The 54,763-nt window shown below is 49.5% G+C and carries 68 protein-coding genes, 5 tRNA genes and 2 pseudogenes (1 of these 75 cut by a window edge); 53 read left to right on the top strand and 22 right to left on the bottom strand.

The window, feature by feature from the left end; all coding sequences use genetic code 11:
* Window positions 1-200: the 3' end of a methyl-accepting chemotaxis protein gene (gene tsr / locus FQ015_RS19875; protein ID WP_039020397.1), read on the top strand. Its footprint begins 1,456 nt before the window's first position; the window shows 200 of its 1,656 coding nt (coding positions 1,457-1,656); its start codon lies off the left edge, out of view; the stop codon is at window positions 198-200.
* Window positions 201-247: 47 nt separating this feature from the next.
* Here tsr and FQ015_RS19870 read toward each other — a convergent pair whose 3' ends face one another.
* Entirely contained in the window at window positions 248-1,609 is a 1,362-nt protein-coding gene (locus tag FQ015_RS19870) for an MFS transporter (protein ID WP_000410144.1), read from the bottom strand.
* A gap of 214 nt (window positions 1,610-1,823) precedes the next feature.
* On the bottom strand, window positions 1,824-2,738 hold the full coding sequence (locus FQ015_RS19865; protein WP_000091572.1) for a GntR family transcriptional regulator: 915 nt from the start codon (window positions 2,736-2,738) through the stop codon (window positions 1,824-1,826).
* Window positions 2,739-2,876: 138 nt separating this feature from the next.
* On the opposite strand from FQ015_RS19865, the gene lgoD reads away from it, so the two are divergent.
* Window positions 2,877-3,902, top strand: coding sequence for an L-galactonate oxidoreductase (gene lgoD, locus FQ015_RS19860; RefSeq protein WP_000106034.1), 1,026 nt, complete (start codon window positions 2,877-2,879; stop codon window positions 3,900-3,902).
* Window positions 3,903-4,036: 134 nt separating this feature from the next.
* Here the strand turns inward: lgoD and opgB are convergent, their stop codons facing one another.
* The 6 genes from opgB to FQ015_RS19830 all read right to left on the bottom strand — a co-directional run bounded on the left by opgB (window position 4,037) and on the right by FQ015_RS19830 (window position 9,746).
* Complete coding sequence (opgB, locus tag FQ015_RS19855) at window positions 4,037-6,328, bottom strand: phosphatidylglycerol--membrane-oligosaccharide glycerophosphotransferase (protein WP_160524402.1); 2,292 nt, start codon at window positions 6,326-6,328, stop codon at window positions 4,037-4,039.
* 253 nt (window positions 6,329-6,581) lie between these two features.
* Complete coding sequence (yjjA, locus tag FQ015_RS19850; protein ID WP_077782364.1) at window positions 6,582-7,076, bottom strand: DUF2501 domain-containing protein YjjA; 495 nt, start codon at window positions 7,074-7,076, stop codon at window positions 6,582-6,584.
* Window positions 7,077-7,124: 48 nt separating this feature from the next.
* Complete coding sequence (gene dnaC / locus FQ015_RS19845) at window positions 7,125-7,862, bottom strand: DNA replication protein DnaC (protein ID WP_000799911.1); 738 nt, start codon at window positions 7,860-7,862, stop codon at window positions 7,125-7,127.
* 2 nt (window positions 7,863-7,864) lie between these two features.
* Entirely contained in the window at window positions 7,865-8,404 is a 540-nt protein-coding gene (gene dnaT, locus FQ015_RS19840; RefSeq protein ID WP_000098818.1) for a primosomal protein DnaT, read from the bottom strand.
* 107 nt (window positions 8,405-8,511) lie between these two features.
* Entirely contained in the window at window positions 8,512-8,985 is a 474-nt protein-coding gene (locus FQ015_RS19835; protein ID WP_000538188.1) for a threonine/serine exporter, read from the bottom strand.
* The gene (locus FQ015_RS19830; RefSeq protein WP_039020425.1) at window positions 8,976-9,746 is read right to left on the bottom strand and encodes a threonine/serine ThrE exporter family protein; all 771 of its coding nucleotides are present in this window, start codon (window positions 9,744-9,746) and stop codon (window positions 8,976-8,978) included. Before FQ015_RS19830 ends, FQ015_RS19835 begins: the two co-directional genes overlap by 10 nt.
* Before the next feature lie 620 nt (window positions 9,747-10,366).
* Between FQ015_RS19830 and FQ015_RS19825 the strand changes: the two genes are divergently transcribed.
* On the top strand, window positions 10,367-11,092 hold the full coding sequence (locus FQ015_RS19825) for a helix-turn-helix domain-containing protein (protein WP_000936635.1): 726 nt from the start codon (window positions 10,367-10,369) through the stop codon (window positions 11,090-11,092).
* A complete protein-coding gene (gene bglJ / locus FQ015_RS19820; RefSeq protein WP_001353481.1) occupies window positions 11,050-11,727 on the top strand; it encodes a DNA-binding transcriptional activator BglJ in 678 nt (225 codons plus the stop codon). Before FQ015_RS19825 ends, bglJ begins: the two co-directional genes overlap by 43 nt.
* Before the next feature lie 38 nt (window positions 11,728-11,765).
* Here bglJ and fhuF read toward each other — a convergent pair whose 3' ends face one another.
* Complete coding sequence (gene fhuF, locus FQ015_RS19815) at window positions 11,766-12,554, bottom strand: siderophore-iron reductase FhuF (protein WP_160524401.1); 789 nt, start codon at window positions 12,552-12,554, stop codon at window positions 11,766-11,768.
* A gap of 140 nt (window positions 12,555-12,694) precedes the next feature.
* Here fhuF and FQ015_RS19810 point away from each other — a divergent pair, with 140 nt between their 5' ends.
* Window positions 12,695-12,931, top strand: a complete 237-nt coding sequence (locus FQ015_RS19810) for a DUF1435 domain-containing protein (protein WP_123057334.1) — start codon at window positions 12,695-12,697, stop codon at window positions 12,929-12,931.
* Window positions 12,932-12,969: 38 nt separating this feature from the next.
* Here the strand turns inward: FQ015_RS19810 and FQ015_RS19805 are convergent.
* From FQ015_RS19805 to rsmC, 6 genes are all read right to left on the bottom strand, one after another.
* A tRNA-Leu gene (locus FQ015_RS19805) sits at window positions 12,970-13,056 on the bottom strand.
* A gap of 33 nt (window positions 13,057-13,089) precedes the next feature.
* A tRNA-Leu gene (locus tag FQ015_RS19800) sits at window positions 13,090-13,176 on the bottom strand.
* A 28-nt stretch (window positions 13,177-13,204) separates the two neighbouring features.
* A tRNA-Leu gene (locus tag FQ015_RS19795) sits at window positions 13,205-13,291 on the bottom strand.
* Between the two features lie 434 nt (window positions 13,292-13,725).
* A complete protein-coding gene (locus tag FQ015_RS19790) occupies window positions 13,726-14,145 on the bottom strand; it encodes a hypothetical protein (protein WP_000711193.1) in 420 nt (139 codons plus the stop codon).
* A 1-nt stretch (window position 14,146) separates the two neighbouring features.
* Window positions 14,147-14,377, bottom strand: a complete 231-nt coding sequence (locus tag FQ015_RS19785) for a CPCC family cysteine-rich protein (RefSeq protein WP_000430081.1) — start codon at window positions 14,375-14,377, stop codon at window positions 14,147-14,149.
* 181 nt (window positions 14,378-14,558) lie between these two features.
* A complete protein-coding gene (gene rsmC / locus FQ015_RS19780; protein WP_001272311.1) occupies window positions 14,559-15,590 on the bottom strand; it encodes a 16S rRNA (guanine(1207)-N(2))-methyltransferase RsmC in 1,032 nt (343 codons plus the stop codon).
* A gap of 102 nt (window positions 15,591-15,692) precedes the next feature.
* On the opposite strand from rsmC, the gene holD reads away from it, so the two are divergent.
* From holD to FQ015_RS19755, 6 genes and pseudogenes are all read left to right on the top strand, one after another.
* Window positions 15,693-16,106, top strand: a complete 414-nt coding sequence (holD, locus tag FQ015_RS19775; RefSeq protein WP_000204018.1) for a DNA polymerase III subunit psi — start codon at window positions 15,693-15,695, stop codon at window positions 16,104-16,106.
* A complete protein-coding gene (gene rimI, locus FQ015_RS19770) occupies window positions 16,075-16,521 on the top strand; it encodes a ribosomal protein S18-alanine N-acetyltransferase (RefSeq protein WP_001092471.1) in 447 nt (148 codons plus the stop codon). Before holD ends, rimI begins: the two co-directional genes overlap by 32 nt.
* A gap of 14 nt (window positions 16,522-16,535) precedes the next feature.
* Window positions 16,536-17,213: a pyrimidine 5'-nucleotidase gene (yjjG, locus tag FQ015_RS19765; protein WP_000870712.1), complete on the top strand. Its 678-nt coding sequence runs from the start codon at window positions 16,536-16,538 to the stop codon at window positions 17,211-17,213.
* A 90-nt stretch (window positions 17,214-17,303) separates the two neighbouring features.
* A pseudogene (locus FQ015_RS24755) lies at window positions 17,304-17,372 on the top strand (hypothetical protein); the annotation flags it as partial.
* A 226-nt stretch (window positions 17,373-17,598) separates the two neighbouring features.
* Window positions 17,599-18,834 (top strand): tyrosine-type recombinase/integrase, encoded by a 1,236-nt coding sequence (locus FQ015_RS19760; RefSeq protein WP_160524400.1) that lies wholly within the window; start codon window positions 17,599-17,601, stop codon window positions 18,832-18,834.
* Window positions 18,835-19,111: 277 nt separating this feature from the next.
* The gene (locus FQ015_RS19755; RefSeq protein WP_160524399.1) at window positions 19,112-20,140 is read left to right on the top strand and encodes a hypothetical protein; all 1,029 of its coding nucleotides are present in this window, start codon (window positions 19,112-19,114) and stop codon (window positions 20,138-20,140) included.
* Between the two features lie 450 nt (window positions 20,141-20,590).
* On the opposite strand, the gene yfdR is transcribed toward FQ015_RS19755, so the two are convergent.
* From yfdR to yfdP, 3 genes are all read right to left on the bottom strand, one after another.
* Window positions 20,591-21,127, bottom strand: a complete 537-nt coding sequence (yfdR, locus tag FQ015_RS19750; RefSeq protein ID WP_053287495.1) for a 5'-deoxynucleotidase — start codon at window positions 21,125-21,127, stop codon at window positions 20,591-20,593.
* Between the two features lie 127 nt (window positions 21,128-21,254).
* Window positions 21,255-22,079 carry a YfdQ family protein gene (locus FQ015_RS19745; protein ID WP_103756930.1) on the bottom strand — a complete coding sequence of 275 codons (825 nt, stop codon included), beginning with the start codon at window positions 22,077-22,079 and terminating at the stop codon, window positions 21,255-21,257.
* A gap of 65 nt (window positions 22,080-22,144) precedes the next feature.
* Window positions 22,145-22,507: a protein YfdP gene (gene yfdP, locus FQ015_RS19740; RefSeq protein ID WP_096271808.1), complete on the bottom strand. Its 363-nt coding sequence runs from the start codon at window positions 22,505-22,507 to the stop codon at window positions 22,145-22,147.
* A gap of 844 nt (window positions 22,508-23,351) precedes the next feature.
* Between yfdP and FQ015_RS19735 the strand changes: the two genes are divergently transcribed.
* Window positions 23,352-23,561, top strand: a complete 210-nt coding sequence (locus tag FQ015_RS19735) for a hypothetical protein (protein WP_021559686.1) — start codon at window positions 23,352-23,354, stop codon at window positions 23,559-23,561.
* Between the two features lie 195 nt (window positions 23,562-23,756).
* On the opposite strand, the gene FQ015_RS19730 is transcribed toward FQ015_RS19735, so the two are convergent.
* Entirely contained in the window at window positions 23,757-24,431 is a 675-nt protein-coding gene (locus tag FQ015_RS19730; RefSeq protein ID WP_053287496.1) for a LexA family protein, read from the bottom strand.
* A 90-nt stretch (window positions 24,432-24,521) separates the two neighbouring features.
* On the opposite strand from FQ015_RS19730, the gene FQ015_RS19725 reads away from it, so the two are divergent.
* The 13 genes from FQ015_RS19725 (at window position 24,522) to FQ015_RS19670 (ending at window position 31,235) form a co-directional block, all read left to right on the top strand.
* Window positions 24,522-24,722, top strand: a complete 201-nt coding sequence (locus tag FQ015_RS19725) for a YdaS family helix-turn-helix protein (RefSeq protein ID WP_053287497.1) — start codon at window positions 24,522-24,524, stop codon at window positions 24,720-24,722.
* A 43-nt stretch (window positions 24,723-24,765) separates the two neighbouring features.
* Complete coding sequence (ymfL, locus tag FQ015_RS19720) at window positions 24,766-25,317, top strand: protein YmfL (protein ID WP_000515860.1); 552 nt, start codon at window positions 24,766-24,768, stop codon at window positions 25,315-25,317.
* A gap of 145 nt (window positions 25,318-25,462) precedes the next feature.
* Window positions 25,463-25,642, top strand: a complete 180-nt coding sequence (locus tag FQ015_RS24360) for a DUF4222 domain-containing protein (RefSeq protein WP_001341559.1) — start codon at window positions 25,463-25,465, stop codon at window positions 25,640-25,642.
* The gene (locus tag FQ015_RS24355; RefSeq protein ID WP_306433142.1) at window positions 25,605-26,150 is read left to right on the top strand and encodes an ash family protein; all 546 of its coding nucleotides are present in this window, start codon (window positions 25,605-25,607) and stop codon (window positions 26,148-26,150) included. The genes FQ015_RS24360 and FQ015_RS24355 overlap by 38 nt, the downstream gene beginning before the upstream one ends.
* The gene (locus FQ015_RS19710) at window positions 26,143-26,379 is read left to right on the top strand and encodes a hypothetical protein (RefSeq protein WP_202385143.1); all 237 of its coding nucleotides are present in this window, start codon (window positions 26,143-26,145) and stop codon (window positions 26,377-26,379) included. Before FQ015_RS24355 ends, FQ015_RS19710 begins: the two co-directional genes overlap by 8 nt.
* Window positions 26,376-27,194: a helix-turn-helix domain-containing protein gene (locus FQ015_RS19705; RefSeq protein WP_053287499.1), complete on the top strand. Its 819-nt coding sequence runs from the start codon at window positions 26,376-26,378 to the stop codon at window positions 27,192-27,194. The genes FQ015_RS19710 and FQ015_RS19705 overlap by 4 nt, the downstream gene beginning before the upstream one ends.
* Window positions 27,191-27,685: a PerC family transcriptional regulator gene (locus tag FQ015_RS19700; RefSeq protein ID WP_015674830.1), complete on the top strand. Its 495-nt coding sequence runs from the start codon at window positions 27,191-27,193 to the stop codon at window positions 27,683-27,685. The genes FQ015_RS19705 and FQ015_RS19700 overlap by 4 nt, the downstream gene beginning before the upstream one ends.
* On the top strand, window positions 27,685-28,338 hold the full coding sequence (locus tag FQ015_RS19695) for a phage N-6-adenine-methyltransferase (RefSeq protein ID WP_001442792.1): 654 nt from the start codon (window positions 27,685-27,687) through the stop codon (window positions 28,336-28,338). The genes FQ015_RS19700 and FQ015_RS19695 overlap by 1 nt, the downstream gene beginning before the upstream one ends.
* The gene (locus FQ015_RS19690; RefSeq protein ID WP_000210170.1) at window positions 28,335-28,661 is read left to right on the top strand and encodes a LexA family transcriptional regulator; all 327 of its coding nucleotides are present in this window, start codon (window positions 28,335-28,337) and stop codon (window positions 28,659-28,661) included. The genes FQ015_RS19695 and FQ015_RS19690 overlap by 4 nt, the downstream gene beginning before the upstream one ends.
* A complete protein-coding gene (locus FQ015_RS19685; protein WP_000767103.1) occupies window positions 28,658-29,047 on the top strand; it encodes a RusA family crossover junction endodeoxyribonuclease in 390 nt (129 codons plus the stop codon). The genes FQ015_RS19690 and FQ015_RS19685 overlap by 4 nt, the downstream gene beginning before the upstream one ends.
* A 19-nt stretch (window positions 29,048-29,066) precedes the next feature.
* Window positions 29,067-29,876, top strand: coding sequence for a KilA-N domain-containing protein (locus FQ015_RS19680; protein WP_001061380.1), 810 nt, complete (start codon window positions 29,067-29,069; stop codon window positions 29,874-29,876).
* A 7-nt stretch (window positions 29,877-29,883) separates the two neighbouring features.
* On the top strand, window positions 29,884-30,873 hold the full coding sequence (locus tag FQ015_RS19675) for a DUF968 domain-containing protein (protein WP_064759270.1): 990 nt from the start codon (window positions 29,884-29,886) through the stop codon (window positions 30,871-30,873).
* 17 nt (window positions 30,874-30,890) lie between these two features.
* A complete protein-coding gene (locus FQ015_RS19670; RefSeq protein ID WP_053287502.1) occupies window positions 30,891-31,235 on the top strand; it encodes an antiterminator Q family protein in 345 nt (114 codons plus the stop codon).
* A gap of 31 nt (window positions 31,236-31,266) precedes the next feature.
* Here the strand turns inward: FQ015_RS19670 and FQ015_RS19665 are convergent, their stop codons facing one another.
* Window positions 31,267-31,749 (bottom strand): hypothetical protein, encoded by a 483-nt coding sequence (locus FQ015_RS19665; protein ID WP_072157926.1) that lies wholly within the window; start codon window positions 31,747-31,749, stop codon window positions 31,267-31,269.
* 27 nt (window positions 31,750-31,776) lie between these two features.
* Complete coding sequence (locus FQ015_RS19660) at window positions 31,777-32,598, bottom strand: hypothetical protein (protein WP_160524398.1); 822 nt, start codon at window positions 32,596-32,598, stop codon at window positions 31,777-31,779.
* 324 nt (window positions 32,599-32,922) lie between these two features.
* Here FQ015_RS19660 and FQ015_RS19655 point away from each other — a divergent pair.
* The 6 genes from FQ015_RS19655 (at window position 32,923) to FQ015_RS23995 (ending at window position 35,248) form a co-directional block, all read left to right on the top strand.
* Window positions 32,923-32,998: transfer RNA gene (locus tag FQ015_RS19655), tRNA-Thr, on the top strand.
* Window positions 32,999-33,001: 3 nt separating this feature from the next.
* Window positions 33,002-33,076: transfer RNA gene (locus tag FQ015_RS19650), tRNA-Gly, on the top strand.
* Between the two features lie 651 nt (window positions 33,077-33,727).
* A complete protein-coding gene (locus tag FQ015_RS19645) occupies window positions 33,728-34,120 on the top strand; it encodes a putative holin (protein WP_053287504.1) in 393 nt (130 codons plus the stop codon).
* Window positions 34,110-34,385, top strand: a complete 276-nt coding sequence (locus FQ015_RS19640) for a phage holin family protein (RefSeq protein WP_121856276.1) — start codon at window positions 34,110-34,112, stop codon at window positions 34,383-34,385. Before FQ015_RS19645 ends, FQ015_RS19640 begins: the two co-directional genes overlap by 11 nt.
* A 2-nt stretch (window positions 34,386-34,387) precedes the next feature.
* Window positions 34,388-34,765 carry a M15 family metallopeptidase gene (locus FQ015_RS19635; RefSeq protein WP_121856273.1) on the top strand — a complete coding sequence of 126 codons (378 nt, stop codon included), beginning with the start codon at window positions 34,388-34,390 and terminating at the stop codon, window positions 34,763-34,765.
* A 15-nt stretch (window positions 34,766-34,780) separates the two neighbouring features.
* Window positions 34,781-35,248, top strand: a complete 468-nt coding sequence (locus tag FQ015_RS23995) for a lysis protein (protein WP_053287505.1) — start codon at window positions 34,781-34,783, stop codon at window positions 35,246-35,248.
* A gap of 72 nt (window positions 35,249-35,320) precedes the next feature.
* On the opposite strand, the gene FQ015_RS19625 is transcribed toward FQ015_RS23995, so the two are convergent.
* Window positions 35,321-35,902 carry a lipopolysaccharide core heptose(II)-phosphate phosphatase gene (locus FQ015_RS19625; protein WP_089624690.1) on the bottom strand — a complete coding sequence of 194 codons (582 nt, stop codon included), beginning with the start codon at window positions 35,900-35,902 and terminating at the stop codon, window positions 35,321-35,323.
* A 395-nt stretch (window positions 35,903-36,297) separates the two neighbouring features.
* On the opposite strand from FQ015_RS19625, the pseudogene FQ015_RS24650 reads away from it, so the two are divergent.
* The 22 genes and pseudogenes from FQ015_RS24650 to FQ015_RS19515 form a co-directional block, all read left to right on the top strand.
* A pseudogene (locus tag FQ015_RS24650) lies at window positions 36,298-36,594 on the top strand (hypothetical protein).
* A 255-nt stretch (window positions 36,595-36,849) separates the two neighbouring features.
* Entirely contained in the window at window positions 36,850-37,350 is a 501-nt protein-coding gene (locus tag FQ015_RS19615; protein WP_000356695.1) for a DUF1441 family protein, read from the top strand.
* A complete protein-coding gene (locus tag FQ015_RS19610) occupies window positions 37,350-39,467 on the top strand; it encodes a phage terminase large subunit family protein (protein WP_053287507.1) in 2,118 nt (705 codons plus the stop codon). The genes FQ015_RS19615 and FQ015_RS19610 overlap by 1 nt, the downstream gene beginning before the upstream one ends.
* Entirely contained in the window at window positions 39,458-39,682 is a 225-nt protein-coding gene (locus FQ015_RS19605) for a hypothetical protein (RefSeq protein ID WP_000260557.1), read from the top strand. The genes FQ015_RS19610 and FQ015_RS19605 overlap by 10 nt, the downstream gene beginning before the upstream one ends.
* A gap of 8 nt (window positions 39,683-39,690) precedes the next feature.
* A complete protein-coding gene (locus FQ015_RS19600; protein WP_053287508.1) occupies window positions 39,691-41,202 on the top strand; it encodes a phage portal protein in 1,512 nt (503 codons plus the stop codon).
* Complete coding sequence (locus tag FQ015_RS19595; protein ID WP_160524397.1) at window positions 41,159-43,249, top strand: ClpP-like prohead protease/major capsid protein fusion protein; 2,091 nt, start codon at window positions 41,159-41,161, stop codon at window positions 43,247-43,249. Before FQ015_RS19600 ends, FQ015_RS19595 begins: the two co-directional genes overlap by 44 nt.
* Window positions 43,250-43,321: 72 nt before the next feature.
* Window positions 43,322-43,651: a DUF2190 family protein gene (locus FQ015_RS19590; protein ID WP_024179136.1), complete on the top strand. Its 330-nt coding sequence runs from the start codon at window positions 43,322-43,324 to the stop codon at window positions 43,649-43,651.
* Window positions 43,651-44,007, top strand: coding sequence for a head-tail joining protein (locus FQ015_RS19585; protein WP_000554574.1), 357 nt, complete (start codon window positions 43,651-43,653; stop codon window positions 44,005-44,007). The genes FQ015_RS19590 and FQ015_RS19585 overlap by 1 nt, the downstream gene beginning before the upstream one ends.
* Window positions 44,008-44,028: 21 nt before the next feature.
* Window positions 44,029-44,712: a hypothetical protein gene (locus FQ015_RS19580; RefSeq protein ID WP_000090113.1), complete on the top strand. Its 684-nt coding sequence runs from the start codon at window positions 44,029-44,031 to the stop codon at window positions 44,710-44,712.
* A 16-nt stretch (window positions 44,713-44,728) separates the two neighbouring features.
* Window positions 44,729-45,298, top strand: coding sequence for a hypothetical protein (locus FQ015_RS19575; protein ID WP_000830099.1), 570 nt, complete (start codon window positions 44,729-44,731; stop codon window positions 45,296-45,298).
* Entirely contained in the window at window positions 45,291-45,911 is a 621-nt protein-coding gene (locus FQ015_RS19570; RefSeq protein WP_001006705.1) for a phage baseplate assembly protein V, read from the top strand. The genes FQ015_RS19575 and FQ015_RS19570 overlap by 8 nt, the downstream gene beginning before the upstream one ends.
* 38 nt (window positions 45,912-45,949) lie before the next feature.
* Window positions 45,950-47,419, top strand: coding sequence for a phage tail sheath C-terminal domain-containing protein (locus tag FQ015_RS19565; protein ID WP_000531114.1), 1,470 nt, complete (start codon window positions 45,950-45,952; stop codon window positions 47,417-47,419).
* Window positions 47,416-47,922 carry a phage major tail tube protein gene (locus FQ015_RS19560; RefSeq protein WP_000095754.1) on the top strand — a complete coding sequence of 169 codons (507 nt, stop codon included), beginning with the start codon at window positions 47,416-47,418 and terminating at the stop codon, window positions 47,920-47,922. Before FQ015_RS19565 ends, FQ015_RS19560 begins: the two co-directional genes overlap by 4 nt.
* A 51-nt stretch (window positions 47,923-47,973) precedes the next feature.
* Window positions 47,974-48,273 (top strand): phage tail assembly protein, encoded by a 300-nt coding sequence (locus FQ015_RS19555; RefSeq protein ID WP_001025006.1) that lies wholly within the window; start codon window positions 47,974-47,976, stop codon window positions 48,271-48,273.
* A 102-nt stretch (window positions 48,274-48,375) separates the two neighbouring features.
* Window positions 48,376-50,034: a hypothetical protein gene (locus FQ015_RS19550; protein WP_160524396.1), complete on the top strand. Its 1,659-nt coding sequence runs from the start codon at window positions 48,376-48,378 to the stop codon at window positions 50,032-50,034.
* Entirely contained in the window at window positions 50,031-50,510 is a 480-nt protein-coding gene (locus tag FQ015_RS19545) for a phage tail protein (RefSeq protein WP_000110650.1), read from the top strand. Before FQ015_RS19550 ends, FQ015_RS19545 begins: the two co-directional genes overlap by 4 nt.
* Window positions 50,485-50,700: a tail protein X gene (locus tag FQ015_RS19540; protein WP_001142385.1), complete on the top strand. Its 216-nt coding sequence runs from the start codon at window positions 50,485-50,487 to the stop codon at window positions 50,698-50,700. Before FQ015_RS19545 ends, FQ015_RS19540 begins: the two co-directional genes overlap by 26 nt.
* A gap of 11 nt (window positions 50,701-50,711) precedes the next feature.
* The gene (locus FQ015_RS19535) at window positions 50,712-51,911 is read left to right on the top strand and encodes a contractile injection system protein, VgrG/Pvc8 family (protein ID WP_160524443.1); all 1,200 of its coding nucleotides are present in this window, start codon (window positions 50,712-50,714) and stop codon (window positions 51,909-51,911) included.
* A 2-nt stretch (window positions 51,912-51,913) separates the two neighbouring features.
* Window positions 51,914-52,267, top strand: coding sequence for a GPW/gp25 family protein (locus FQ015_RS19530; RefSeq protein WP_001014692.1), 354 nt, complete (start codon window positions 51,914-51,916; stop codon window positions 52,265-52,267).
* The gene (locus tag FQ015_RS19525) at window positions 52,251-53,156 is read left to right on the top strand and encodes a baseplate assembly protein (RefSeq protein WP_121869312.1); all 906 of its coding nucleotides are present in this window, start codon (window positions 52,251-52,253) and stop codon (window positions 53,154-53,156) included. The genes FQ015_RS19530 and FQ015_RS19525 overlap by 17 nt, the downstream gene beginning before the upstream one ends.
* Window positions 53,157-53,158: 2 nt before the next feature.
* Window positions 53,159-53,713, top strand: a complete 555-nt coding sequence (locus FQ015_RS19520) for a phage tail protein I (protein WP_001469644.1) — start codon at window positions 53,159-53,161, stop codon at window positions 53,711-53,713.
* Between the two features lies 1 nt (window position 53,714).
* Window positions 53,715-54,763 (top strand): phage tail-collar fiber domain-containing protein (locus FQ015_RS19515; RefSeq protein WP_160524395.1); only part of this gene is annotated, 1,049 nt, incomplete at its 3' end.

Genomic DNA, 54,763 nt, shown 5'->3' with positions numbered 1-54,763 from the left:
AGAACGCTGCGCTGGTGGAAGAATCTGCCGCTGCCGCCGCCGCGCTGGAAGAGCAGGCCAGTCGCCTGACCGAAGCTGTGGCAGTGTTCCGGATTCAGCAACAGCAGCGTGAAACATCGGCTGTGGTAAAAACCGTGACGCCAGCTGCGCCGCGTAAAATGGCCGTGGCAGATAGCGGAGAGAACTGGGAAACGTTTTAATCGCCATAAAATGCCCGATAAGCAAAATGTTATCGGGCATAGGGAAATTAATCTTTACGTGGGTCGTTGATCGGCTGACGAACCAGGAAGATGTATGCCAGTGCACCCGCCGCGGTGACGCAACCGCAGATGATTAGCGCCAGACGGAATGAGTGGGTGGTATCGACAATAAAACCAGTAATGATCGGCGCGAAAGAAGCGCAGATGAAGCTGGCAAAGTTCTGGATACTGCCCACCGATGCAGTCATGCGAGAAGCGACAGCGACGTGGATCAATCCCCAGCAGGATGTTCCAGCAAAGTGAATGCAGAACAGTGCCATGCCAATCAGCAGAACCGCCGTCATGGATGTTGTCGCTTGCGGTACGACCAGCGTAAAGGCGGCAGAACAGAACATCCCGGCAATAATGCAGATCTTACGGCTTTTAATCGGAGCCATTCCCCCTTTGACCAGCCAGTCGGTAACGTAACCGTTGACCAGCATCCCGGCAGCCCCAAACAGGAAAGGGATAGCCGCCATCAATCCTGTGCTTTTTAAATCCAGGTTATAGGCTGTTTGCAGGTAACCAGGAAGCCAGGCCAGATACAGCCACGCAGTGTAATTGATGCCACTGAATCCGAGCATCATTCCCCACATTGTGCGGTTACGGAACAGGCTGCGCCATTCAGCAAAACTGAGTGGATCACGGCGGGCATTGACGCTACCGGCATTGAGATAGGCTTGTTCAACGGCAGTCAGTTCTACGTGCTCGCGGTTGCGATAGAGCATATACCAACCGATGGCGAGAAAAATACCCAACACACCAATGGTAATAAACATCCCGCGCCAGCCCATCACCAGCATCATCGCCGCCAGAATCGGTGGGCTTACGGCAACGCCAATGGTAGAAGCTGCGTTGAAGAAGCCCATCGGGCGTCCGCGCTCTTTGATGTTGAACCAGTCGTTAATGACTTTTACACCGCATGGGTTCATCGGCGCTTCACCAATCCCCATACCGATACGCACCAACACGAACTGCGTAAAGCTGTGCACCATGCCAGACATTGCCTGGAACAGTGACCAGAAGAACATCCCCAGTCCCAGCATCAGGCGCGGGCCTTTACGATCCAATAGCGGGCCGCAAGGAAGCTGCGCAATCCCGTAGGCGAGTGAAAACACGGAGAGCAAAGCGCCGATTTCGGTGGCACTTAATCCCAATTCTTCACGAATCGTTAAATTTGCTACCGACAGTGAACTGCGGTCGAGATAATTGATTACCGCCGCAAAAAATAATAACAACATGGCGGTGGTTTGAATGCGTTTAATTCGGGTACTGCGTTGAACTAATCCATCTGGTGGCACGGGAATATCTGCCGACGAAGATGGAGTAAATGAAGAACGCGGATCGAGGGTGATATTTTCTTTTTCCACGCCGGACTCCTGTATTTATAATTTTAATTGTTTACGTAATTGTGCATTACGCAAGGTTGACATTAACGGCAGGTAAAAGTTTTAGGACTTTACTACCGCTCACAAAAACATTTTTAGTCGACTGATTGTGAGCATAGGTAAGCGGGAATTTTCCGGTATTTATCTTTTGATAAAACCGTGCACCCGCTAATAGTTTGCTGTTTTTAATCCGTACTTAATGAGCATAACGCGTGTTCTCATTAATGGATCGAATCATTGATTGTTTAGCTGAATTCAAATGGTTACGGAGCGCAAGGGTGGCATCCAGGTCACTGCGGCAAATCAGAGCGCTGAGAATGGTCATATGCTCATCGACGGCAATGATATTGCGCTGTTTAAGATCGCTTTCGTCCCATTGATAGTGAAAATGAAAGATGACTGAGATGATCTCAAGCGATTGATCAAAAAAGATATTATCGGCAGCTGAAAGCAGTAAGGAGTGAAAATCTCTGTCAAGTTGCGAGAACATGCGAAAGCTGTTGCCGATGTTGTCACGCAGTAGTCGATGACGTTCGAGCATGGTTTTCGCCTGCAGCCAGCGGGGATCATGATCAGGCAGGTTGAGAAAGTGCTGAAGTGAATGAGTTTCGAGCATTTCGCGTAGCTCAAATAGCTGCTCGGCGTAGGATTGATCGAATTGCTTCATGCTCCACTGGCCGCGCTTTTCGCTCTGAATAAGATTATAACGACCGAATTTTAAAAGATATTCTCTTACTACAACCGGGCTGACACCTGCGGCCCGAGCCAGTTGCAGTTCAGAAAAAGTTTCCCCTGGGCGTAACTGGCGCTGGTTTATCATCGTAAAAAAAGCCTGCTCAAACACTTTGTTTTGTTCACTCATTGAAGCGGTAGTACAGGCGAAACCGTCATCATGGTCAGGTTTACGCGCAATAACATAGTCGTTTCCAACCTGCGTCAAGACGCCGCATTCGCGTAAGTGGCTGAGAATATGACGCACTGTGGTGCGGCTGATGTTGTACATTTCCGCCAGCGCACTTTGCGATGGAAGTGGGGAAGGGATGTGACCCCGCGCCATATCATCAATGACCTGGTTAATCACATTGTGGCGTAAATTTTGTGAGCGACTCATATTTTCCTCCTTGTGAGTCCATTAAAACCCGATTTAAAACATTTTTATGCGTGTGTTTTCACAAAACAGATTTTCCGTTCCGCTGCCATTTTTCATTTTCATTGATATCTAAGGCAACAAAAAATGGAGAGCCGAATCATGTCTACGATGAATGTTTTAATTTGCCAGCAGCCGAAAGAATTAGTCTGGAAACAACGCGAGATACCTATTCCGGGTGACAATGAAGCATTAATAAAAATTAAGTCTGTCGGGATTTGCGGTACCGATATTCATGCCTGGGGTGGAAATCAACCATTTTTTAGTTATCCACGCGTTTTAGGCCATGAAATATGTGGGGAGATTGTTGGGCTGGGTAAAAATATTGCTGATCTTAAAAATGGTCAGCAAGTTGCTGTGATCCCTTATGTTGCCTGTCAGCAATGCCCGGCATGTAAAAGCGGTCGCACCAATTGCTGTGAAAAAATTTCAGTTATTGGTGTGCATCAGGATGGTGGTTTTAGTGAGTATTTGAGCGTGCCGGTGGCGAACATTTTGCCCGCAGACGGTATTGACCCGCAGGCGGCAGCATTGATTGAACCTTTCGCTATTAGCGCACATGCGGTGCGTCGTGCAGCCATTGCTCCCGGCGAGCAGGTGCTGGTGGTCGGGGCGGGGCCAATCGGTCTGGGCGCGGCGGCAATCGCTAAAGCTGATGGCGCACAGGTGGTGGTGGCGGATACCAGTCCGGCACGCCGAGAACATGTGGCAACGCGTCTGGAGTTGCCCGTGCTGGACCCGTCAGCCGAAGATTTTGACGCGCAGCTGCGGGCGCAGTTTGGTGGTTCGCTGGCGCAGAAAGTGATCGACGCGACAGGTAATCAACATGCGATGAATAACACCGTAAATCTGATTCGTCACGGCGGCACGGTGGTATTTGTCGGTCTGTTTAAAGGTGAGTTGCAGTTCTCCGATCCGGAATTCCATAAAAAAGAAACGACGATGATGGGCAGCCGCAACGCCACGCCGGAAGATTTCGCTAAAGTCGGTCGACTGATGGCGGAAGGAAAAATCACTGCAGACATGATGTTAACCCATCGCTATCCGTTCGCCACGCTGGCAGAAACCTATGAGCGCGATGTGATTAACAATCGTGAGTTGATTAAGGGTGTAATTACTTTCTTATAAGGCGAGATTATTAAAGTTGCCATGCAGCGTCCGGGGAAGTGTTGGGCGCTGTTTTTTTTGTTTCTTAATAATGTGTTGTGTGCCGGAGAAGGTGTGTAGGTCGCACCTTATGCGACCTACAAATCAGTCAGGAATTACCCTTCACGTTCCACCACTTTAATTTCCACCATGCCGATACCAAGCTTACGCGGCGAGTGTCCGAGGATATTCCCTTCGTTGGTTGAGACGGGTTCAGGTGGCACAATCACCAGCGTGTCAGCATCGGTTGGGTTATCGAAATGCAGCGTGGTGGTGGTTACTTCATTGCCCAGCACAAGGGTTTGTTCTTCATTGCCTACGCGTACCGGAATAGGACGGCTGGCGTTATTGCCGTATGCTTTGGCGGTAATCACCAGGTCAAATTTCTTCGGCAGCGGATGCTTGTACTCAATTTTGACTTCATCGCCCAGCTGTGCGTTGGACCAGCGGCCCCACGACTCCGGACGAGAAATCCCGCTAAACTGTTTCACCTCTTCTGGCGCACCGGCGACGTTAAAGATGAAACTGTCGGCTTTGTAGCGAATATCGTTATCAATAATCTTCAGCGTATCGACATTGCCTTTGTAACGCGCCATGTCGATGACCGTATCTTTAAATGCCGTTTTGCCCTTCCATGTTGTTTTATCAACATGCTGGACAATTTGCTGACCGCCAAGCTGCCCTTGCGAGACACACCAGTCGGTGGAAAGTGCCAGTTCCGGAGCCCAGAGTTGTGCCATCTTATAGCAACGGTCAACCCAGACGAAATTGTCGCGTGGAGCGAAATCGGCCAACTGGAAACGCAGCGGTGCTGAGTATTCACTTTCCGGCAGCGGTTCCACGCGTTTGTCTGAAACCCGCAACAGCAGCGGCAAACGGAAATGGCTACCCGAGAAGGCAATCATGTTTTTCTGCTGGTCGATGATGAACTCTTTCATCTCTTTAGGGAATTTCCACAGGCGGATGATATCTGGCTTCCACGCCAATGTTTTCTTTTTGATATTGAGGAAGATTTCCGACATCGACTGCCCGGATAAACTGCTACGACCAAGTCCGAGATAGTTATCGCCACCGAGAATGTCCAGCACCGTCGCGCCGTTATCCATCGTATTACGCTTCACCGCCAGCGTTTCTTGCTGCGGCTTGTCGCCACGAATGACGAAAAACAGATTATTGCGATCTTGCTTATTGAGGTATTTCCACGCCGTGTTGTTCATCGCTAAATGGTCAGACGAGACAACGATAACGGTATCCTTAAACCACGGTGACGCTTTGATTTTGTTGATAAACGTTGCGATGTTCTCCTGGCTGCAACTTACCGCACTGAATGACTGATTCGGCTTACCGTCAAAATCATATTTTTTGCGGTTACAGGTACGCGAGATAAAACCATCCGGGTGATGGGTATCGACTGTCAGGGTAAACAGTGAGAATCGCTGACCAGAGCGGGAAAGCTCTTCAAACTTTTTCCACGCTTCATCCAGCACGGTATCGTCGTAGAATCCCCAGTCGTTGCGATAGTGTGGGTCTGCCACCACGCTTTTCAGCTCTTCTGAGCCATATAAATGGTCGAAGCCGTGCGACTTCAGGAACACATCTTTACCGGCAAAACGCAGATTCGCGCCCTGCACGAAATAGTTCTGATAACCCGAGTTCTTCAGGATATCGCCCAGGCAGATGTTCTGTGGGAAGAAGCTGGAAACAGAAGCGGAGGCGTTGCCTTCAAAGGGAGCAAACAGCGGAATGCCGCACTGAGAAGCCACCATGCCTGCAATCGTGTAATCCGTTCCCGGCAGCTGCTGCGTATGGCTGAAATCCAGTCCTTCATTTTTCAACGCGCCCAGTTCAGGCGTGAGATCCGGGAAAGCTTCGTTATCAAAATAGGTTCGCTCGAGACTTTCGCCGTAGATATAAACCAGGTTGAGTTTCGGGTCAGGGATAGTTTTCGACGGCTCTTTATAATAAGCCGCAAAGTCCGGGTCGCCGTCGCGTGACTGGGATTTCACCAGTTCCGTTATCTGACGAAATGCCGGGCTGGCATCCACTGAACCCAGCGCCAGTAAGAGTGCCAGCAGGCTGTAACCAAAATGGTGCGGATGATGACGACGACGGCGCAGGATCCAGCCCAGCGCACCGAACACCGCCGTAAGCCCCAGCACAATGCCGATACCCGGCAGAATGTATTTGCTGACACCAGCACCGGTCAGGCTGTTGGTTAAGGTATAGAGAACCGCGTCGTTAATACCATCACCAGTAAAATAGTCGCTGGCAAACAGGGTGATATTTAAAACGACAAATAGCCCCAGCACCGTTAACGTGGCTGCAAACCACCAGGTGTTACGTCCCGCTTTCCATGCGTAAATCAGCACAGAGGCGAGAAAAAGGGCGAAAGAGAGTAGTTCTGACAACGGGCGATCCTCACTAAACCGGGCCGTTTAGCCAACGTTTAAGCTTTTTGAGAAACACAATGTAATGGCGTCGCCATATTGCTGCAATTCTAGTGTCAAAAAAATGCGATGTTGTTAGGAATTAGTTTATAAACAGACTTTTTTGATTACGGTCGCTTCCCGTGTAACAGGGGGAAAACCGTCCAGGAGCAGGGAAAAGGACAGGAGAGAGCCGCGTCAGCCGGGTAACAGCTAAAACGCGGCGTTTCGCGGATCAGGAAATGAAGTTTAGCCCCTGCTTTAACACCAGATCGCAGGCTTTGGTTTTCACCTTTTCTGCCAGCGGAGTCGTTCCGATGTTATCCAGATTGAGTTGCTGACCATCTTTGGTTTTCAGCAAACCCTGAATGCCATCCAGATAGTTGGTGTCTTCTTTTTGCTCTTCACTGTTCAGGCCCAGCTTTTCCAGCACCTGGTTCTTGATGTTTTCGGCATCGGTTACCGAAGCTAGCTTTTGCTTGGCGCAGTATTGCAGTATGCCTGCGGCATTGTTCATGTTATCTGCACTTAAGGCCTGGTTCCCGCTGCTAAGCAAGCTAGTTAATGAAGCGAGCGACCAACCGCCTTCTTGTGTCGTGCTGTTTTGGTTGCCAAGTTCGCTGGCGGCGCTGGAGAGCGCATCTTTCCAGGATGCAGCATGCACCCCGGTGGAAATTAATGCGCTGGCGGCAAGGGCACAGCACAGAAGGTGTTTAACAGTTTTCATCATTATTACTCAATGTGGAATTGTGTCGCAGTATACCGCCAGAAACGGGGATTAATACTCTTTACCCGTTACCCGGCTACGGTAGCTATCCCAGTTGAAGATCACCCACAAACTGTTACCCAGGCGCATACGATCCATCACGCGTTCGCCCAGCAACTTGGTCATCTCTTCCATATTACTGTTAGTCAGCATCCCTGTTGGGCGTTTGGAAGAAGAGCGGCGATCGACGATCTGGTTGATGATCACTTTTTCGTATTTCGATTCGGTCTGCACACCGATCTCATCGATCACCAGCAGATCAACGTTGCTCAGATCGTTAAGCAGTTGTTCTTCGCTGGTACCGCTATTCCTGAAGGTATCTTTCATCGCCGACATAATATCGGCCACGGTGATGATCAATACGGATTTACCGCGTAGCAGTAGCTCGTTGCAGATTGCCGCCGCCAGATGGTTTTTGCCGGTTCCTGGCTTGCCAGAAAAGATGAAGCTGGCGATGTTGCCGTCAAACTCTTCGACATACTGGCGCGCTTTGCTTAACGCATTCATCTGCCCTTCACACTCAACGCGATAGTTCTCAAAGGAGCAGTTCTGATGCAGTGGACGAATACCGGAGCGGTTAAAGGTGCGCTGCATTTTCATCGCCCGATTTTCACGTTCGAGAGCGGCGGAGCGGATCGCCCCTTGTTCTTTCTGCCACGCCAGTAGTTCTTCACCCGTTTTGAATGCAGGTTTGATATGGGCAGGCATCATTTTTTGCAGGCGTTGCATCAGGTCGCCAACGTTTTTCATCGTTACCCTCTGAATCCTGGTGGAATTTGGCTGTCAGGTTCACTGACCGTATTCACATCTCGTTTCGGCAGTCCGCCGTTGCTGGCACGGCCGATTTGCAGGCTGCGCGCCAGTTTTTGTTGCCACTGTACATGGTGAAAGACTTTACCTTCCGCCTGCCAGTAGGCAATGAATGAGGCCAGTTCTTCGGTGGTCACCGGCTCTCTTAGCGCCACGCCCCATAGCGCCGCCAGGCGGATAAAGTCGGCATCGGGTTGCCAGTCCGGATACATGGCGAATTTCCCCATGGGTACAGCAACGGGAGCGGCTTGCGGTTCCTGATAGAGTTGATCGTCCAGAGCGACATCGCTTCCTGGACGCGCCAGCTTTTCTTCCAGCGCCAGCAGTTCAGCCAGGCGCGCAGGCGTGACGGCATAAAACGCCGGGGCATTGTTAGCAAATACGGCAACCACACCGCCTTCAGCTTTTGCCAGAACGGTTTGGTGATCGTGTACCAGGGCGTCAATACCAACGACGTCCGGGGTCAAAACTCTGGAAGACATACTGTTTCTCAAATATGGAACGATGAACGAGAAGGGAGATAACTTTTATAGTAACACACGGAGGAGAGGAGGCTGTCTCTCATCCGCGTGCTTTAAGTGAGGCAATTTTATACGCGAGGGCGTTTGCGGTACAACCATAATCCAGGAATGGAAAGGCCGATGGATAATGCACCAACAATCGATGAAGCTGTAAGAAAGTTGGTTAACAGGGTAATCATCAACGGTTCGCTGTAACCTAGCTGGCTGATTTTTACCGCCGAAATCATTGCAGTATAAGCAGAGATGCCCGGAAACATGGGGATAACAGCCGCCACGGTAAACACTTTCGGATGTGCCAGATACCAGCGCGACCATTGAATACCAATGGTGCCGACCAGCATAGAGGCCATAAAGGTTGACCATTCAATATTCAGCCCGCTGGTCATTAAGATCATTCGGGAACCATGACCTATCGCACCAAGCAGCGCACACCAGCGTAACGCCCGAACGGGAACGTTGAACACCATCGCAAAGCCGACCGCTGGAATGGCGGCGAGGATCATATCCTGCGCCAACGCTAACAGAAATTCGATCACACCCATCCGCGTAGCCCCCAAATCGTCAGTGCCATCACCACGCCGACGCAGGTAGCCAGTGTCAGCAGACTGGCGATCGCCCAGCGTGCCAGTCCGGTATTGATGTGGCCTTTAAACATATCGGCGACGGCATTAATCAACGGAAAGCCCGGCACCAGCAAGAGAACGCTGGCGGCCATCGCAATGGTGGGGGTATTACTGAAAGTGGGAAGTTGCAAAAGCAAACCGGAAATGGTGGTGGCGGCGAAAGCGGTGAGGCAAAAGTTGATCTGTGGATGAAGATGACGTTGTGCCAGCAGCTGGCGGATATACATTGCGACCGTACTGGCAAAGAAGGTGATGACGGCACCGTCCCAGCCACCGTTATTGAGTTTACAGAAACAGGCGCAAGAAAGGCCGACCATCAAGGCTACCAGCCATCGCGGGTAACGTAATGGCTGAATTTGGCTAAATCTTTTCTCTACGCCTTTGTAATCCAGCAGATGATGCTCCGCCAGAATCACAATGTGCTGGACTTCAGTCACCACATGCATATTAATGCCGCGATCGTGATTTTTACGTGTCGATGTCAGGCATTGCCCATCTTTAATGGTTGTCAGCACGATGGCGTTCGAAGAGATAGAACTTTCGACGCTGTCCATTCCCAACGCCCGACCCAGTCGTGAGGAAAGTTCATCGACCAACGCGCTTTCCGCACCATGTTGCAAAAGAAATAATCCACACTGGATACAAAGCCGTGTTACGGCTCGCTGTTGCTCAGTTTGCATAACTCGCCCTTTGTCATAGACGTGCTGCGTATTGTTCAGATAATGAGAATCCATTTGTATCATGAAGCGCGGTTGTTTTGCGGCAGGTTAAGATCAAAATTGCGCTGATTAATCCTGGTTATCGGGAGAGGCTCGGAGGGTAAAAAACGAATAATCTCAAGCTGTAAACAAATTATAACGTGAATATTATCGACATAATGAATGTATAGTCTGGTTTTTACGAATCGGGATTATCGATAACTGAGTGATTTTTTAGGCTTTAAAAAAGATAAAACCATCAGATTTTATTGAATAAATATTGATTGTGTGATTTTTTATTTTGCGAGAAGAAATATTTTTTAATTATAAATTAAATGAATGAGAATTCTGTTTTTCATTAAGTATTTCTAACAACTTAATGTAGATATTTTAAATGTCTCCAGGCTATTTCACCAGGTTATCATTTGATGCTAACCTTCTGACACATGCAGTGGAGTTGTTGTGCAGCAGGAGTATGCTGATATGAAAGTGAATGCTAAGGATAATTTATTCGCTTAATCTATTAATTTGCTGGAAACATTTAAGGAATGAATATCCTGAATAGACCATCATGATTTTTAGACAGTGGATGTGGAGGAAATATGTTGCCAGGATGCTGCAAAAATGGAATTGTTATCAGTAAAATACCTGTTATGCAAGCAGGGTTAAAAGAGGTCATGAGGACTCACTTCCCTGAATATGAAATAATATCCAGCGCCTCTGCGGAGGACCTTACCTTATTACAATTACGTCGTTCCGGATTAGTCATTGCTGATTTAGCCGGTGAAAGTGAAGATCCACGTTCTGTTTGTGAACATTATTATTCTTTAATCTCACAATATCGGGAAATTCACTGGGTTTTCATGGTGTCACGCTCCTGGTATTCCCAGGCGGTAGAACTTCTCATGTGCCCTACGGCGACATTATTGTCTGATGTTGAACCCATTGAGAATCTGGTTAAGACCGTGCGTTCTGGCAATACGCACGCAGAGCGTATCAGCGCCATGCTGACCTCTCCGGCAATGACTGAAACTCATGATTTTAGCTATCGCTCCGTCATTCTCACTCTTTCAGAGCGCAAAGTGCTGCGGCTATTAGGTAAAGGATGGGGCATCAACCAGATAGCTTCATTGCTTAAGAAAAGTAATAAAACTATCAGCGCCCAAAAAAACAGTGCGATGCGTCGACTGGCAATTCACAGCAACGCTGAAATGTATGCATGGATAAATAGCGCGCAGGGTGCAAGAGAACTTAACTTGCCTTCTGTTTATGGAGATGCCGCAGAATGGAACACAGCCGAATTAAGAAGAGAAATGTCGCACTCATAGAAAAATGCGTCATGAGCAGTATCGGTATTGAGAGTTTATTCAGAAAGTTTGCAGGTAACCCTTATAAGCTCCATATCTATACCAGTCAGGAGTCATTTCAGGATGCCATGTCGCGGATCTCGTTTGCGGCGGTCATTTTTTCTTTTTCTGCCATGAGAAGTAAACGCAGAGAGGGATTATCTTGCCTGACTGAACTGGCGATTAAGTTTCCGCGTACCCGCCGTTTAGTTATTGCGGATGATGATATTGAAGCTCGGCTGATTGGTTCATTGTCGCCATCACCGCTGGACGGTGTATTAAGTAAAGCGTCGACGCTGGAGATTTTTCATCAAGAACTCTTTTTGTCATTAAATGGTGTGCGTCAGGCGACCGACCGATTGAACAATCAGTGGTATATTAACCAAAGCCGGACGCTAAGCCCGACGGAGAGAGAAATATTGCGCTTTATGTCGCGTGGCTACTCAATGACACAAATTGCCGAGCAGCTTAAACGCAATATCAAAACGATCCGCGCGCATAAATTTAATGTAATGTCGAAACTGGGCGTCAGTTCTGATGCAGGGTTGTTGGAGGCCGCAGACATTCTGTTATGTATGCGTCATTGCGAAGCAAGTAACGTGTTGCACCCCTATTAATACGCTTAATGCCGGGTTTACTTCCCCGGCAAATTTTTCTATTTCAGCGTACAGTCACCACATTGCTGCACATCCGGCAAGCGATAACGCTGGCAGCAAGTGCGGCGCACCAGCAGGCCGTCGCGCAGCACCACGGTACGCCAGAGTGGATTATCTTCACCGGTAGTGAGCGTTTTCTCAAAAAAGAGGGCATGGCGCAGCGATTCAACCGTCGCCTCGCCGAGCAGCTGCTTCATCTCAGTGAGGTACCAGTTGATCAAATAACCGGTATTACTCCAGATAAGTTTACCGTTAATTTCTCCATTCGCTTCTAATGCTTGCACAACCGGAACAAGCGCCTTGCTAATTAACGTTTCCATTCGCTGCTGCGGTGAATGTGGTGTTGCGTTTTTATCTTCATACACATCGACCCAGAAACAGGCGGCGCGTCCGGTTTCGTGAAACTCAACGTGGAAATGTTCCGGCGACACATCTAATGCTTTTTCCTGCGTTAACAGGGCCAGCATTAATGGCGGCACCATCAGGCCGATGTACCATTGCGCCCACAGGGAGATCAGCGGCTTATTCTCGCGGATCATCGTTGGTTGATTGCGGTAGATATGATCGGAATAAACAGCTAACAGAGAACTTAACGCATTCGGTGATGACCATTGCGCCAGCGTCAGGGCACTAAATGGGGCGGGTTCATCCAGGCGGATAAACTCCAGCAAATGTTCACGATTTTCTGCGATCGTCGACCGTACTGCTTCTGCAAGTCCAGGATCCTGCGGCTGGAGATGCGTTCGCCAGATAACATCTTCATAGAGCGGTGCGGAACGATAGGCCATAATCGGGATAGTAATCTAAATGATAATGATTGCTAATCCTAGCGATAGGCTTACCCGATAGCAAGGGATTTCTCTGACTTGCAAATGATAAAAACTATCATATGATATTAGTTATCATTATCAATGAAAGAGATGAAACCATGTTGCAACGTATGCTGGGCAGTGGTTGGGGAGTGTTGCTGCCGGGATTGCTGATTGCAGGGCTGATGTATGCGGATTTATCGCCGGATCAGTGGCGGATTGTTATTCTGATGGGATTGGTGTTGACGCCAGTGATGTTGTATCACAAACAGTTACGGCATTACATTTTGCTACCATCGTGCCTGGCGCTTATTGCTGGTGTCATGCTGATGATAATGAACTGGAATCAGGGATGAAAAAACAAGGAAGAAACAAGAAAGGAAGTAAAGATAATTGGTGCGAGGGGGGGGACTTGAACCCCCACGTCCGTAAGGACACTAACACCTGAAGCTAGCGCGTCTACCAATTCCGCCACCTTCGCACAGTCATCTTACTTTTTTGATATCGCCTCGTTTGGTGCGAGGGGGGGGACTTGAACCCCCACGTCCGTAAGAACACTAACACCTGAAGCTAGCGCGTCTACCAATTCCGCCACCTTCGCCCAGTGCGAGCAATATCAACGTGGATTTTGGTGCGAGGGGGGGGACTTGAACCCCCACGTCCGTAAGGACACTAACACCTGAAGCTAGCGCGTCTACCAATTCCGCCACCTTCGCATACCATCAATTCTTAAAAAGAATTGCTACCACGGAGGCGCATTCTAGTGGTTTTCAGCTTTTCGTCAATAGTTAATTATCGCCAGATGTGTAATTGCTGGAAAAATGGCCATCGGCGGATTGTGGATAATTCGGTTGTCGGTCGGATAAAGCGTTCAGGCCTTACCTGACACGACATGTAGGCACAGATGCCAAATGCGACGCTGGCGCGTCTTATCTGGCCTACGAAGGGCTAACGTGCAGGTTTTGTATGTTGGATAAGGCGTTCACGCCGCATCCGACACGGTATGCGGGTACTGTTGCGTGAATTCTCGTTCGCAATATTTTTCAGAATCAATTTCAATATCCCTTGTGTAGTATTCATCACAAAGGATGTCAAAATTATCAATAAACGCAGTATGATAATCCGGGAGTTTTGCTCTGGCAATGTAGCATCATTTTTTTAACTTCCGTGAGATAGTGATTTTTTTAGCAATGATTTCAATGTAGAAGTCATGACTTTGGACAATGTAATGCGTGTATGTTCCTGAGTCATATAATTTCCAGTCAGTAAAATGCTCTGTTCTTTCGTTCTCGAGTTTTTCCAGCCATGATGACACCGGGACTACCCAGTAACATGAAGCAAAGTCATTCTCACCACAAGGAGTATAGTATCTGCGATCTTTATTGCGTTCATAACGCGTAGCCCATACTTCTGTAAATTCAACAACACCCTTAAATCTGGAGTATTTTGTTGAAGCTCTCCAGAGAGGAAAACTGATTATTAATGAATCACCAATACTTTCAATATGAACATAATCATTTGGTGCCTGCCAGTAAGGCAATTCAATAGCGTATGCGTAATCTTTTTTCATTTTATTTTTTGCTTTTAATTACAATTTGCGCTATTTGTTTTTGAAAAATTTCCGTTTTTTTATATTCATTCGGTGTGGCGTGGTTACAACTACTGTACTGATCGCCTGTCTTACCGTCATTCTGCCAGTGGCATACGGGACAGATCTCAAAAAAAGCATCTTCCTTGCTGGCGAAAACAAGATACCCGCAAGCATTACAAGCTATACCAGACATTGATGAGTTATTTTCCATATTATGATTATCCTTGAATTCGCGCAAAGAGATAGTACACATGCTTGATTGTTGAAAGGATGCTTATTAAGTGTGTGAGGCACCGATTAAACCGAAAAAAGGTGCTAACCGCCGCATTCTTAGAGTAAAAAAAACAGTCATATGCCCGATGTGCAAACTCATCGGGCTCATATGGGGATACTCAACCTTTCTTCGCCTGGCGGGTCATAATGGCGCGATACACCTTGAATCGCCCGGTTTGCGCGATAACTTCATGGAAGCCAAATGTCTCATCCAGCACGTCCGGGTAAGGCAGGAAGGCGTTCGCTACAATTCGCAGCTCGCCGCCACTATTAAGATGACGCACCGCGCCGCGAATCAGCGTTTGCGCCGCATCGAGGCTGGTTTGCATCCCATCGTGGAACGGCGGGTTGGAGATGATCATATCAAAACGACCTTTCACCTCGGAAAAGACGTTGCTGGCAAAGACTTCACCTTCAACGCCGTTGGCGGCAAGCGTCGCACGGCTGGCTTCTACCGCTGGCGCAGAGACATCGCACAACGTGAGACGAATTTTCGGCGAATGGCGCGCAAAGGCAACTGAAAGCACACCAGCACCACAGCCGACATCCAGCACTTTACCTTTCGTGTGCGGAGTTAACGTCGAGAGCAGCAACTGGCTACCGACATCCAGACCGTCGCGGCTAAACACGCCCGGCAACGTTTTGACCGTCAGGCCATCGACGTTATATTCGCCCCAGAATTTATCGGCATCAAATACCGGCTGTTTTTCCAGACGACCAAAATAGAGGCCACAGCGACGGGCGCTGTCCACCTTATTCAACGGCGCATAATCTGCAAGCATCTGCTCGGCGCTGCGCACGCCGCTGCGGTTCTCGCCAACAACAAAAATATCCGTCCCCACCGGCAGCAGAGAAAGTAAATTCATCAACTGAAACTGGGCTTCCGGTTTGTTCTTCGGCCAGTAGTAAATCAGCGTATCGCAATCTGCGACGTCATCCGCCGTGGCGACCAGACTAAAACGGGCGTTATCCCCCATCTGGCGGCTTAACACCTGCCAGTGGTGGAATTGCTGGGTATGAGCACGGCTGGCCGCGGTATCTAAACGCGCGGGCAGGTCATCCTGTAAGTCTCCGGCAAAAAGAATACGGCTTTGTTCGAAATCATCACTGTGACGCAGCAAGACTTCACTTGCCGGGGTAAATGCAGACATGGAATGCTCCTCAATTGATACTGGCGGCGATTATAGCCATATGTTGGCGCGGTATCGACGAATTTGCTATATTTGCGCCCCTGACAACAGGAGCGATTCGCTATGACATCCCGACGAGACTGGCAGTTACAGCAGCTGGGCATTACCCAGTGGTCGCTGCGTCGCCCTGGCGCGTTGCAGGGGGAGATTGCCATTGCGATCCCGGCACACGTCCGTCTGGTGATGGTGGCAAACGATCTTCCCGCCCTGACCGATCCTTTAGTGAGCGATGTTCTGCGTGCATTAACCGTCAGCCCCGACCAGGTGCTGCAACTGACGCCAGAAAAGATCGCGATGCTGCCGCAAGGCAGTCGCTGCAACAGCTGGCGGTTGGGTACTGATGAACCGCTATCACTGGAAGGCGCTCAGGTGGCATCACCGGCGCTCACCGAATTACGGGCAAACCCAACGGCACGCGCCGCGTTATGGCAACAAATTTGCACATATGAACACGATTTCTTCCCTCGAAACGACTGATTTACCAACGGCTTTCCACATTGAACAACGCGCCCACGCCTTTCCGTGGAGTGAAAAAACCTTTGCCAGTAATCAGGGCGAGCGTTATCTCAACTTTCAGTTAACGCAAAACGGCAAAATGGCGGCGTTTGCGATTACGCAAGTGGTGCTGGATGAAGCTACATTGTTCAATATTGCGGTCGATCCCGACTATCAGCGTCAGGGGCTGGGAAGGGCGCTGCTGGAACATCTGATCGACGAACTGGAAAAACGCGGCGTGGCGACACTATGGCTGGAAGTCCGTGCCTCAAACGCTGCCGCCATTGCCCTGTACGAAAGTTTAGGCTTTAACGAGGCGACGATTCGCCGCAATTACTACCCCACCAAGGACGGTCGCGAAGACGCCATCATCATGGCGTTGCCAATCAGTATGTAAGACAAGGTGGAATAATGAAGTGGGACTGGATTTTCTTTGATGCCGATGAAACGCTGTTTACCTTTGACTCGTTCACCGGCCTGCAGCGGATGTTTCTTGATTACAGCGTCACTTTTACCGCTGAAGATTTTCAGGACTATCAGGCCGTTAACAAGCCCCTGTGGGTAGATTATCAAAACGGTGCGATCACTTCATTACAGCTTCAGCACGGGCGTTTTGAGAGCTGGGCCGAACGGCTGAACGTCGAGCCAGGTAAACTCAACGAGGCCTTCATTAATGCGATGGCAGAAATCTGCACGCCGCTGCCGGGCGCGGTTTCCTTGCTTAACGCCATTCGTGGCAACGCCAAAATCGGCATCATCACCAACGGCTTTAGCGCCTTGCAGCAAGTGCGTCTGGAACGCACGGGCCTGCGTGATTATTTCGATTTGTTGGTGATTTCCGAAGAAGTTGGCGTAGCCAAACCGAATAAGAAAATTTTCGATTATGCGCTGGAACAGGCGGGCAATCCTGACCGTTCACGCGTGCTGATGGTTGGCGACACTGCCGAGTCCGATATTCTCGGTGGCATCAACGCCGGGCTTGCGACCTGCTGGCTGAATGCGCACAATCGCGAGCAACCAGAAGGCATCGCGCCTACCTGGACCGTTTCTTCGTTGCACGAACTGGAGCAGCTCCTGTGTAAACACTGATTGCCTCCCCCCCGTTGATGGGTAAAATAGCCGCAATTTTTCGTTTTCAACAAGCGCGGCGCGATGCCGCTTACTCAAGAAGAAAGAATTATGACGTTGTCTCCTTATTTGCAAGAGGTGGCGAAGCGCCGCACTTTTGCCATTATTTCTCACCCCAATAATTAATCCCAAATTAAAGCTCTTTTACTCTTTCAAAATCCTTTCAGTTAATTGAGGTCTAGCTATATAACTCATTTAAATACATTTGGTTATGTAACTTCTTTAATTGAAAATTCTTTCATGTAACTTTAAATCGATCAGGTTGCTTTCATCAAAAATCTGTACATATGCTTGTACATAATGTACAAAGCAGCAGAGGTGTTTTGCGATTTGTACAAGGTGAGTAATGGCGCTGTCTGATGCGTGGTTGCGTTCAGTCGTTGGAAAGGAACGTGATAAGGTTTTGGTTAAATCCGATCGTGATGGTCTGTCTGTCAGAGTATCACCGAAAGGTCGCGTAGTGTTCCAATATCGTTATCAATGGGCAGGGAAAGGTGAGCGCCTTGATATCGGAACTTATCCGGCAACTGGATTAAAAGAGGCCAGAGAAGAAGTTATCCGTCTCCGTGGTGAACTCGAGTCAAACCGCAATCCACGATTAGTCAAGCAGGCTGAAAAACGAAAAGCTACTGAAGTCATGACGGTAGAGTCTGTGATCCGTGCCTGGTATGAAGCATATTGTGTAAAAAATAAAAAAGGTTCTGAACAGATACTCCGCTCGTTTGAGCTGCACCTGTTCTCTAAAATCGGCAATATCCCTCACGATGCAGCTACATTGCATGATTGGTTAGAAGTCCTGGAGCCTCTTAGCACCAAGACTCCAGCAATAGCAGACCGATTGCTAATTAACGCAAAGCAGGCTCATGTCTGGGCGTATAAGAGAAAGCTCATTGAAACTCGCCCACTGTCGGATATCACGGGTAAAGATATGGATATCCGTAAAGGTCAGAAAAAACGGTTTCTGACACATGATGAAATTAACATCCTTTATGCTGCGATCGATGGTTCTCGAATGGTTCCTAAATACCGGGCCTTCATTAAACTATTGCTGCATTTTGGTTGCCGTAGTTCAGAGCTAATTACTGCTAGGGTGGATGATTTTGATTTTATAAATAAGGTATGGACTGTACCACCAGAACGACATAAGACTGGTGACATAACAGGCGAACCGCTAAAGCGGCCCATTATTGAACCGGTTGAAGAGCTTATAAAATACGTTATCTCTATGAACAACGGTTCCGATATGCTTTTTACTAAGGAAGGAAGCAGGGAGCCAGTTGGTCGGACATCATTGCAGTCGCTGCCTTACAATTTAATGCAGTTCGCATGGCGACGTCTGGGGTATCAATTTCCTCATTGGTCTCTTCATGATTTGAGACGAACAGCACGAACAAACTTTTCTGATCTTACTGCTCCTCATATTGCTGAAATAATGCTCGGTCATAAACTGCCTGGTGTATGGCAAGTTTATGATAAGAGCGATTATCTAGAAGAACAGCGTAAGGCTTACTGGGCATGGTGGGAGAGGGTTGAATCGATCGTTACTTGTACTGACTTAATCTCCAACGGGCAGTTTGCATAGCCAGAGCGTAATCATATCTGCCAGTCCGCTGCGGATACCTTGTGTACTGGGTGTTTAGCCAGACTACGTTAACCTGTAGCTTCAGTATTTATCTTTCAGCCTTTTGGGGTGTCGGCAGGAGTTTGATGGTTTATTGGGCTACTGTGGGACTAAGGATGTAGGGATGCCAATCAATGAATTATGAAAATATCATAGCACAAACAGAAGCAAGGGTTTGCGAACCTTCTGCTACTTAATTTATTATGTGCAGGTGATTTTTAATGTGATGAAGTGTTTTATGACTCGCGGAAACTTTGATTTTATAAACTCTAACGTGGTTTTCTCAGAAGCCGATAAGTCATTGTGGATTGATCTCATTAACACCGATTGTATTTGGTATGATATGATAATTAATCCTCCTGATGATATAAAAACAAATAAGATAATAAAGAACTATCTCAGAATCATGGAAAAATATACGAGGGAAAACTGTGAAAAGAGATTTATTTATTTCTTAGGTTCAAGAAAAAAAGTGAGGTTTTCAACCAAGAAACAGCCTAGGTATAACCCATTCACAAAAAATATAGTTTTCACTCTGTTAATTGGCAAAGAGGAGCGAAAGCTTCGGATAAAATATCCTTTTTGCACGTTTACGCAGAATGGGGTAGTGAAGATAACTCCAAATGTTAGAGTAACTGAGAAATTTCTCTACATTGAATATGAAAATGGCAATTTATGTGTGATGTCAGTTCATGACTTCGTAAACGGACATTATATTGATTTAGGCATTCATACAGAAGTGCATTACGTAGGATATACACGTCATCCGCATCGGCGCCCTGTTGATTTTATTCACCGTGGCTTATCAAAGATGCTGTATAGCGTTTCAAATGACGATAATGATTTTTTTGTTTGTTTTAGTATATTTAATCCAAGAATTATATCTCTAAATAATAAATGCAATGTGGTCTTTAATATTTCAAATTCTCTACTTGATGAAATTGATGTTGATAATGAGGGGCGAATTATTGAAAACTGCTTAATACGTTACTTTGATCCTAAGCTTCAAGATGATGACAAGGAAAGTAAAAGGTCAGATTTAAATAAAATGTTTATGGACTTGGTGGAAAATAAAAAAATTAAAAAAATATACGTTAATTTTCAATATAAAAGGAATAATGAGTATTTCTGCTTTTACTCTAAAGTTGTTCCGCCGAAATTTCATCATTTCTTTGTGCTGGATTTTTCTGATGACAAGATAAATATTGATAGAGACCAGGATATGATGACTCAGATGGCATTGTGCATGGGGTATTATAATTATTAATATTTCGCCTGATACCAACTCAAAATCTGTTTTGTCGCATCCATTGTGGATTAATATTCAGAGGTAAGGGGTATCAGCAGAATTTATATTTTGCAGGATGATCATACAATACATGATATATTGTCTCTAGCAACATCTGTTTCTGGCACAGAGCATATAGTCAGATTACGTTTGGTTCTGTGCCATCGATGGATACTATCTCACCTCTTGGCTAACCCCCATTACTCAATAACTCCAGCAAATCTGTATATCTTGCGTGATGCCCATTTATTTGGGCAGGATTTAATATCAGGATCTGGAAAATCTGGCCTGTATTTCTGGCCTGTCCTCCTATTTACGCTGTTCCAGCGAAGCACCGTCGATATTGAAACGCCACAGAATTCGGCGACTTGTTTTGTTGTCATTAAGTTGTTCATTACTGCCCCTCCAGCGGTTGTTCAGTTGAAAGACTCATGCGCATGTGCGTAACTCCGATAACTCGTTAAAGCGTTCCATAAACAGCCCGTAGGCATGGCCAGGAGCCAGAGGAATAACTTTGAACATCTCTGTTGCTTGGATACCTTCCAATACTGGCCAGAAAGAGCCATCATCTAGCCCGAGATCGCGGCGTTCGGTTGCCAGCATGATGAGATCGGCATATTTCACAGGCGTGCTCATAACCGGGGGTAACCCGTATTTCTCACGGATTACGGCGTCTATTTTTTCTTCCATCCGTTTATAGTCAGGAAGAAGGCGTTTCAGTGGCGCGGGGATGTCCTGACAATACGCTTCTGTTGCATCATGTATTAACGCTTCAAAAGCAAATTCCTGCGGTACCAATTGGCTGCAAAGCACCGCATGTTGGGCGACGCTGTAGAAGTGTGAAAGATGTCCTGCAAAGCGACAGATATTTGAAAGGGAAACCGCGATATCGTTAATAACGATGTCGTCTTTATTTATCCTGTCATAATAAAAATGCTTCCCGGAAAAAGTTTTAATAAATGACATTTTGTTCTCCACGTATATGCGTTGCACCACGCTGAATTCTGGTAAAAGGAAGCCCTCACCATCTGGCGATTATTGAGTAAATTATGTTTCCATAAATGCCCCTGCAGGGGCATTTGTAGTAATGAAATCAGGCGGTGAAAGTACCAATAAAGGTTTCTACTTTGCTGTCTTTGAATTTATCAACAAGCAGATCACGAAATTCGTTAGTCATTTCTTCCTGCACCGCTTCCAGCTGAATAATGCGCAGAACCAGTACCGGACGATCGCCAGTGATAATGCTGAGGCGTAATTTAAACGGACGTTCTTTCAGGCCTTCAAACGGAACGCATTTAAATTCAAATGCCACTGGCATAATGTCTTTGGTCTTCGCTTCGACAGACTCCATCAGGGAGCGTTTGCCGCTGAAGTCATTATCTTCAAAATCAGCGGTCTGGTTTGCTTCAATCGTGATTTTACGGATCGCTGCAGCCGCTTTTGTTGCCTGAATAGCGTCACCATTAGCATCAAAGCCCATAAGATAGTCGGCCCAGTCTTCAATCCATTCTGCCAGTGACTTCTGGGAGTTACGCTCGCCGTTAACAGACAACAGAGCAGAGAACGGTGCTGTCTTTTTCAGTTTGAGTGTGGCGGTGTTATCTGCGTGACCTGGTTCATCAATAGTACCCAGGTTAAGCACACTGACGGCACGCATATTATCGGCATCGATAAAGCAGCGGGTGCCTTCATCTGCAAGATCTTTGGAATAACGGGTAAAGTCATCGATGCTGGCAGTGGAAAGCGCACCACGGAAACGGAAGCGATTTAAATTAAATTTTTCCAGATCATGAATGCGGAAATTCTCAGGCAATACCACAGCATCGGCACTAATCTTACGGATAATTTCATTAACACCCTGAGCAGAAATAAGAGCATGGATTTGATTAATTGCGGTTGCGTCTAAGTTCTGAGACATAATAAGTCCTCACTATATAAAGATATTCAGTGATGAGATAAATAATCAGTTTATTAAGAACGATATTAACGACCTGCTGTGCGGAGTTTTCCGTCAGGTTCACCGGCAAGAGTCAGTAATTGTCCCTGGTCTTCCTGCAGAATAGTCAGGCGACCACCGCGATTGACATACATCGGCGTTTCGGTGGTGTCTTCTTCGGAAATTTTCCCGCGGTTAGTCGGGCGAACATATGAGAGTTTGTGTTTGATTTTCACACGGTTCTCATCAAATGGTTCAATTTCCAGGTTGAGCGAGACCTTACCTTTGGTTTTCGTGTTCATCACACCGGAAGCGACTTCACTGAGAACTGCGCCGATTTTGGTTTCAAATACGCCGCCGTCCAGCTCACCGATAAATGCCTGCACATCAGTACTGCGTTCGCTAGCCATTTTGCTGCTCCTCATCATATCGACCCTGCAAGGTCGGTTGGTTTCTCCACAAAACAGAGAAGAACACCTGCGGTGGCAGCCGCCCGGATGGATTGGGTTATGAGCCCGTCGTCCGGTGATGCTCTTCTCTGTTTTGTAAAAAGGACGGTACCAGCCGGAAGCAAGTGTACAAACTGATACCGCCAACGCAGTGGCAGTTGTGGCGGGGTTGTCACTCAGGCGTATGGTCAACCTGACAACCCGGTGTCCTCAACGGGGAAAGAGTAACCCCGCCATACTTACCGCCGCGCCATTTCGCGGATTACCACAATGCTGAGAGCACTTAGCCAGTTACGGCACCACACTTTGTCGCGATTCCATAAATGCCCTCATCGTTGCACCCTGGTATCTTCCCAGGCGTCAAACCGAACCGCCACGCTGGTTAGGCGTCTTATCAGCATTATCATTGACTTGCACATTCCGGCTACTTGGTTTGTTTGCCCGAGCAAGGAGTGGATTGTCCCCTTTAACGTCTCCAGACCGCTAACGACGCATGTGCCATACGCCGTGTTACAATAAAGTGTTCGGTATTAGTTACCAAAGAGACGATTACTCTTATGGTTGAATGTAATACTCCTGTTGAATATTTCCTTACTTACTATTTGTTTTTTCTATATAGCGAATTGGTTGTTTTGTTTACATAATAAGAGATTTTCTTAAATAAGTTTACATTGTTTTGTCTTGCTATTTTTTAAAATTAAAGAACAATGAATTGTCGCTATCAGTAATTATTCTTTATGAAGTGTTATAAATAACCCCCTGCTTTTGAGTTTTGTACGCAGTGTTTTTAGTTGTCGAGGACATTATGGATAATCAAAATACTCCTGTTTTTGATGTATGTGGTTGGTACTGTGTACCAGTTAAAGATCATAATTCAGTTATAGTTCAACTGTCCTGCAAACAACCACCATTTGAATCTGATAAAATTATCGAAAGTCCAATATATTCTTTTCCCATAAAAGAAATACCAAATCTCATAAATACATTACAAAACATTTATGAAGAAAATAATTGATTATAAATCCAGTTCAAAAGTGAAGCGTCCACTTGGGCGCTTTTTCATTTACGAATCATTCCGGTCTTCGTATGCCCCGGACGGCTACTTCGTGGGCGTCCTGCCTGTTCGATATCTTATGTAGGTACATTATGTATCTCTAAGGTACATTGTCAAGTATAAAAAAACCTGCCGAAGCAGGTTCATAGACATTGATCAGGCTTTAATTTTGTATCTTCTTGGTTTTCCTGAGAAAATAACTGTACCAATGATAGAGCAATTACCGTTTATCTTAATGTAAGGCTCAGGCCAGTTGGGGTTTAATGCTTTGAGATAACGCTGTGTCCCGTCTTCTATCAACCTTTTGAAGGTGGTTTCACCTGTATCGTGCATCAATGCTATAACGTCATCGCCGTGGCAGGCTGGTACTTCTGGATCGACAAAAATCATGTCTCCCGGACGGTACTCATCAATCATTGAATCACCAATCACCCTCAATATATAAGTCATTTCGCCACAGGGTACAGGGCAGGGATACGTTTCTGTTGTGCTCAAATCAACCTCAGAATAGCCAACTTCTTTCCATGCTCCGGCCTGTACCCATGATATGACAGGGACTAACGTTATTTGTTTATTAGTGATTGAAACATCAGGTTTTTTTGTGATGTTCGTTGTCTGGTGTTCTTGATCAAGCCATCCGACAGGCAGGTCGAAACATTTTTCGATGTGCCGTGCCATGCTGTCACCGATATTTTTAGTAGCGCCATCCCCCATAAACCTGCTGGTCTGGGTAGGCTCGCGATCAATCATGGTGGCAAAGGATGAATTTCCGCCAACACCATCTCTCAGTTTTCTGGCGTTAGACCGCCGGATGTCATGGATTGTTTTCATAACGAAATTAAAACCTTTGTACCGATAAGGTACAAGTATCTTGAAGGTTCATTTTAATCATGTAATATGTATACTGGAGGTACATGTTGTATGAAAGCGTATTGGGACTCTTTAACCAAAGAACAGCAGGGCGAGTTGGCCGGAAAAGTTGGCTCAACACCAGGCTACTTACGGATGGTTTTCAATGGTTATAAAAAAGCCAGTTTTATGCTGGCTAAAAAACTTGAGCAATGCACGTCAGGTGCAATTACGAAATCTGACTTAAGACCGGATATCTATCCGAAAGATTAACAGAACACCTTCAATTTTTAACCACAGAACGATGAGGCTAACCGTGGGTAAGCATCACTGGAAAGTAGAAAAACAGCCTGAGTGGTACGTGAAAGCTGTCAGAAAAACTATCGCGGCGTTGCCGGGGGGTTACGCTGAAGCTGCTGAGTGGCTGGATGTAACAGAGAACGCTTTATTCAACCGCCTTCGTGCAGATGGCGATCAGATTTTCCCGCTGGGATGGGCAATGATTTTACAGCGCGCGGCTGGCACTCACTACATTGCGGATGCTGTCGCACAGTCTGCTGGTGGGGTGTTTGTATCGCTTCCTGAAATTGAGGAAGTAGAGAACGCCGATATAAACCAGCGCCTGCTGGAAGTCATCGAACAGATCGGGAGTTACTCAAAGCAGATTCGTTCGGCAATCGAAGATGGGGTAGTGGAGCCACACGAGCAGACAGCAATTAATGATGAGTTGTATCTGTCGATTTCGAAGCTCCAGGAGCATGCGGCACTGGTCTACAAAATTTTCTGCGCTCCAGAAAAGAGTGACGCCCGCGAGTGTGCAGCTCCGGGCGTCGTGGCGTTTTGTGTCTGTGGAGAAACTAACGCATGAACAGTTTAACGGCAAATAACCGTTTGTCGCAACAGCTGGTGGTCAGCGTCGCTGAACACCTGTTGTTACGGCATGAATGCAGATTACCAAATCACCTGGCTGTAAGTAACCACAGAGAACTTTACCTGACTGTGGGGGGCGAGTTGTGCAGGAACTTAACCGCTGGTTTCGTGACGGAAGAGGGCTTTATGTCCATGTTATTCGTTGGGAGCCAGAAACACAGCGCGTTATCTATCTTCGCAAAGACTACCCGCATGAGTGCTTTAGTCCTTTGTGGAAATTCAGGCGTGATTTTGTTGAGTGTGAAGGACCACCAGCACATTGATTCTGCCATTCCGGGACGTTACACTGTTCAGGCACCTTATAAAGCGGGTGTCGGGATTGGCGTCCTGGAATTGCATACGGCGACAATTGGCGCGTTAGCGTCTTTTTTGTTGCTACAACTCAGCTATACCCAAATTATGGTGGGCTGGGTGGGGGCACCGAAAGGTGCGCCGGTTTCCGTATGCGCCGGTTACGCCAACCCTGCTCAGTTCACCACCAGCGAAATTGGCGTTTCCGGTGGTGGAAGTTATCCATTGCATACGGAGGCTGCCATCATGGCTACTGTCCCAGCCCTCTCTCGTCTGAATGATGAAGACTTACATAAACTCAGTTATGTAACAACTGCACTACGTGCTCTGCGCAAGGTAACTCTTTCGGATCCGCAGGCGCATCAAGTTCTGGTAGAAACCCTTCTTAACTTGCAGGCTGAACGTATTCGTCTGGCGGATAAGGCTAATTTTCATATTCACTGTCTCCTGAATATCAGCGGAGGGCATCGTCATGCTTAATCCGTTGATCCTCAATATTTGCCGTTTGCTTCAGCGTAAAAAAACATCAATTCCTATAGTTGGGCAGTGGTACACCACACCTGCAGGGCATGTTCTACGTGTTAGCCTGGTTGACCGTGAATGTCAGAAGGTGATTTGTGAACCGCTGGGCCGTAATTACCGCATCAGTATGCCGCTTATAGCCTTTTGCTCCGGAAAAAACATGAAGCATCTCGGAGGTGCAGCATGAGTATGGAGCTGATGGTTAAAGCGATGAAAATTCGAGTGGGTAATCCATTGCGAAAACTGGTTCTGATCAAGCTGGCTGATAATGCCAGCGATCAGGGGGAGTGCTGGCCCAGCTACCAGCATATTGCTGACCAGTGCGAGATTAGCAAACGTTCTGTGATGAATCATATTGCGGCCCTTTGTGAGTCCGGGCTGGTAAAAAAAGTCACCCGGAAAGGTGAAAAAGGTAACTCAAGTAATATCTATCTCCTTCATCTTGATGGTGCAGGAGATTCACTAGGGGGTAGTGCAAATAATTCACTATCTGGTGCAGCAAATTCACCAGGTAGTGCAGGAGTTGCACCAGGGGGTAGTGCAGGAGATTCACCCAGAACCAGTCACTCTTTTGAACCAGTCAAAGAATCAGTCAATGAACCAATAGCTGTTGGTGCATCTGCTGATGAGTCTGTGCGAGTTCGTTCAAACCGACCGGAATACTCTCCGGAGTTTGAGCAGGCATGGCTGGCATATCCCAAACGTGCTGGTGGCAATTCAAAATCAGCATCCTTCAAAGCCTGGAAAGCCCGTTTGAACGAGGGGGTAAACCCCGAAACCATGCTGGAAGGTGTGAAACGCTACGCGGGCTGGGTATCTGCGATGGGCAATAGCGGCACACAATTTGTGAAACAGGCTGTCACGTTCTTTGGTCCGGATCGTCATTTCGAAGAATCCTGGGAAGTTCCTGCGGTATCTGCAGCCAGACGTGAGGACCCGTACTTCAAAGCCAGTTACGACAACGTGGACTACAGCCAGATCCCGGCAGGATTCAGGGGGTGATCATGAGTCTTTTGAATGAAGTTCAGAAATTCATTGAAGCCCATCCGGGGTGTACTTCCGGAGACATTGCGGATGCTTTTGCAGGTTACTCACGGCAGCGCGTTCTGCAGTCAGCAAGCAAGTTACGTCAGAGTGGGCGTGTGGCTCACCGTTGTGAAGGGGATACACGCAGACATTTCCCGCGCCAGACAAAGATATCGCCGGAGGCGGAACGGCAACCAGTTCGTGAAACCAGACCTGTGCGCAATTTCTATGTCGGCACTAACGACCCGCGGGAGATTTTATGCCTGACCCGCCAGGCTGAAGAACTGGAGTCCAGGGGCTTATACCGTCGTGCTGCAACGGTGTGGATGGCGGCATTCCGTGAAAGCCACTCCCAGCCAGAACGAAACAATTTTCTGGCGCGTCGTGAGCAGTGTTTACGGAAAAGCAGCAAGCGCGCTGTATCGGGTGATGAGTGGTATCTGTCAGGGAATTACGTGGGGGCTTAATGAGTAATAAATATTGCCAGGAGCTGGTGGAACTGCGGAACAAACCAGCCCATGAACTGAAGGAAGTGGGCGATCAGTGGCGCACGCCGGACAACATTTTCTGGGGAATTAACACCCTGTTTGGTCCGTTTGTTCTGGATCTGTTCACTGACGGTGATAACGCCAAATGTGCTGCGTATTACACGGCGGAAGACAACGCGCTGGCGCATGACTGGTCAGAACGCCTTGCGGAGCTTAAAGGTGCTGCCTTTGGAAATCCCCCATACAGCCGCGCCAGTCAGCATGAGGGGCAATACATCACCGGCATGCGTTACATCATGAAGCATGCCAGTGCCATGCGTGATAAGGGCGGGCGCTATGTTTTCCTGATCAAAGCTGCCACCAGCGAAGTGTGGTGGCCGGAAGATGCAGATCATATTGCTTTTATTCGCGGGCGTATTGGTTTTGAACTGCCTGCCTGGTTTATCCCGAAGGATGAGAAGCAGGTGCCGACAGGCGCTTTCTTCGCTGGTGCTATTGCTGTTTTCGACAAGACCTGGAAGGGACCGGCAATCAGCTACATCGGGCGCGATGAACTTGAGGCATGTGGTGAGGCGTTTCTGGCGCAGGTTCGCCTGCAGGCGGAAAAGCTGGTCAGGGAGATGGCGGCATGACGACGTTAACTCAATGCCAGCAGCAGGTGCTGGATATGCTGATTTCTTATCAGAAAGAGCGTGGCTTCCCGCCAACCAATCAGGAGGTGGCAACCATGCTGGGATACCGTTCGGTGAATGCAGCGGTGGAGCATCTTCGCGCACTGGAGAAAAAAGGCGTCATCACGATAAAGCGTGGTGTGGCCCGGGGGATCACGCTTCATACCGCGGTGAAGGACGACGACAGCGAGGCGGTCGGGATTATCCGCTCACTGCTTGCCGGTGAGGAAAACGCAAGGCTGCGTGCAACTCACTGGTTACATGAGAGAGGCCTGAAAGTATGAAGCTGATCCTGCCTTTCCCGCCCAGCGTGAACACCTACTGGCGACACCCCAACAAAGGGGCATTTGCTGGTAAGAGCCTGATAAGCGCGGCGGGGCGAAAATTTCAGAGCGCGGCGTGCGCAGCAATAGTTGAGCAGTTACGTCGTCTGCCAAAACCAACGTCGGCACCTGCTTCAGTGGAGATCGTGTTGTTTCCTCCGGATAACCGGATCCGCGATCTGGACAACTATAACAAGGCGCTGTTTGACGCCCTGACCCACGCGGGTGTGTGGGAAGACGACAGACAGGTGAAAAGAATGCTGGTGGAGTGGGGACCGGTTATCCCGAAAGGGAAGGTCGAGATCACTATCAGTAAGTATGAGAAACCGGCGGGTGCAGCCGCCTGATTAAGAGGAGAAACGAAGTATGAATAATCTGATGGTTATTGATGGTATTGAAGTTCGTCGTGATGCTTATGGGCGTTACAGCCTGAACGATCTGCACAGGGCAGCCGGGGGAGAACAAAAAAACCGCCCGAAATACTGGCTCTCCAATAAGCAAACCTGTGAATTGATTGAACAACTTTTCACCGAGGGTGGAATTCCGCCTCTGGAACAAAATCAACCAGTTAGCGTCATTAATGGCGGAAATAACCAGGGGACGTATGTCTGCAAAGAACTGGTGTATGCCTATGCAATGTGGATCAGCCCGTCATTCCATCTGAAGGTGATCCGTACTTTCGATATGGTAACCAGCGCACCGGAAAAATTATCCGGGCAGGCTGCTGACAAGATGCAGGCTGGCGTGATCCTGCTGGACTTTATGCGCCGGGAGTTAAATCTGTCTAACTCATCAGTGCTTGGTGCCTGTCAGAAACTTCAGGAGGCTGTTGGCTTACCGAATCTGGCACCGCGCTATGCCATTGATGCTCCTGCTGACGCGCCTGATGGCTCAAGTCGCCCCACGCTGTCGCTGAGTGCACTGCTGAAACAGTATGGTATCCGCCTGACGGCTAATCAGGCATATCACCAGATGGTGAAGCTGGGGATCGTCGAGCAGCGCGAACGATACAGCCGTACCGCGATTAACAACATCAAAAAATTCTGGTCACTGACAGCGAAAGGCTGCATGTTCGGCAAGAACATCACCAGTCCCGCAAATCCGCGCGAGACGCAGCCGCATTTCTTCGAATCCCGATTCCCTGAGCTGTTAAAGCTGCTCGATACCGTACATTGAGGTGACCGTGAGAGCACTACTGACCCCTGAAATTGCCCCGCGTATGGGGATCGTATTGTTCAGACCAGGTTCAGAGCTGATGCCCCTGTTTATGCAGGGGCGTGTCCTGCTGGAGCCTGAGCCGGAACGTTATTCATCTTTCGCCAGTGGTGCCGTTCCGGCGGCATCACAACCGCTGGCGGATGATCCTGCCGTTCGGGCCGTGTTCCGCAATGAGGCAGTTATTCGTCGTGCGGGTGGCGTGGAATGTCTTGAAAGCTGGTTACTTCGTGAAAAGGGCTGTCAGTGGCCTCATTCCGACTGGCACAGCGAGAACATGACCACAATGCGACACGCTCCGGGCGCAATCCGTCTGTGCTGGCACTGCGATAACCAGCTGCGCGATCAGTTCACGGAACGGCTGGAATCAATGGCAACGGATAACTGTGCCCGCTGGGTGTTGTCTGTTGTGCGTCGGGATCTCGGTTTTGATGACAGTCACGTTGTGACAATGCCGGAACTGTGCTGGTGGCTGATTCGTAATGACCTGGCGGATGCCTTACCGGAAAGTGCAGCCCGTAAGGCACTGAGATTACCAAAGCCTGTTGTGCCGTCTGTCACCCGGGAAAGTGACCTTGTGCCTTCGGTTCCTGCCACCAGCATCATCCAGGATAAAGCGAAAAAGGTGCTGGCGCTGAAAGTGGATCCGGAGTCGCCGGAGTCTTTTATGTTACGCCCAAAACGTCGCCGCTGGGTTAATGAAAAGTACACGCGCTGGGTTAAGACACAGCCGTGTGCATGTTGTGGAAAGCCCGCTGATGATCCCCACCACCTGATAGGTCACGGTCAGGGTGGAATGGGAACAAAAGCGCATGACCTTTTTGTGTTGCCTTTGTGCAGAAAGCATCACGACGAGCTGCATGCGGATACCGTGGCATTTGAAGAGAAGTATGGCTCCCAGCTGGAGCTGATATTTCGTTTTATCGATCGTGCGCTGGCAATTTGCGTGCTGGCCTGATTTTGTGGAGAAAGTTGATGCGTGATATGTATGAAGTTTTGGACCGCTGGGGGGCATGGGCTGCTGCAGAAAACAGTGGTGTGGACTGGCAACCGGTAGCCGCTGGCTTCAAGGGGCTTTTACCTCATGGCAGAAAGTCCCGGATTCAGTGCGATGATGATGAGGGCATCATAATAGACGGTTGTGTCTCTCGGTTGCGTAAATATAAACCGGAAGAGTATGAGCTGATCATTGCACACTTTGTTATTGGTATATCGCTTCGAACTATTGCGAAGAAGCGAAAGTGCTCTGATGGAACGATAAGGAAGGAGCTACAAACTGCAATAGGATTCGTTGAAGGGTGTATGTTGATTTTGTTTTGATATTCGCAGAAGCCGCTAATGCGGCTTCTAATTAAGAATTTATATTTCTTTTCTCTTCAAATAATTCTTTAATTTTTAATGGTATAAATGTTGATTGTATGAATGAAAAACATGTTAAGAACGAAATTAAATGTGCAATAGTGGTTTTGGTATAATCAAAATAAATACCGGAATGTGTTTTATCCTTGGATAAAAGATAAAAAACAAATATTAATGCAAGTGTAATTATATACATCAAAAATAAAGTGTAATATTTTACAAAGCGCATATAAAATCTAGTGTTTTGGTTTTCTTTTTCTAATGCATTAAGCGATTTAGATATTGATGAGTTTTCACCGGACATTGTGATAACTAACAATAAAAAACCAGATAGGATTGAGAAGACATTTGCAACAAGATTTAATGCATCATTATTATTTGTCAAACTATTCGTAAGATATTTGGAGAAAAGAAAGGAAGCCACAAAATTTCCTATGGTAACTGAAATACCTGTCCAGTTATAATCTTTAAGCATATGGCTCCCCTACAGTCTTTAGTTGCATTATAACACATTTGTGACAAAATGCTCTAAAATTTCATAAGCATATTTACTGGAAATTGTTTGTGATCCATATGGTAATGTGTAGTAAGTTTTTGTAAGTTTCATATCATCGCTAGTGATTTTCTCTCCTTTTTTAGTTTCAAAATAAAAGTCACTGTTTAAATCAGATAACCAGGGAGTCGGGTTACTTTCGATTGATGCAGCAACGGCAGGGTTACCTCTGGCATCAATAGTAAAATGACCACTTATTCCTGTTTGTTTTAATTTTGGTTCTTTTTTTACAAACGATGATAAGAAGTTAGGTTTTTTAACAAAATCTGACTCATGTACATTGAAATTCACATGTACAGCACGCAAACCATCATCTTTTACTTTTTGAATTACATTCTTCTTTAAAACAGCTGACGGTATTATATCTATACCGTAGCATTTGAATATTTTTGCTATTTTGACCTCACTCCAGTTGGTGGATATTTGAAGAAGTGAAGCAATCTGATTGCCTTTAACCATAAAAAAAGCATGGAGATTGTCAAAATTTTCAACATCTAACAAATCTTTAACATTGGGTTTGTTTGGGGTAATCGATACTTCTTCTTTAGGGTTGTACAAAGAAAAATGTAAGTAATGGATATTACCATTGGTCCTGAATTCTTTTAACTTTAAATGTCTGTTAGTTGATAATGTGATTACGGAGCCCTGTACAAGTTGTTTATTGATTGATATTTGCTGAAATAAATTATTTTTCCCGTCAAGGTTTACATTAAAAGCCCTGACTTGGCATTTTTTTGTTAAGTTGCTGTTTTTAGTGTCAGAAAAGTTCATGGTTTCCCCTTGTTCGCTGTGTGCCCTTATTCTAAAAAAAAACTACTGCGTACGCAAAAACTATTGTATCGTGTTAAGAGTGGTTACTACGCCACACAGCTTAAACCTGCTGCCAAGCGGGGTTTTTTGTGTCCGAAAAGTGGTGCAGTACGTTAAATGTGTATGTTGTTTTTTTAATATTCAGAAATAATAAAAACACATGCGTATATTTACAAATATTGACATTGTTTTCTATTGAAAAAAGAACCGGCATTATTAATATTGGTTCCCGGTTCCGAAGGGGGTGTAAAGCGGGGTCATTTTTATTTCTCTTGAGGAACCAATGCCGACTTAGCTCAGCAGGCAGAGCAACTGACTTGTAATCAGTGGGTCACCAGTTCGATTCCGGTAGTCGGCACCATATGCGGGTATCGTATAATGGCTATTACCTTAGCCTTCCAAGCTGATGATGCGGGTTCGATTCCCGCTACCCGCTCCATAGTAGTAAGGCGAGATTGTATTAGGCACTGGCACATTATATGTGGGGATAGTTTTTGGCCTCTTCATTTACATCCCGTTCTGTAATGAGTGATACTAATTGCAGTCCAGTGCTATTTTTACACCATCAGAATGGTGCATTATAGGTAGAGATTTGTAATGTCTCTGGCTGGGACCGATAATGCATCATCCCGATGTTGTAAACATCACCCTATCATTGAGATTAATCGTATATTAAGCAAAACCTGGAAATACATCCTTAACCGCCTTCATCAGGCGGTTTTTTTATTTTTAATTCGCAAAAAAGAAAACATGGACACTGATAATGCCCGTGCGGTAATGCCATGCAAGTCAGCGATAAATATGGAATAAAAAAAGCGCGGCTGTCGGATTAACGCTGCGGGACAAACTCCTTGAAGAAGAATAAGTATCGGTCTCCTTCAGGGAGATGCGTTTATATTACTAAGCATTAAGAATGGTTTGAATTCTCAGATTAACCTTAATTCCAGATGAGATTTATTTCATTTTCTCCGGGCCGCGTCCGGCACACATCACATCAGATAACACCGCACAAAAGGCATCTGCGGGTGCCTTTGACGGGGTGTTTTTTACGGGCCGCTGGTGGCCCTTTTTTATTTACAGGAGAAAAAGTATGTCTGAACCCTTATCCGGTTCCGGCACGGCTGCGGCGCTCGGCGGGGCGACGGTATTCGGGCTGTTTACCGGAACGGATTTCGGGATTGTGTTTGGTGCGTTCGCCGGGGCGTTATTTGTGGCAACGATGCCGCAGGCGCTTTCAGCCTGGCGTGTGGCGGCGCATTTTCTGGTGTCGTTCATTATCGGCGTGCTGGGGGCAGAGGTTCTGGCATCCTGGCTGGTCAGGCACACAGAGTTTAACGGTGCACCTGTTGACGCATTGTGTGCAGTACTGGTGTCAGTGGTGTCGGTGAAGATTCTCTCGTTCATCCACCAGCAGGATATTGCATCGCTGGTGTCCGGCCTGTTCTCCCGCCTGCGGGGTGGAGGAGGCGGCAATGTTAAGTAACCTTCCCGGATTGCTGAATGTGGCGTTATGTACGGTTATCGTGCTGACGCTCTTTTTTTATCGTCGTCGTGATTCCAGACATAAACCGCTGGTGTCATGGCTGGCCTGGCTGCTGATGCTGCTGTATGCCTTTGTGCCACTCAGCTATCTGTGTGGTCGCCCGTTAGCAACGGGCTGGCTGGAAGTGTTTTTTAATCTGCTGTTCTGCGTGCTAGTGATACGCGCGCGCGGGAACGTCACAAAAATCTTTCCATTGTTGAGGTGAGTATGTCGGGTAAATTCAGATTCAGCCGCCGGAGCGAGAAAAATCTGGAGGGCGTCAAATCACAGCTGGTTGCTGTCGTTCGCCGTGCGCTGGAGCTGACGGAAGTTGATTTCGGTATTACGGAAGGCCTGCGCACAAAAGAGCGCCAGATACAACTGGTTGCGGAAGGGAAAAGCCAGACCATGAACAGCCGCCACCTGACCGGTGATGCGGTGGATGTTGTGGCCTACGTTGGCAACCAGGTGTCATGGGACTGGCCTCTGTACGAGAAAATCGCACAGGCATTTAATCAGGCTGCCGCAGAGCTGGGTATCGCCATTGAATGGGGCGGGGACTGGAGTTCTCTGAAAGACGGACCACATTTCCAGCTGAAGCGCTGACAGCAGGGGCTGATTATGAGCAGAGTTACTGCGATTATCTCCCCTCTGGTTTTCTGCATCATTGTCTGCCTGTCATTGGCTGTTAATCATTATCGTAATAATGCCATTACCTACAAAGCGCAGCGCGACAAAAATGCCAGAGAACTGAAACTGGCGAACGTGACAATTACTGACATGCATCAGCGCCAGCGTGATGCTGATGCACTCGATGCTAAATACACGAAGGAGTTAGCTGATGCGAAAGCTGAAAATGATGCTCTTCGGCGTAAGCTTGATAATGGTGGACGGATGCTCGTCAAAGGCAGATGTCCAGTGCCAGCCACAACAAAAGGCTCCGGCACCGCCAGCATGGGCAATGATGCCACCGTCGAACTCTCTCCAGTTGCTGGACGAAACGTTCTCGGTATCCGGGATGGAATCATCAGCGACCAAGCAGCCTTGAGAACGCTACAGGAGTACATCAGGACGCAATGTCTGAATTAACAGAGCCAGCTTAATTGCTGGCTGTTTGTGTGAGGATGGGATTGTGTGAATGTTCAGGTATTATTATATGAATTACTGGATAAAATCGTTCGGTTTTGTATATCCGTCAAGAACTAGATCGTGATTCTCCCGATGAAGAACCAGTGTATCCATATAATCAGGTTTAAATCTCCAGCCGTTCATCTTTTTTGCAATTTTCGACAGACAGTGGTTATGCGTGAAAATTACAGTAATATTATCAGATTGTGATATTCCCAGTATGTTGTTAACTGCGCCATCATCACAGGTTGAAATATCAGGAATGGTTGCTGTTTTCCCACCCGAAAAAAAAGAGGCTGTCTGTATCGTTCGGACTGTATCTGTTGAATAGAGACCGTAGTCCGGAAACATTTTGCTGAATGCATTTCCATATTGTTGAGCTTTGTTGGCTCCATTTATTGTGATTCCATCACGTTCCGACAGGCATGTATTTGTGGAGCGATCACATCGTTCTCCATGTCTGATGAGAAAAATAATCTGATGCTTCTGGTTAATTTCAGTGATGTCATTCATATCAAGCCTGGCCGGAGTTCTTTTTATATATATGCTTGACAAGCAAACGAATATAACGAGTAAAGATATAATCAGAAATTTTATTATTGTGCGGCTGGGCATATAAATATCCTTATACAGGTGTGTGAAAAAGGACATTATTATTTGTAAATCTTATGTGATCCTTAAGGGGGTCTGACGTGGCGAAATGGGCACTGGTAGCGGTACCGGTGCCTTTTTTATTGATGGGATGCATTAGCTTGGATAAGGTGCTCCAGCTTTTCGATACAGCTTCTCAGGTCTGTGAAATTGTCGACGGTGTTCGGCAGTGTCTGCAGAACTGATTGCCTGTAAGAGCAGAATATTTTGCTGAAAAATGAAGGATACATCAGCGTCAGGAAAGCATGAAATTCTGTGTTTGTGGCTACTCAATAAAATAAATTCTTTCTGTCTCCGCGAATACTCAAATGTTGATCAGTGCCCGGTGCGGAGACGGGCTTCGATATCAGGAGGCGATGATGGAAAAAACAGAAAACAAACTGATTGTAATTGGTGCTGATGCTGCTCCGTTTAAGTTTGAGTCGTCTCAACTGGTGGAGATGCGCATCAGTGATGAATGGGGTGAGGTTAAAGCCCGCGCGCAGTGTGCGGATGGCGAAAACCAGTAGTTGATCCACTACAAAGCAGCTGATGGTCGCGCCACGACGGAGTGGTTTGGTGAGTCAATGCTGGAAGCAACAGAAGATGATCGTCATCCTGGTTGTCCGGTATTTGCCTGTATGAAATTACCGGAAGGCGCAGTTGTTACTGAGTAACAGGCATTACAGCAGCCCTTCAGTGTGAGGGGCTGCGATAATGCAGGTGTTAGAGTGTGTGCAAATGATAATTGCTCCCATTTTCACGGGTCCTTCCTGGGAATTTGGAATACCGAGGGGATACGGATGCGCAGAAATCGCCAAATTTTTGCATTTTCATCGTTCATCACCACCACTGTAATTTGTTGATAATGAAAGGTTAAAAAATAGCTGGTGTCGAAAATGCTTATTTTTTGTTCATCACTGGAGGGGTAAGTGGATAAGGAATTGAAACACCTTGTTCTTAATGTCAGCCAGTTAGCTGCGCTGTCGGGTGTGCACCGACAGACTGTCGCATCAAGAATCAAAAATATCCGAACAGCGGGTGGGCATGAGAGTAACCTCAAGCTGTATAAACTTACTGATATTCTGGCAGAATTAATGAAGTTGCCACCGCCTGTCGCTGAAGGAGAAATGGATCCCCATGACCGAAAAGCCTGGTATCAGTCAGAACGTGAGCGCCTGAAATTCGAACAGGAGGTCGGAGAACTGATCCCTGCGTCTGATGTCGCCCGTGAATTTGCTGAAATGGCAAAGGCTATGGTGCAGGTTCTGGAAACCCTCCCCGATATTCTTGAACGCGATTGCGCTCTTGAGCCTTCGGCTGTCATGCGGGTGCAAAGCATTATTGATGATCTGCGTGACGAAATTGCGCGGCGGGTGGCAGATGACAGCAAACAGGAAGATACAGAGGAGGAAAATCAGGAGGACGAATAATGCCTGTGCAGGCGACCGCCAGATCGTTGAAACTGGATACGGGCCAGTTAATTAAAGCGCCGCGCAGAATGCCTGTTGCCGAAGCGGTACAAAAATTTATGCGAGTCCCTACATCTGGTGGCAACTCTGTTCCGTGGGATCCGATGGTTGCACCGTATGTGATTGACCCCATGAACTGCCTGTCGTCCCGTGAGTTTGATGCGGTTGTTTTTGTTGGTCCTGCCCGTACGGGCAAGACTAACGGCCTGATTGATGGCTGGGTGGTTTATAACATTGTCTGCGATCCGTCTGACTTTTTGCTGGTGCAGATGACACAGGATAAGGCGCAGGAGCACTCCAAAAAGCGCCTGGCAAGAACATTTCGTTGCAGCCCGGAGGTCAGAAAACGCCTCAGCCCACGCCGTAACGATAACAACGTTCATGACAAATATTTTCTGTCGGGCAGCTTTCTGAAAATCGGCTGGCCTTCCATCAATGTCATGTCATCCTCTGATTTTAAATGTGTGGCGCTGACTGATTACGACCGATTTCCTGAAGATATCGATGGCGAAGGCGATGGTTTTTCCTTGGCTTCAAAACGTACCACCACATTTATGTCTGCAGGTATGACGCTGGTGGAGAGTTCCCCTGGACGTGAGATCACAAACAGCAAATGGCGCAGAACGTCACCGCATGAAGCCCCGCCCACAACGGGGATCCTTTCTCTGTATAACCGTGGCGATCGTCGTCGCTGGTACTGGCCCTGCCCGGATTGTGGTGATTATTTCCAGCCATCGATGGAGGCTATGACGGGATATCGTGACAATCCTGATCCTGTAAAAGCCAGTGAAGCGGCTCATATATTGTGTCCGCATTGTGGCAGCCCAATCACTGCAGATATGAAACGTGAGCTGAATGGTCGCGGTGTCTGGTTGCGTGAAGGAGAGCATATTGACAGAGAAGGGAATGTTACCGGAACGCCCCGTCATTCAAGGATTGCCAGCTTCTGGATGGAAGGCCCCGCGGCAGCCTATCAGACCTGGGCGCAACTGGTTTACAAACTACTGACTGCTGAGCAGGAATATGAAGCCACAGGCAGTGAGGAAACACTGAAGGCGGTGATTAACACCGACTGGGGATTACCTTATTTGCCTCGTTCCGCCATGGAGTTGCGCAGTGCAGATGTTCTGATGCAGCGGGCCGGGAATTACGGTAAGCGCCTGGTACCGCCGAAAGTGCGTTTTCTTATTGCGGCTGTGGACGTGCAGGGCGGGAAGAACCGACGGTTTGTGGTGCAGATTATTGGTTATGGCGAGGACGGCGAACGCTGGCTGGTGGACCGTTATAACATCCGACAGTCATTGCGCTGTGATGAAAATGGCGAAGCATTACCTGTGCATCCCGGGGCTTACCCTGAAGACTGGCAATTACTGGTCACCGATGTACTGGAGAAAACGTATCCGCTCCAGTCCGATCCGGCCCGCAGAATGCCTGTACTGGCAATGGCGGTGGACAGTGGTGGTGAGGACGGGGTGACGGATAACGCCTATAAATTCTGGCGAAAATGTCGTCAGGATGGACTGGGGCGACGGGTTTTTCTGGTAAAGGGAGACAGCACGAAACGCCAGAAAATTATCACCATCACGCACCCGGATAATACCGGGCGAAGCGATCGTCGTGCTGATGCTCAGGGGAAGGTGCCGGTATATCTCCTGCAGACAGACCTGCTGAAAGATCAACTAAGCAATAACCTGCAACGTGAAATGCCCGGACCAGGCTACATTCATTTTCCTGACTGGCTCGGGGAGTGGTTTTATGAAGAGTTGACCTACGAGGAACGCGGTGCTGACGGGAAATGGCGCAAGCCGGGAAAAGGGAATAACGAAGCATTTGACCTTTTTTGTTATGCCCATGCCGTCGCCATTCTGCGTGGCTATGAAAAAATCCGTGACTGGAGCAACCCTCCCCAGTGGGCAAGAGGGCAGGATGCTGATGCGGGTGCTTCGGCAGACAGACGTTCTTCCGGCGCAGAGGACAAGAAAAACGTTGCCGGAAGAGATGAGCGGCAAAAAGCAGCGTCGCCGGAAGCGTTATCCGGAAACTGGTTATCACTACCCCGAAACGGAGGATGGTTGTGAAAAAAGATGAGATTTTCCAGATGCTGGTTATCGTGCGTCAGGCATACAGGGATTCCCTGGATGGTAAAAGTGTGTCTTTTACCGGGGTGAATGGCAGGGCGATCACCAACCATGATCCTGTTGCATTGCGCAGGGAGCTTGAATACTGGGAAAAACGCTGGGCGGCAGCCTGCCAGCCCACAAGGAAACCGTACAAACTCGCCCGTTTCTCCTGAGGTTTTTTATGGGTTTTTTTGATAAAGCACTTGGCGCAATTGCGCCAGGGTGGGCGGTATCGCGCGCCAGAAACAAAACGCTGCTGAGAGCTTATGAGGCGGCGCAGCCTTCACGCCTGAATAAAGCCCGGCGCGAGAGTCGTTCTGCCGATACAGCGGTTTTTTCTGCCGGCACCTCGTTAAGGGAACAGGCCAGAGCACTGGATGAAGATCACGATATCGTGATTGGTCTGCTGGATAAGCTGGAAGAGCGGGTTATTGGTGCGCAGGGGATCCAGATTGAACCACAACCACTGAGAAGCGATGGCACCCTGCATGAATCGCTGGCAGAGCAGATCTCGGCATTGTGGTCTGAATGGTCTGTTCGCCCTGAGGTCACGGGGATGTTCACCCGCCCGGAGGCTGAACGGATGGCGTTGCGATCTGCTTTGCGCGATGGTGAGATGTTCGTACAACTGGTGCGTGGTCCTGTCGCCGGTCTGAATCATTCCACTATGGTGCCATTATCACTGGAGCTTCTCGAAGCAGATTTTGTTCCGGTCAGTCTGAACACGAACGCGGGGCAGCAAGTCCGTCAGGGCATTATTCTTAACAACTGGGGACGACCCGTAGGGTATCGGGTTTATAAATACCACCCTGCAAATATGCGCGGATTCAGCGCCGATCTCAAAACTGTTGAGGCAGACAGCATGTTGCATCTGGCGATGCGGAAGCGCCTGCATCAGGTGAGAGGTGTCAGTCTGTTACATGGCGTGATTCGCCGGATTGCTGATCTGAAAGATTACGAAGAATCAGAGCGTGTGGCTGCCCGTATTGCTGCCGCGCTTGGCTTCTACATTAAACGCGGTGATGCGGCCAGCTTTCCGACGGATAACGACTGGACACCTCCAGAACAAAAAAACCGGTATTTTGATATTTCGCCGGGCATGATTTTTGACGAACTGGCCCCCGGTGAAGATCTGGGAATGGTGGAGTCTAACCGCCCGAACGTTCATCTTTATGAATTCCGTAACGGTCAGTTGCGTGCTGTGGCTGCCGGAACCCGCGGCAGCTATTCCAGTATTGCCCGTGACTATAACGGCTCCTACAGTTCGCAGCGCCAGGAACTGGTGGAAGGTTACGAAGGCTACGGGGTTTTACAGCAGTGGTTTGTCGGTCAGTACAGCCGCCCGGTGTACCGGGCATGGCTGGAGCAGGCAAAGCCTTTTCTTGATATTCCTCCTGATGTTGATATGTCCACGCTTTTCAATGCCACTTATCTTGGTCCGGTGATGCCGTGGATTGATCCGGTGAAGGAGGCTGCAGCATGGCGGGCCATTCTTCGCGGTGGTGCCGGGACGGAGGCCGAGTGGATACGTGCCCGAGGGCAGTCACCGCAGGAGGTCAAACGTCAGCGACTGCGTGAAACTGAATTTAACCGGGAAAACGGGCTGGTGTTCGATTCTGACGCCGCTAACGATAAAGGAGTGATCCCTGATGCAGCAAATGATAAACCCGCGTCTTCGCGGGACGATGATTAATCCCCGCGCCAGCCTTGCGGGGGTGGATGCCGCTAATGGTCAGTGCTGGTATGAAATCCGTGCACAGACTGTCGGGCGGGTGGAAATTTACCTCTATGACGTGATTGGCGGATGGGGCATCACTGCGCAGCAGTTTATTGCTGACTGTAAGGATGCGGGGGTGTTTGAGGCCAGCGCCATTGATCTGCATATCCACAGCCCGGGCGGTGATGTGATGCAGGGCTTTGCCATCTTTAACACGCTGTCACGCCTGAAAGCGAAGGTGGATATCTGGGTGGACGGTGTTGCTGCCAGCATGGCCTCCATGATTGTCTGCCTGCCTGGCGCCACAGTGCATATGCCTGAAAATTCCTGGCTGATGATCCACAAGCCGTGGGGCGGGATCGCCGGTGATTCTGATGATATGCGTGATTATGCCGACTGGCTGGATCGCAATGAGGCGCTGATGCTGTCAGCCTACATGAATAAAACCGGACTCGGGCAGGAGGAGCTGGAAGCCATGCTGAAAGCAGAAACCTGGCTGAACGGTGCTGAAGCCGTGGAAAAAGGCTTCGCTGATACGCTTGAACCTGAATTACAGGCTGTGGCCTGTGTGAACCAAAATAAACTGAAGGATTATCATAATATGCCAGAACAGCTTAACGCGCTTTTTGCTCCGCGTGCGGAAACGACGAACGGACAGCCGCAGGAGCCGAAAGCAACCCCGCAAAATGCGCAACAGATTGCTGCTCAGCAGGCACCATCAACCGGAAATGTGGATATCAGCGCAATTGCTTCGCAGGTTCAGCAACAACTGATGGCAGCCAATGCGGAACGTGTGCAGGCTGTAACCGCAGTTTTTGCCTCTTTCCCGTCTTATGCCGCACTGAAAGCGGAGTGTCTGAACGACATGACCTGTACGGAAGCACAGGCCCGTGAAAAACTGTTGCAGGCGCTGGCAGCCGGAACGACACCAAGTGCAGGCCCGGGCGCTGTTCATATTCATGCCGGGAACGGTAATCTGGTCGGCGATTCCATTCGTGCGGCTGTGATGGCACGCGCCGGATATGCCGAAGCAGAAAAAGATAATGCTTATAACGGTTTTACACTGCGCGAGCTGGCGCGTGCTTCGCTGGTTGATCGCGGTATCGGTATCTCCGGTCATTCCGCACCGATGGCGATGGTTGGGCTGGCATTTACTCACAGCAGCAGCGATTTCGGCAATATCCTGATGGATGTGGCTCATAAAGCTGCGTTGCAGGGCTGGGATGATGCCAGCGAAAATTTTGACAAATGGACCCGCAAGGGAACGCTGACTGATTTTAAAACCGCGCATCGTGTCGGGCTGGAAACTTTCCCGACGCTACGAAAAGTATTGCCGGGGGCTGAATATAAATATGTGACCCTGAAAGATCGTGGCGAACCGATTGCACTGGCGACGTATGGCGAATTGTTCAGCATTGATCGCCAGACCATCATCAATGATGACCTGGATATGCTGACCCGTATTCCGATGGCAATGGGGGCTGCTGCGCGGACTACCGTGGGTGATCTGGTCTGGGCCGTGCTGACCAGCAATCCGAAAATGTCGGATGGCAAACCGCTGTTCCATGCAGATCATGGCAACCTGGTGACTGCAGATTTGTCTATTGAGGGGCTGGATTCCGGGCGTAAAGCTATGCTGCTCCAGAAATCGGGTGACCGTCGCCTGAACATTCGTCCTGCTTTTATGTTGACGCCTGTTGCCATTGAGTCGCGTGCCAATCAGTTGATTAAGTCTGCCAGCGTGCCCGGTGCAGATGCGAACAGCGGCATTATTAACCCGATTCAGAATTTTGCCACGGTTCTGTCAGAGGCCCGTCTTGATGACAGCAGCCCGACGGATTATTACCTGGTGGCAGCGCAGGGGCGTGACACGATTGAAGTGGCTTACCTCGACGGTATTGATACGCCGTATCTGGAGCAGCAACAGGGCTTTACGGTTGATGGTGCAGCATTCAAGGTGCGCATTGATGCCGGAGTGGCACCGCTTGACTGGCGTGGCATGGTCAAAGTGAAAAAACAGTAAATAACCGCCGGACAGGGCGGTTTTTTTATGGCTGAAGCGGCGTACCAGGCGCCGCATTTACCGGAGAAGAAAATGTCAAAAAATTTTGTTCAGGACGGAAAAAACGTCGACTGGCTGAATGGGACCGGAAAGGTGGTGTCATCTGGCTATCTGGTTGTTCAGGATAATCTTGTTGGTGTTGCTCATGCTGATATTCCGGACGGGGATGTGGGCATTCTGCATACGGTGGGGGTTTTTTCTTTGCCTAAAGAGGCAGAGGCACTGACGCAAGGCAAGCTGGTGTATTTCAAAGCAGATACGGCAACACTGACGGCAACGAAATCAGGTAATACGCTGGTGGGAACAGTATGGGCATCGGCTGAAGCCGGAGATGCCTGTGTTTGTGTGCGTCTGGGGTACTGATGCATCGATTTTATAAACGGCTGATGCGGGCAGATGCCCGCATTTCCCGGCTTTTTTCCGAGGAGTGTCCGGCGATACTGTCTATTGGCAGCGAGCGTCGCCCTGTTATGGTGATTTTTGAATCTCCGGATGCGCCGGTTCGTGTCCCGGGTGGTGGAGAAATTAACGATCAGGCTCCGGCATTCAGCGCACTGACAGAGGATATTAAGGGGCTCAGCACAAACTGTGCAGTGGAGCTGAACCACGAATTTTACCGCGTCACGCATATTGGTGCGGATGAAATGGGGCGCACACGCGTAACGCTCGGGCGAGGACGGGGGACGTCGTTACCGTCCATCGAATGGAGTAAAAAATAAACTTCATAAGGAGATATCGCAATGGCGCGGGCATCACGCATCCGGAGAAATCTGTTATTTGATATCGACGTCGAAGAATTGTGGGATATTGCGGCGCAGGCTGGCGCAACGCAGCACCAGTTTCGTCTGGCCTATTCCCGCGCACTGAAGCGAACGGCATCAAAAATGCGCATGAAGGCGCTTGCGGAACTGAAAACCGGTCTGGCGCCCCGCAAAATGGACATGCTGCGCAGGCGTCTTTTTTCCACTCGCATTACCCGGGGTAATGCAATGGATGAAGCCCGTTTCTGGTTTGGTCTTAATGCGATCAAGATAAAGGATCTACGCGGACGCATTCGTGGACGACGTGTTCGTCATCATGATCTCCGTGATCCGGTAACCGGGCGGTTTATCAAAGAGAACCGTGCCCGACGGCGTCGCCGCAAAGCCAGCGATCCCGTTTTTGAGCCCAACGGTTCGTTTTTATCTCCTGCCACGTATGAAAACGGGCTGGTGATACGCAGCCGTAAAGAGAACCGACGAACGATCATCATCAAAAATCCGGAGACGGGGCGCGTCCGTGAAGCCGAGGCCAACATTTACGCCCGCACGATGGATTACGTGGAGGATGTGGCTTTTGCGGAGTGCCTGGAGATTTTTATGAAAGAGTTCGAATCAGACATCCGGCGACGCGCGAAGTACGGCATTACCGTGACCCCCCGATAAAAAACGTGAGGATGTAATGGCTGAACCCTTATGCATGGCATCCTGGCACACTGCTGTGCTGGATGCCCTGAAAAAACTTAAATGGATCAATGATGCGGACACCTATCCGGAACGGGTCACGCAGCTGGTCACTCCGGCGGTGTTTCTGGCGGTCGATGGCTGGGATGCGAAAAGCAATGCAGACGGGCAGATGACGGTGGTGTTGTCTGCCGCGTTGTGGGTACTGGTTGACCGTGCCGGTGAGCCGGAAGAAGAAAAAAAAGAAGAACGCAAGGCGATAAAGCCGGATATTTTTATCCGTTCGGCAGCCGCCGATCTGACGCATTGGCTCGACGGGCAGACGTTCGGACTGGCAAATGTGGAGCCTGCCATTTTTATATCAGCGGACGCAGATGAAACCGATCCGCGCCTGGATGATTATCTGGTCTGGCAGATTTTATTTAACCAGACGGTGACGTTTGGTATGGATCCCTTTGCCACGGATAACCTGCCGCTACAGCGGGCCTGGCTGGGCGTGGCACCGGAGATCGGGCGACAGCATGTGGATGATTACCGGCTGATTTTTGAGGGAAAGCCACGTGAATGAGGTTCTGGGGGATTTACAGCGTCGCCTGGCAAATATGGTCCGGCGTGGGGTGATCCACTCGGTGCGGCTGGACGGTGGTTTTCCGGAATGCCGCGTGGATCTGGGGGATATTGTGACCACCTGGCTGCCATTGTGTCAGGGTTTTGCCGGAAAAAACCGGGCAGATTTTGAGCCGTTTGCTGTGGGCGATGCGGTCACGGTACTGTCAGAGGCCGGGGAGCTGAATAACGGTCGTGTTTTTCCCGGCTGGAACACCGGTGCGGCACCGGCTCCGCAGGGCAGCGACAGTGAGCACATCACCCGTTACGGAGATGGTACTGAAATTTGCTATAACCGGGAGACGCACTCACTGACCATTATTCTGGCGGAAGGGGGCACCTATGCCATTACCGGGAATGGTGTGCTTGACGGAAACGTCGTGATTTCAGAAAACCTGATCGTGAACGGACGCACGATGGTTGAAGGTGAAGTGGTGGTGAAAAGTGATTTTTATGCAAAAGGCGAGGTGACGGATAAATCCGGCAGCATGAGCCGGATCCGGAAAACGTTTAATGGACACGACCATCCCGGAGACAGTGGGGGAACCACGAAAATACCGAATCAGAAAATGTGACCTGCTGCGGCAGGTTTTTTTATGTCCGGAGAATGCAAATGGGGCAATTACATGGTGTGGAAACCATCGAGCTGACGACAGGCACGGTGGCAGTAACCACAATAGAGACAGCCATTATTGGTGTGGTGGGAACCGCACCGCAGGCTGCCGGGGCTGTTGCAGCAACACTGACAGCGGGAACGCCGCTGCTGGGTAATGAGCTGACCTTTACGGCAAAAGTGGGGGGACGGAGCGGAAATACAATTACCGTTATTGCTGAACAGGCTTTACAGGCAGCAAAAGAAAAAAGTGCGGGTGCGGTTCCCACGTCAGCAAAATGGGAAAACGGAAGTCTGTTGATTTGGCTTGGATGCAGTGAAGAGGGGGCTGGTAATGCCACCGTCAGTGATGTTGTGACGGCAGTGAATGGTGCGGCGGGGGCCGGGGTGATTGCCTCCGGTAGTGGTGACGGTGTTGTGTCGCCGTTTTCCGGCACACTGAGTGGTGGCGAAGATGAACCGTTTCCGCTGAATACGCCAGTGACGATGGCGGGGACAACGGCGCTTTCACGTCTGGGGAGCGCCGGAACACTGAAGCAGGCGCTGACGGAGATTAACGACCAGCGTAACGCGCTGTCGGTGATCGTCCGGGTGGAAGAAAAAACGAATCCGGAAGAGCAGCGTGCTGCCATTCTTGCGGGGATCAGCGTGCTGTCATCGGCAAAATCCGTCACCACGTATCAGCCACGTATTGTGATCGCACCAGGATTCAGTGAAGACGATGCGGTGGGTAAGGCACTGGAAACTGTGGCCGGAAAACTGCGTGCAGTGGCGTACGTGGATTGTACTGCGGGCGCGACACTGCAGGATGTGGTGCAGCGTCGCCAGTCTTACGGTGCCCGGACTGAATTACTGCGTCCGCGTGTGCAGGTCAGTAATGCAGAGGGGCAGCTGGTGTATCGCCCGTATTCAGCGTTTGCTGCCGGACTGCGTGCCCGTATTGACTATGAAAAAGGGTGGTGGTGGAGCAAATCAAACCAGGAGGTTTACAACATCCTCGGTGTTGAGAAGGTGGATGAATTTATCCTCGGTGAGCGCAACTGCGATGCCAACCTGCTTAATATGCAGAATATCTCCACCCTGATCCGCCGTGCCGGATTTAAACACTGGGGAAACCGGCTGTGCTCGTCCCATCCCCAGTGGCATTTTGAGTCCGTCCGCCGTACTGCGGATGTGATTGAAGACAGTATCCAGGAGGCGATGCTGGCATATGTTGACCGCCCGCTCGATCGCCAGAATGCGGATGACATTATCGGCACCATTAATGCGTATATGCGTCGTCTGGTGGCAGAAGGTGCCATCTTCGGGGGGCGGGCCTGGCTGGATCCGGAACTGAATACCGCTGAAACGCTGGCAGCCGGTGAACTGTACATCAACTATGACTTCGGCCCCAAATCGCCGACGGAACTTATCAGCATGCGGGTGAGCGTCAACAACGAATACGGCATTAAGGAGATGACGGCAACATGAGCAGCAAAAACACATTACGCGCCTGGACTTTTTTCCGCCAGGGGGTCCGTATTCAGGGAGCGCATGAATTCACGCCACCCACGCTGTCCATTACCACCACCGATTTACGCACCGGGGCACAGGATGCGCCAACCCCGGTTGACGACGGCATGGAGGCGCTGACCTGCCAGATTAAGTTTTATGGTCTGGATACAGATATGCTGTCCAGTCTCGGATTTGTCAGTGGCAATCGCTCCCGCTTCACGGCCTATCAGGGGTATCTGGCGAACGGCACCGCGCTGGGGACCACTGAAGAAATCGAAGGGTTTGTGAAAACGGTGACGCCGGATGCGCGCGGAAACAGCAGCCTGTCAGAAAATGCAGTGACTGTGGAAATCGCGGTGAATTATTACCGTCAGACACTGGAGGGGATCGAGCTCATTATGATTGATACCGAGCGTTTTGAACGCCGGATCAACGGCGTGAATGTACTTGCCGGCCTGTCGGCAAAAGTGCGTCTCTGATCACTGATTAACGCATAACGGCCTGCGGGCCGTTTTTTTAAGGAGCAGATTATGAATATTCCGGGCGAAACCCGCACCATCACACTGTACACGCCGGTCACTCTGGGGGGCGGGGCTGTGCTGGAATGCATCACCATGCGCGAACCGCTGGTGCGCGATCGCATTGCCTTCACCAAAGACCGGGGAACAGAAGAGGAAAAAGAGGCGCGTATGATTGCGCAGCTTTGTAATCTGAGTGAGCAGGATATCTGGCTGCTGACCGCAGCGGATTATGCCCAGCTGACGGATGCCTTTAATGTTTTTATGCTGCCACCCGGGAAGCGACCGAAACCGAAATCTTCAGAGGGTTAAGGTTTCTCGGGCGGCGGCTGCATTTTCCTCTTTCTGATTATCTGTCCATGCCGTTCAGTGTGTTTACGGCATTTTTACTGGATGAAGTGGAGGCAGTAAAACGTGGGAAGCGTAAGCCAGAATCTTAAGGCCACCGTGTCGTTCGGGGGCAAACTGGACAGTTCGTGGCGTCGTTCGGCGACGGATCTGCGAAAAAATCTGCAGGATGTGGAGCAGCAGGCTGCACGTTTGCGTAAAGAGCAGGCAGAGCTGGCAGCAGAAATGAAACGGGCGGCGCTGGCAGGGAAACGTTTTAAGTCGATGGAGGATGAATACGCCCGGCTCACGGCTGAAATTAAGAAAGCGGATACGGCCCAGAAAAAACTGAACCGGAGCCTTGAGCGTCGTGATCGGCTCGGACGTTTTATGGGGAAGGGAAAAAGCCTGCTTGCCGGAACCGGTAAATTTGCCTGGAATGCCGGTCTGGCGATGGGGGGCGGTGCCGTGACCACGGCACTTGGTGCGCTGATTGCTCCGGCTGCCATGAATGCGCAGACGGCTGAAACAGCGGGTAAAGCGACTGCGTATGGCGTGGATACCCGCTCGTACATGAACTGGGACGCCCTGGCAAAACAGTACGATATGACTGGCGATAATATCGGGGATCTGTTTGAGGAATACCTGCATAAGGCCGGGGAATATAAACAAAATGGCAAGCAGAGTTCTCTTTCTGACGCCTTTGAAACGCTGGGATTTAATGAGGGCGAGCTTGCCGGACTGAGTGATAAGGCGCAGTTCGAAAAAATTATCGACAGGGCACTGTCACTGAAGGATGAATCAAAAGCATCGTTTGCGCTGGATGCGTTGTTTGGCGGTGAAGCCAGCAAGCTGCTGATGCTGATCAAACGCTCAGGAAAAAGTTTTCAGGAACTGCTGGCTGAGCAGGATAAATATAACCTGGTGACAAAAGAGGGTGTGGCTGGTGCACTTGCCGGAAACAAGGCTGTTTCTGATTTGCAGCAGGTTTTTTCTTCTGCGGTTGCAGAAATTTCCGGACAACTGGGCGCAGAGCTGGCCCCCGCCATACAACAGACAGCGGGTGACCTGGCAGAGTGGTTTAAAGGAGGAGGCATTAAAAAGGTTGTGTCTTTTCTGAGGGACACTCTGTATCCGGCAGCCCTGAAGTTTGGCGAAGGTGTCATTTTTGTCGGAAAAATCATTTTTGCGGTAGCCAAAAAACTTGCCTGGTTATTACCGGATGAACAGGGCGATCAGAAGCAGATTCTGGAGTATGTCGGGCGTGGCGACATGACCGCTGCCCGGACAGTGGCCCGGAACAGCGGACAGGATGCGTGGCTTGACGGGCAACTGAAAAATAATCCGGATTTTGAAAAGAATATCCGTGAAAAATACAACGCCGCGAAGGGCTTTATGGGCATTGTAGATACGGATGCGTTTCATGAATCGGTGAACAGTTACCTCACGCCGGAAAAAAAGTTTGATTTTTCGTTGCCGGCAGCGCAGGCAGGATCCGCCGGAAAACATGATGATCCTTTTGCCAGTGCGGGGGCATGGCAGGCTGCCGTGCAGGCCATTCCTGTTGAGGGCGGACAGTTCGGCGCACAGCTGAATGACAACAGTGTGAAGAATTATAACTTCAACATTGTTGCGCAGCCCGGACAGAGCGAACAGGGTATTGCGGACGCCATTGCCGGAATGACGAAAAACAACCCAGCCTTCAGTGGTAATAATGCGTTGTGGGATGGAGGAAGTGTCTGGTGAGTGTGGGTTCGGTTATTGCTCTCGCTGAAGACAGCCTTCAGCGTGACAACAGTTATCTCCGTGGTGCTGCAGATGCCAGAGTCATGCTGATGCTGGGGGATTTCGCCTTTTCCGTGGATACCACGGCATATAACCAGCTGACCCGTGAGGCTGGGTGGACCTGGAGCGAGCAGGCGCGTATCGGGCTGCAGAGTCTGCTGCAGTACACCGGGAAAAACGGGCGAACCGTCCGCCTTGAAGGGGAATCGCACGCCTTTTTGGGGAAGTCGGGGACGGAGGCGGTGAACACGCTGTATGACCTGGCGAATAAGGCTGAGCCGCAACTGCTGGTCAGTGGAGAAGGTGATGTGCTGGGATGGTGGGTGGTGGAGCGTTTTTCTGATTCCACCGACCGCTTTTTACCTGGTGGTGGGCACCGTAACAAAAAGTGGAGTCTGGAGCTGAAACATTATGCCGACGATCTGGATAACCCGTGACGGGGATGTGCTTGATGCGATTTGCGCCACGCATTACGGCACGGAAAATCTGTCTGCCGTGCTCACTCTTGTGCTGGAGGCCAATCATGGGCTGGCAGAGAAGGGCGCGGTGTATCCTGCGGGGATCCACATTGTGTTGCCTGAAATCACACAACAGGTGTCTGAGTCGCCATACAGTCTGTGGGATTAAGGGAGGAGATGATGACGTCATTATCCGAACAGCTGCAGGCAATAAATGCCGCGTATCAGGAGTCCCTGAAAAGTGAGGAAAAACAGGAAACCATTGCCACGACCGTCCGGGAATTCTGCCCGGCGTATCGGGTGACAGCTGAAGGGCGGGATATCACGCGGGTGCTGGCCCGTTATCTTGTGGATATCACCCTGACGGATTACGGCGGAGCCACCGCCAAATCTGATGAACTGAAAATCACGCTGCTTTCTGAAACACTGCCCCTGCCGACAAAGGGGGCGCGTCTGCGGGTGGCGCTGGGGTTTAACGGTAATCTGGTGGACAAGGGCTGGTTTGTTGTGTGCGGCGTGAGCAGCAGCGGCCCGCCGCGGCAGATCGAGATTTATGCTACCGCTGCCCCCATGAATGCGGAAAAGCAGTCCGGTGATGTGCTGAATCAGAAAACACGAAGCTGGGATAATCTCACGCTGGGTGATTTGGTGAAAACCGTTGCCACGGAAAACGGACTGAAGGCCTGGGTGGCGGAGAAGCTGGCGGGGATCCGCATTACTCATGTGGATCAGGTGGCAGAATCGGATGCCAGCCTGTTGTCTCGCCTTGCCCGGACGTATAACGCCGTCAGTAAACCTGCCGGAGGTTACTGGTTGTTTCTGGAGCAGGGTGCCGGAACCACCGTATCGGGCGCACCCCTGAAGACCGTGACGCTGACACCTTCCGTTGTGTCATCCTGGAGTTATCAGGAAGGTGAACGGGGGAGCTCTACCGGCGGTGGAGATAAAAAAAAGAAGAAAGAAAAAATCACGGTTCGTTATTTTGACAAGGCTGACGGGCGAACCAAAACAGCAACCGTGGAGCATGACGGCTCGTCTGTAACCAGTCCGTACACGCAGCCGGAAAAGGAAACGGCTGAACAACAGGCAAAATCGAAAAAAACACAGGCGCAACGTAACAGCCGGAAAATGACGCTGACAGGGCCGTGCCGTCCTTCATATGTTGCCATGACCGCCGAATCCGGCGTGGTGACATCCGGATTTGGTCAGCGGGAAGATCGCCGCTGGCTCGTGGAGTCACTGGCGTTTTCCCTCTCTTCTTCAGGCTTTACCTTCACGTTTAATCTGGTGGCTGAAATCAAAAACGCCAGTAAATCAGACAAAAAATCCGGTGATAAAACAGGGCCGGATTATTTTGGTACCGGATCAGGAAAAAAATAATCATGAATGGTGTGAACTGCCGGACAGGGAAGCGTCTGTCCGGTGCGGTGCATCTGCGCCAGTCAGTCAGCGATATTCTGAACACGCCAGTGGGAAGCCGTGTTCTGGTCAGGGATTACGGCAGCGATCTTTTTGAATTGCTGGACTCTCCCCGGGATGACCTGCTGAGGCTGCGCATAATTGCTGCCACGGCGACGGCGCTGGCACGCTGGGAGCCCCGGCTGAAAGTGTCAAAAGTGATCGTGACGTTTCCGGAAGATGAGGCCGGGTGCGTGGTGGATATCACGGGGACGAATACGGAAACCGGTACACAGGTATCAACAGGAGGAATAACCGTTTATGGCAGAAAGTTATGATGTGATTAATCTTTCGGATTTGCCCGTACCGGATGCCATCGTGGTGCCTGATGCGGCGGTGATTTTCGGGGCCTGGCTGGCACGTCTGCGCGAACTGGATCCTGAATTTGATGCACTGGTGGAATCCGACCCGGCTTACAAACAGGGCGAAGTGACAGCCTTTCAGCTTACCCTGGCTTTTCAGCGGGTGAATGATGCCGTGCGGGCTGTTTTTCTGGCAAGTGCACAGAAGGCCGATCTCGATCAGATTGGTGCGGCGTTCAATGTCGAACGTATGGTGGTTGTTCCGGCAAGTCCGGATGCCGTGCCTCCGACGGATGCGATTATGGAAGAGGACGATGCTTTTCGCGAACGCATCCAGCTGTCCTGGTCGCAACTGAATACCGCAGGTGCCCGCAATGCCTATCGTTTTCATGCCCGTTCTGCTGATGAAGATGTCCTGGATGCTGATGCCTGTGGTCCGGAAGAACACGGGCGTGCGGGGGAGGTGGATGTCTACGTGTTGTCCCGTGAAGGAAATGGCACTGCCAGCGAGGCGTTGCTGGACGCGGTCAGTGCGCGGCTGAATGCTGATGAAATTCGTCCGCTGACGGATTTTGTGACGGTGAAAAGCGCCATTATTAATGACTATTCCGTGACGGCTGAGCTGGAAATACCGGACGGTCCGGATGCCGGTGAAGTGCTGGAGAATGCAAAAAACACGCTGCTGTCTTATACCCGGCTGGCAAACCGGATTAATGGCATGGTGCCGCTGTCCGCCATTTACGCCGCACTGCAACAGACCGGTGTGGCTCGGGTTATTCTGTCCAGCCCCCGGGCTGATATTGAACCGGCAACCGGTACGGCTCCCCGTTGTGCCGCTGTTAATGTGACGCGTAAAGAGGTGTGATGATGGCGGAGACATTTCGCTCACTTCTGCCGCCTTCCGCGGTCAGGCCGGAGCGGGCACAGGAGCAGGCCACAACAGAAAGCATCCTGACGCTTGATACGGATATGGTCAGAAAGGTGAAGGATCCGGATACCTGCCCGTTGCATCTGTTGCCGTGGCTGGCCTGGGAGTTTGCTGTGGATTTCTGGCAGGATGACTGGAGTGAAGAGCAGAAGCGGCAAATTTTACGTGATGCGGCATATGTGCATCAGCACCGGGGAACGGCGGGGGCAGTGCTGCGGGCGCTTGGTGCGGTTGGTGTTCCGGCGGCAATCAAAGAGTGGTGGCAGGATTCACCGCGCAAAAAACCGTACACCTTTCGTGTGGAGCTGTTTTTGCGGGAAGGCGCTGACAGTGTGCTTTACAGCCAGGTCAGGGCGCTGGTCATTAAGGCCAAGAATTTACGCAGCGGTCTGAGCACCATTGACGTAAATACGGATATCGGAAAGGAGAGCCAGTTTTATGTTGGTGGCGCGATGACTGCGCATATTGATGTGGTGATTGAGGCGGGAGAATAACGTGACCACGAAACATTGCAGTATTCTGACAAACAGGGGAAAGGCACTGGAGGCCGCGTCTGCGTCGGGTGGTGTGCCGGTGGTGCTGGACGGGTTTGTGGTGGGGGATGGAAACGGGCATGCCGTCACACCAGAGGCAGTGCAGACGGCTCTGGTCAGGGAAGTTTATCGCGGCACTATATCACGTCTGGCGGTCTCGCCTGATCAGGAAAACCAGTTTATTGCGTATCTTGCACTGCCGGAGGGTGTGGGGGGATTTACGGTCAGGGAAGCGGGGCTGCTGACCAGCGATGGTGAACTTTATGCCGTCGGAAGTTGTGCTGCCATTGAGAAACCGGAAAACGGTGTGACAGCCACACTGCAGTTCCGCCTGGCAGTGGCTGAAAGCGCGCAGGTTACACTGAAGGTGGCAACCGGAGATGGCCTGTTTCTGCGACAGGACAGGAATCTTTCGGATGTGGAAGACAGGGATGAGTCTGTTGAAAACCTCGGATTAAAACCCACGGTGGACAAGGCAAAAAATTCCGTTCAGCGTGATGGCGACAACATGACCGGGGAGCTGAAAATCCGTGGTGTTAATGCGCTGAGGATTTTCAACGACGCTTTTGGCCTGATTTTTCGTCGTTCGGAAGAGAGCCTGCATCTCATTCCCACCCAGGAAAACCAGGGTGAAAACGGCGATATTGGCCCACTGCGACCGTTCAGCATTAACCTGCGGACGGGTGAAATATCCATGTCGCATAAAGTGTCTGTTGGCGGCGGTTCGCAGGTCAATGGTGCACTTGGTATCGGCGTTCAGAACGCGCTGGGCGGAAACTCAATTGCTTTCGGGGATAACGATACCGGCCTGAAACAGAATGGTGACGGCCTGCTGGATGTTTATGCCAATGGTCAGCACGTATTCCGTTTTCAGAATGGCGCGTTACAAAGTAACCGGGCAGTGAATGTTTCAGGGCGGGTAACACCAACTGATTATGGCAATTTCGATGAACGCTACCAGACCAAAACAGGCGGCGTGCAGAATTTTCAGTACACCAGTGAGGTGTTTTA

The organism is Escherichia sp. HH26CH (assembly GCF_009820205.1).
Lineage (GTDB): Bacteria > Pseudomonadota > Gammaproteobacteria > Enterobacterales > Enterobacteriaceae > Escherichia > Escherichia coli_F.
This window is presented reverse-complemented; position numbering and strand designations above follow the sequence as displayed.

Bases quoted from the DNA above. Each gene is read 5' to 3' on its own strand.
- FQ015_RS19865 (WP_000091572.1), bottom strand. From the start codon at position 2,738: ATGAGTCGCTCACAAAATTTACGCCACAATGTGATTAACCAGGTCATT.
- lgoD (WP_000106034.1), top strand. From the start codon at position 2,877: ATGTCTACGATGAATGTTTTAATTTGCCAGCAGCCGAAAGAATTAGTC.
- yjjA (WP_077782364.1), bottom strand. From the start codon at position 7,076: ATGATGAAAACTGTTAAACACCTTCTGTGCTGTGCCCTTGCCGCCAGC.
- dnaC (WP_000799911.1), bottom strand. From the start codon at position 7,862: ATGAAAAACGTTGGCGACCTGATGCAACGCCTGCAAAAAATGATGCCT.
- dnaT (WP_000098818.1), bottom strand. From the start codon at position 8,404: ATGTCTTCCAGAGTTTTGACCCCGGACGTCGTTGGTATTGACGCCCTG.
- FQ015_RS19835 (WP_000538188.1), bottom strand. From the start codon at position 8,985: ATGGGTGTGATCGAATTTCTGTTAGCGTTGGCGCAGGATATGATCCTC.
- FQ015_RS19830 (WP_039020425.1), bottom strand. From the start codon at position 9,746: ATGCAAACTGAGCAACAGCGAGCCGTAACACGGCTTTGTATCCAGTGT.
- FQ015_RS19825 (WP_000936635.1), top strand. From the start codon at position 10,367: ATGTTGCCAGGATGCTGCAAAAATGGAATTGTTATCAGTAAAATACCT.
- bglJ (WP_001353481.1), top strand. From the start codon at position 11,050: ATGGAACACAGCCGAATTAAGAAGAGAAATGTCGCACTCATAGAAAAA.
- fhuF (WP_160524401.1), bottom strand. From the start codon at position 12,554: ATGGCCTATCGTTCCGCACCGCTCTATGAAGATGTTATCTGGCGAACG.
- FQ015_RS19810 (WP_123057334.1), top strand. From the start codon at position 12,695: ATGTTGCAACGTATGCTGGGCAGTGGTTGGGGAGTGTTGCTGCCGGGA.
- FQ015_RS19790 (WP_000711193.1), bottom strand. From the start codon at position 14,145: ATGAAAAAAGATTACGCATACGCTATTGAATTGCCTTACTGGCAGGCA.
- FQ015_RS19785 (WP_000430081.1), bottom strand. From the start codon at position 14,377: ATGGAAAATAACTCATCAATGTCTGGTATAGCTTGTAATGCTTGCGGG.
- rsmC (WP_001272311.1), bottom strand. From the start codon at position 15,590: ATGTCTGCATTTACCCCGGCAAGTGAAGTCTTGCTGCGTCACAGTGAT.
- holD (WP_000204018.1), top strand. From the start codon at position 15,693: ATGACATCCCGACGAGACTGGCAGTTACAGCAGCTGGGCATTACCCAG.
- rimI (WP_001092471.1), top strand. From the start codon at position 16,075: ATGAACACGATTTCTTCCCTCGAAACGACTGATTTACCAACGGCTTTC.
- yjjG (WP_000870712.1), top strand. From the start codon at position 16,536: ATGAAGTGGGACTGGATTTTCTTTGATGCCGATGAAACGCTGTTTACC.
- FQ015_RS19760 (WP_160524400.1), top strand. From the start codon at position 17,599: ATGGCGCTGTCTGATGCGTGGTTGCGTTCAGTCGTTGGAAAGGAACGT.
- FQ015_RS19755 (WP_160524399.1), top strand. From the start codon at position 19,112: ATGACTCGCGGAAACTTTGATTTTATAAACTCTAACGTGGTTTTCTCA.
- yfdR (WP_053287495.1), bottom strand. From the start codon at position 21,127: ATGTCATTTATTAAAACTTTTTCCGGGAAGCATTTTTATTATGACAGG.
- FQ015_RS19745 (WP_103756930.1), bottom strand. From the start codon at position 22,079: ATGTCTCAGAACTTAGACGCAACCGCAATTAATCAAATCCATGCTCTT.
- yfdP (WP_096271808.1), bottom strand. From the start codon at position 22,507: ATGGCTAGCGAACGCAGTACTGATGTGCAGGCATTTATCGGTGAGCTG.
- FQ015_RS19735 (WP_021559686.1), top strand. From the start codon at position 23,352: ATGGATAATCAAAATACTCCTGTTTTTGATGTATGTGGTTGGTACTGT.
- FQ015_RS19730 (WP_053287496.1), bottom strand. From the start codon at position 24,431: ATGAAAACAATCCATGACATCCGGCGGTCTAACGCCAGAAAACTGAGA.
- FQ015_RS19725 (WP_053287497.1), top strand. From the start codon at position 24,522: ATGAAAGCGTATTGGGACTCTTTAACCAAAGAACAGCAGGGCGAGTTG.
- FQ015_RS19710 (WP_202385143.1), top strand. From the start codon at position 26,143: ATGCTTAATCCGTTGATCCTCAATATTTGCCGTTTGCTTCAGCGTAAA.
- FQ015_RS19705 (WP_053287499.1), top strand. From the start codon at position 26,376: ATGAGTATGGAGCTGATGGTTAAAGCGATGAAAATTCGAGTGGGTAAT.
- FQ015_RS19695 (WP_001442792.1), top strand. From the start codon at position 27,685: ATGAGTAATAAATATTGCCAGGAGCTGGTGGAACTGCGGAACAAACCA.
- FQ015_RS19690 (WP_000210170.1), top strand. From the start codon at position 28,335: ATGACGACGTTAACTCAATGCCAGCAGCAGGTGCTGGATATGCTGATT.
- FQ015_RS19685 (WP_000767103.1), top strand. From the start codon at position 28,658: ATGAAGCTGATCCTGCCTTTCCCGCCCAGCGTGAACACCTACTGGCGA.
- FQ015_RS19680 (WP_001061380.1), top strand. From the start codon at position 29,067: ATGAATAATCTGATGGTTATTGATGGTATTGAAGTTCGTCGTGATGCT.
- FQ015_RS19670 (WP_053287502.1), top strand. From the start codon at position 30,891: ATGCGTGATATGTATGAAGTTTTGGACCGCTGGGGGGCATGGGCTGCT.
- FQ015_RS19665 (WP_072157926.1), bottom strand. From the start codon at position 31,749: ATGCTTAAAGATTATAACTGGACAGGTATTTCAGTTACCATAGGAAAT.
- FQ015_RS19660 (WP_160524398.1), bottom strand. From the start codon at position 32,598: ATGAACTTTTCTGACACTAAAAACAGCAACTTAACAAAAAAATGCCAA.
- FQ015_RS19645 (WP_053287504.1), top strand. From the start codon at position 33,728: ATGTCTGAACCCTTATCCGGTTCCGGCACGGCTGCGGCGCTCGGCGGG.
- FQ015_RS19640 (WP_121856276.1), top strand. From the start codon at position 34,110: ATGTTAAGTAACCTTCCCGGATTGCTGAATGTGGCGTTATGTACGGTT.
- FQ015_RS19635 (WP_121856273.1), top strand. From the start codon at position 34,388: ATGTCGGGTAAATTCAGATTCAGCCGCCGGAGCGAGAAAAATCTGGAG.
- FQ015_RS23995 (WP_053287505.1), top strand. From the start codon at position 34,781: ATGAGCAGAGTTACTGCGATTATCTCCCCTCTGGTTTTCTGCATCATT.
- FQ015_RS19625 (WP_089624690.1), bottom strand. From the start codon at position 35,902: ATGCCCAGCCGCACAATAATAAAATTTCTGATTATATCTTTACTCGTT.
- FQ015_RS19610 (WP_053287507.1), top strand. From the start codon at position 37,350: ATGCCTGTGCAGGCGACCGCCAGATCGTTGAAACTGGATACGGGCCAG.
- FQ015_RS19605 (WP_000260557.1), top strand. From the start codon at position 39,458: ATGGTTGTGAAAAAAGATGAGATTTTCCAGATGCTGGTTATCGTGCGT.
- FQ015_RS19600 (WP_053287508.1), top strand. From the start codon at position 39,691: ATGGGTTTTTTTGATAAAGCACTTGGCGCAATTGCGCCAGGGTGGGCG.
- FQ015_RS19595 (WP_160524397.1), top strand. From the start codon at position 41,159: ATGCAGCAAATGATAAACCCGCGTCTTCGCGGGACGATGATTAATCCC.
- FQ015_RS19590 (WP_024179136.1), top strand. From the start codon at position 43,322: ATGTCAAAAAATTTTGTTCAGGACGGAAAAAACGTCGACTGGCTGAAT.
- FQ015_RS19585 (WP_000554574.1), top strand. From the start codon at position 43,651: ATGCATCGATTTTATAAACGGCTGATGCGGGCAGATGCCCGCATTTCC.
- FQ015_RS19580 (WP_000090113.1), top strand. From the start codon at position 44,029: ATGGCGCGGGCATCACGCATCCGGAGAAATCTGTTATTTGATATCGAC.
- FQ015_RS19575 (WP_000830099.1), top strand. From the start codon at position 44,729: ATGGCTGAACCCTTATGCATGGCATCCTGGCACACTGCTGTGCTGGAT.
- FQ015_RS19565 (WP_000531114.1), top strand. From the start codon at position 45,950: ATGGGGCAATTACATGGTGTGGAAACCATCGAGCTGACGACAGGCACG.
- FQ015_RS19560 (WP_000095754.1), top strand. From the start codon at position 47,416: ATGAGCAGCAAAAACACATTACGCGCCTGGACTTTTTTCCGCCAGGGG.
- FQ015_RS19555 (WP_001025006.1), top strand. From the start codon at position 47,974: ATGAATATTCCGGGCGAAACCCGCACCATCACACTGTACACGCCGGTC.
- FQ015_RS19540 (WP_001142385.1), top strand. From the start codon at position 50,485: ATGCCGACGATCTGGATAACCCGTGACGGGGATGTGCTTGATGCGATT.
- FQ015_RS19535 (WP_160524443.1), top strand. From the start codon at position 50,712: ATGACGTCATTATCCGAACAGCTGCAGGCAATAAATGCCGCGTATCAG.
- FQ015_RS19530 (WP_001014692.1), top strand. From the start codon at position 51,914: ATGAATGGTGTGAACTGCCGGACAGGGAAGCGTCTGTCCGGTGCGGTG.
- FQ015_RS19525 (WP_121869312.1), top strand. From the start codon at position 52,251: ATGGCAGAAAGTTATGATGTGATTAATCTTTCGGATTTGCCCGTACCG.
- FQ015_RS19520 (WP_001469644.1), top strand. From the start codon at position 53,159: ATGGCGGAGACATTTCGCTCACTTCTGCCGCCTTCCGCGGTCAGGCCG.